Annotated in this window: 49 protein-coding genes (2 of these 49 running past the window's edge); 21 read left to right on the top strand and 28 right to left on the bottom strand. The window is 63.8% G+C overall.

Going from position 1 to position 57,671, the window contains the following annotated elements; genetic code table 11:
* The 9 genes from P0D71_RS14880 to P0D71_RS14840 all read right to left on the bottom strand — a co-directional run.
* Positions 1–200, bottom strand: the beginning of a protein-coding gene (locus tag P0D71_RS14880) for a helix-turn-helix transcriptional regulator (RefSeq protein WP_408480739.1). The gene continues 541 nt to the left of window position 1, outside the view; only the first 200 of its 741 coding nucleotides appear in the window; its start codon is at positions 198–200; the stop codon falls past the left edge of the window.
* Between the two features lie 64 nt (positions 201–264).
* On the bottom strand, positions 265–648 hold the full coding sequence (locus P0D71_RS14875) for a VOC family protein (protein WP_091796706.1): 384 nt from the start codon (positions 646–648) through the stop codon (positions 265–267).
* A 218-nt stretch (positions 649–866) separates the two neighbouring features.
* Positions 867–2,159: a THUMP domain-containing class I SAM-dependent RNA methyltransferase gene (locus P0D71_RS14870; RefSeq protein WP_408480737.1), complete on the bottom strand. Its 1,293-nt coding sequence runs from the start codon at positions 2,157–2,159 to the stop codon at positions 867–869.
* A 129-nt stretch (positions 2,160–2,288) separates the two neighbouring features.
* On the bottom strand, positions 2,289–4,454 hold the full coding sequence (locus P0D71_RS14865; protein WP_408480735.1) for a site-specific recombinase: 2,166 nt from the start codon (positions 4,452–4,454) through the stop codon (positions 2,289–2,291).
* A gap of 1 nt (position 4,455) precedes the next feature.
* The gene (locus P0D71_RS14860) at positions 4,456–5,205 is read right to left on the bottom strand and encodes a PqiC family protein (RefSeq protein ID WP_408480733.1); all 750 of its coding nucleotides are present in this window, start codon (positions 5,203–5,205) and stop codon (positions 4,456–4,458) included.
* Positions 5,202–6,860 (bottom strand): PqiB family protein, encoded by a 1,659-nt coding sequence (locus P0D71_RS14855; RefSeq protein ID WP_091796702.1) that lies wholly within the window; start codon positions 6,858–6,860, stop codon positions 5,202–5,204. The genes P0D71_RS14860 and P0D71_RS14855 overlap by 4 nt, the downstream gene beginning before the upstream one ends.
* On the bottom strand, positions 6,853–7,527 hold the full coding sequence (locus P0D71_RS14850) for a paraquat-inducible protein A (protein ID WP_408301089.1): 675 nt from the start codon (positions 7,525–7,527) through the stop codon (positions 6,853–6,855). The genes P0D71_RS14855 and P0D71_RS14850 overlap by 8 nt, the downstream gene beginning before the upstream one ends.
* A 7-nt stretch (positions 7,528–7,534) precedes the next feature.
* Positions 7,535–8,287, bottom strand: a complete 753-nt coding sequence (locus tag P0D71_RS14845) for a paraquat-inducible protein A (RefSeq protein WP_091796700.1) — start codon at positions 8,285–8,287, stop codon at positions 7,535–7,537.
* 217 nt (positions 8,288–8,504) lie between these two features.
* The gene (locus tag P0D71_RS14840; RefSeq protein WP_408187554.1) at positions 8,505–8,714 is read right to left on the bottom strand and encodes a hypothetical protein; all 210 of its coding nucleotides are present in this window, start codon (positions 8,712–8,714) and stop codon (positions 8,505–8,507) included.
* Here P0D71_RS14840 and P0D71_RS14835 point away from each other — a divergent pair.
* From P0D71_RS14835 to P0D71_RS14820, 4 genes are all read left to right on the top strand, one after another.
* Positions 8,713–9,273, top strand: a complete 561-nt coding sequence (locus P0D71_RS14835) for a cytochrome b (protein WP_091796699.1) — start codon at positions 8,713–8,715, stop codon at positions 9,271–9,273. The genes P0D71_RS14840 and P0D71_RS14835 overlap by 2 nt on opposite strands.
* 8 nt (positions 9,274–9,281) lie before the next feature.
* On the top strand, positions 9,282–9,845 hold the full coding sequence (locus P0D71_RS14830; RefSeq protein ID WP_091796698.1) for a YceI family protein: 564 nt from the start codon (positions 9,282–9,284) through the stop codon (positions 9,843–9,845).
* Positions 9,846–9,912: 67 nt separating this feature from the next.
* Positions 9,913–10,482 carry a YceI family protein gene (locus P0D71_RS14825; RefSeq protein ID WP_408350380.1) on the top strand — a complete coding sequence of 190 codons (570 nt, stop codon included), beginning with the start codon at positions 9,913–9,915 and terminating at the stop codon, positions 10,480–10,482.
* 278 nt (positions 10,483–10,760) lie between these two features.
* Positions 10,761–12,038 (top strand): MFS transporter, encoded by a 1,278-nt coding sequence (locus tag P0D71_RS14820; protein ID WP_408301084.1) that lies wholly within the window; start codon positions 10,761–10,763, stop codon positions 12,036–12,038.
* 144 nt (positions 12,039–12,182) lie between these two features.
* On the opposite strand, the gene secF is transcribed toward P0D71_RS14820, so the two are convergent.
* The 5 genes from secF to queA all read right to left on the bottom strand — a co-directional run bounded on the left by secF (position 12,183) and on the right by queA (position 18,274).
* On the bottom strand, positions 12,183–13,133 hold the full coding sequence (gene secF / locus P0D71_RS14815; protein ID WP_091796696.1) for a protein translocase subunit SecF: 951 nt from the start codon (positions 13,131–13,133) through the stop codon (positions 12,183–12,185).
* Between the two features lie 18 nt (positions 13,134–13,151).
* A complete protein-coding gene (gene secD, locus P0D71_RS14810; protein WP_408480730.1) occupies positions 13,152–15,233 on the bottom strand; it encodes a protein translocase subunit SecD in 2,082 nt (693 codons plus the stop codon).
* Positions 15,234–15,351: 118 nt separating this feature from the next.
* Positions 15,352–15,681 (bottom strand): preprotein translocase subunit YajC, encoded by a 330-nt coding sequence (gene yajC / locus P0D71_RS14805; RefSeq protein ID WP_013587151.1) that lies wholly within the window; start codon positions 15,679–15,681, stop codon positions 15,352–15,354.
* Positions 15,682–15,891: 210 nt separating this feature from the next.
* On the bottom strand, positions 15,892–17,106 hold the full coding sequence (gene tgt, locus P0D71_RS14800; protein WP_408480728.1) for a tRNA guanosine(34) transglycosylase Tgt: 1,215 nt from the start codon (positions 17,104–17,106) through the stop codon (positions 15,892–15,894).
* 109 nt (positions 17,107–17,215) lie between these two features.
* Positions 17,216–18,274 carry a tRNA preQ1(34) S-adenosylmethionine ribosyltransferase-isomerase QueA gene (gene queA, locus P0D71_RS14795; protein ID WP_408480726.1) on the bottom strand — a complete coding sequence of 353 codons (1,059 nt, stop codon included), beginning with the start codon at positions 18,272–18,274 and terminating at the stop codon, positions 17,216–17,218.
* 148 nt (positions 18,275–18,422) lie between these two features.
* Between queA and recG the strand changes: the two genes are divergently transcribed.
* From recG to ubiA, 7 genes are all read left to right on the top strand, one after another.
* Complete coding sequence (gene recG, locus P0D71_RS14790) at positions 18,423–20,861, top strand: ATP-dependent DNA helicase RecG (protein ID WP_408480724.1); 2,439 nt, start codon at positions 18,423–18,425, stop codon at positions 20,859–20,861.
* A gap of 817 nt (positions 20,862–21,678) precedes the next feature.
* Positions 21,679–22,638 (top strand): LysR substrate-binding domain-containing protein, encoded by a 960-nt coding sequence (locus P0D71_RS14785; RefSeq protein WP_091796691.1) that lies wholly within the window; start codon positions 21,679–21,681, stop codon positions 22,636–22,638.
* 182 nt (positions 22,639–22,820) lie between these two features.
* Entirely contained in the window at positions 22,821–22,958 is a 138-nt protein-coding gene (locus P0D71_RS14780) for a hypothetical protein (protein WP_408186812.1), read from the top strand.
* Positions 22,959–23,050: 92 nt separating this feature from the next.
* Positions 23,051–24,505 (top strand): catalase, encoded by a 1,455-nt coding sequence (locus P0D71_RS14775; protein WP_091796690.1) that lies wholly within the window; start codon positions 23,051–23,053, stop codon positions 24,503–24,505.
* An 83-nt stretch (positions 24,506–24,588) separates the two neighbouring features.
* Positions 24,589–24,741, top strand: coding sequence for a hypothetical protein (locus tag P0D71_RS14770; RefSeq protein WP_408480721.1), 153 nt, complete (start codon positions 24,589–24,591; stop codon positions 24,739–24,741).
* Positions 24,742–24,893: 152 nt separating this feature from the next.
* On the top strand, positions 24,894–25,391 hold the full coding sequence (locus tag P0D71_RS14765) for a Dps family protein (protein ID WP_012431774.1): 498 nt from the start codon (positions 24,894–24,896) through the stop codon (positions 25,389–25,391).
* A 219-nt stretch (positions 25,392–25,610) separates the two neighbouring features.
* A complete protein-coding gene (ubiA, locus tag P0D71_RS14760; RefSeq protein WP_091796688.1) occupies positions 25,611–26,474 on the top strand; it encodes a 4-hydroxybenzoate octaprenyltransferase in 864 nt (287 codons plus the stop codon).
* Between the two features lie 95 nt (positions 26,475–26,569).
* Here the strand turns inward: ubiA and proC are convergent, their stop codons facing one another.
* From proC to P0D71_RS14730, 6 genes are all read right to left on the bottom strand, one after another.
* Positions 26,570–27,385 carry a pyrroline-5-carboxylate reductase gene (gene proC / locus P0D71_RS14755; protein WP_408480719.1) on the bottom strand — a complete coding sequence of 272 codons (816 nt, stop codon included), beginning with the start codon at positions 27,383–27,385 and terminating at the stop codon, positions 26,570–26,572.
* A 67-nt stretch (positions 27,386–27,452) separates the two neighbouring features.
* Positions 27,453–28,151, bottom strand: a complete 699-nt coding sequence (locus P0D71_RS14750; RefSeq protein WP_408480717.1) for a YggS family pyridoxal phosphate-dependent enzyme — start codon at positions 28,149–28,151, stop codon at positions 27,453–27,455.
* A 37-nt stretch (positions 28,152–28,188) separates the two neighbouring features.
* The gene (gene glcF / locus P0D71_RS14745; protein ID WP_091796685.1) at positions 28,189–29,415 is read right to left on the bottom strand and encodes a glycolate oxidase subunit GlcF; all 1,227 of its coding nucleotides are present in this window, start codon (positions 29,413–29,415) and stop codon (positions 28,189–28,191) included.
* A gap of 8 nt (positions 29,416–29,423) precedes the next feature.
* Positions 29,424–30,512 carry a glycolate oxidase subunit GlcE gene (gene glcE, locus P0D71_RS14740; RefSeq protein ID WP_091796684.1) on the bottom strand — a complete coding sequence of 363 codons (1,089 nt, stop codon included), beginning with the start codon at positions 30,510–30,512 and terminating at the stop codon, positions 29,424–29,426.
* Between the two features lie 149 nt (positions 30,513–30,661).
* Positions 30,662–32,155: an FAD-linked oxidase C-terminal domain-containing protein gene (locus P0D71_RS14735; protein ID WP_091796683.1), complete on the bottom strand. Its 1,494-nt coding sequence runs from the start codon at positions 32,153–32,155 to the stop codon at positions 30,662–30,664.
* A gap of 71 nt (positions 32,156–32,226) precedes the next feature.
* Positions 32,227–33,642, bottom strand: coding sequence for an FAD-linked oxidase C-terminal domain-containing protein (locus P0D71_RS14730; RefSeq protein ID WP_408186807.1), 1,416 nt, complete (start codon positions 33,640–33,642; stop codon positions 32,227–32,229).
* A gap of 207 nt (positions 33,643–33,849) precedes the next feature.
* Between P0D71_RS14730 and P0D71_RS14725 the strand changes: the two genes are divergently transcribed.
* On the top strand, positions 33,850–34,404 hold the full coding sequence (locus P0D71_RS14725) for a cob(I)yrinic acid a,c-diamide adenosyltransferase (protein ID WP_091800805.1): 555 nt from the start codon (positions 33,850–33,852) through the stop codon (positions 34,402–34,404).
* A 75-nt stretch (positions 34,405–34,479) separates the two neighbouring features.
* Here P0D71_RS14725 and P0D71_RS14720 read toward each other — a convergent pair whose 3' ends face one another.
* From P0D71_RS14720 to P0D71_RS14695, 6 genes are all read right to left on the bottom strand, one after another.
* On the bottom strand, positions 34,480–34,812 hold the full coding sequence (locus tag P0D71_RS14720; protein WP_408186806.1) for a helix-turn-helix domain-containing protein: 333 nt from the start codon (positions 34,810–34,812) through the stop codon (positions 34,480–34,482).
* A gap of 17 nt (positions 34,813–34,829) precedes the next feature.
* Positions 34,830–35,180 carry a type II toxin-antitoxin system RelE/ParE family toxin gene (locus P0D71_RS14715; protein ID WP_408480715.1) on the bottom strand — a complete coding sequence of 117 codons (351 nt, stop codon included), beginning with the start codon at positions 35,178–35,180 and terminating at the stop codon, positions 34,830–34,832.
* Positions 35,181–35,368: 188 nt separating this feature from the next.
* Positions 35,369–36,442, bottom strand: coding sequence for a 3-deoxy-7-phosphoheptulonate synthase AroG (gene aroG, locus P0D71_RS14710; RefSeq protein WP_408186804.1), 1,074 nt, complete (start codon positions 36,440–36,442; stop codon positions 35,369–35,371).
* A 378-nt stretch (positions 36,443–36,820) separates the two neighbouring features.
* Entirely contained in the window at positions 36,821–38,287 is a 1,467-nt protein-coding gene (gene tldD / locus P0D71_RS14705) for a metalloprotease TldD (protein ID WP_091796678.1), read from the bottom strand.
* A gap of 129 nt (positions 38,288–38,416) precedes the next feature.
* The gene (locus P0D71_RS14700) at positions 38,417–39,268 is read right to left on the bottom strand and encodes a carbon-nitrogen hydrolase family protein (protein ID WP_408350361.1); all 852 of its coding nucleotides are present in this window, start codon (positions 39,266–39,268) and stop codon (positions 38,417–38,419) included.
* Between the two features lie 129 nt (positions 39,269–39,397).
* The gene (locus P0D71_RS14695; RefSeq protein ID WP_408480713.1) at positions 39,398–43,594 is read right to left on the bottom strand and encodes a YhdP family protein; all 4,197 of its coding nucleotides are present in this window, start codon (positions 43,592–43,594) and stop codon (positions 39,398–39,400) included.
* A gap of 185 nt (positions 43,595–43,779) precedes the next feature.
* On the opposite strand from P0D71_RS14695, the gene glnE reads away from it, so the two are divergent.
* Positions 43,780–46,572: a bifunctional [glutamate--ammonia ligase]-adenylyl-L-tyrosine phosphorylase/[glutamate--ammonia-ligase] adenylyltransferase gene (gene glnE, locus P0D71_RS14690; RefSeq protein ID WP_408480711.1), complete on the top strand. Its 2,793-nt coding sequence runs from the start codon at positions 43,780–43,782 to the stop codon at positions 46,570–46,572.
* Between the two features lie 58 nt (positions 46,573–46,630).
* On the opposite strand, the gene recN is transcribed toward glnE, so the two are convergent.
* Both recN and P0D71_RS14680 read right to left on the bottom strand, forming a co-directional pair.
* A complete protein-coding gene (gene recN, locus P0D71_RS14685) occupies positions 46,631–48,301 on the bottom strand; it encodes a DNA repair protein RecN (RefSeq protein ID WP_408186801.1) in 1,671 nt (556 codons plus the stop codon).
* A gap of 72 nt (positions 48,302–48,373) precedes the next feature.
* The gene (locus P0D71_RS14680; RefSeq protein WP_091796675.1) at positions 48,374–49,276 is read right to left on the bottom strand and encodes an NAD kinase; all 903 of its coding nucleotides are present in this window, start codon (positions 49,274–49,276) and stop codon (positions 48,374–48,376) included.
* 333 nt (positions 49,277–49,609) lie between these two features.
* Here P0D71_RS14680 and hrcA point away from each other — a divergent pair, with 333 nt between their 5' ends.
* The 8 genes from hrcA to pabB all read left to right on the top strand — a co-directional run.
* Complete coding sequence (gene hrcA, locus P0D71_RS14675) at positions 49,610–50,629, top strand: heat-inducible transcriptional repressor HrcA (RefSeq protein WP_091796674.1); 1,020 nt, start codon at positions 49,610–49,612, stop codon at positions 50,627–50,629.
* A 179-nt stretch (positions 50,630–50,808) separates the two neighbouring features.
* Positions 50,809–51,879, top strand: a complete 1,071-nt coding sequence (hemH, locus tag P0D71_RS14670) for a ferrochelatase (protein ID WP_408186800.1) — start codon at positions 50,809–50,811, stop codon at positions 51,877–51,879.
* Between the two features lie 8 nt (positions 51,880–51,887).
* Positions 51,888–52,295, top strand: coding sequence for an RNA-binding S4 domain-containing protein (locus P0D71_RS14665; protein ID WP_408186799.1), 408 nt, complete (start codon positions 51,888–51,890; stop codon positions 52,293–52,295).
* Positions 52,296–52,816: 521 nt separating this feature from the next.
* Complete coding sequence (grpE, locus tag P0D71_RS14660; protein WP_091796671.1) at positions 52,817–53,401, top strand: nucleotide exchange factor GrpE; 585 nt, start codon at positions 52,817–52,819, stop codon at positions 53,399–53,401.
* A 45-nt stretch (positions 53,402–53,446) separates the two neighbouring features.
* The gene (locus P0D71_RS14655; RefSeq protein ID WP_408480709.1) at positions 53,447–53,893 is read left to right on the top strand and encodes a thioredoxin family protein; all 447 of its coding nucleotides are present in this window, start codon (positions 53,447–53,449) and stop codon (positions 53,891–53,893) included.
* 153 nt (positions 53,894–54,046) lie between these two features.
* On the top strand, positions 54,047–56,008 hold the full coding sequence (gene dnaK / locus P0D71_RS14650) for a molecular chaperone DnaK (RefSeq protein ID WP_091796669.1): 1,962 nt from the start codon (positions 54,047–54,049) through the stop codon (positions 56,006–56,008).
* A gap of 271 nt (positions 56,009–56,279) precedes the next feature.
* Positions 56,280–57,422: a molecular chaperone DnaJ gene (gene dnaJ, locus P0D71_RS14645; RefSeq protein ID WP_091796668.1), complete on the top strand. Its 1,143-nt coding sequence runs from the start codon at positions 56,280–56,282 to the stop codon at positions 57,420–57,422.
* Positions 57,423–57,447: 25 nt separating this feature from the next.
* Positions 57,448–57,671: the 5' end (the start) of an aminodeoxychorismate synthase component I gene (pabB, locus tag P0D71_RS14640; protein ID WP_408480707.1), read on the top strand. Its footprint extends 1,705 nt past the window's final position; the window shows 224 of its 1,929 coding nt (coding positions 1–224); it begins with the start codon at positions 57,448–57,450; the stop codon falls past the right edge of the window.

The following is a 57,671-nucleotide window of genomic DNA, read 5'->3' as shown; positions in this document are numbered from 1 at the left end:
ACCCCTGACAGTTGCAGATCGCGTACATCGCGATAGACCGTGCGCAGTGAGATGTTGAGCCAGTCGGCGAGCTGCTGCGCGGTGGTCAGACGCCGTCCGCGCAGCAGCTCGGCGATCTGGAACAGGCGGTCGGCGCGGCGCGTCATCGTGGGCGTTGGGTAGAGGAGGACAGGGGCAGTCGCGCGATGATAGCGCCGCATGCCGCGCTCCGGTCAGCGTCCGTGCGTGGCGCGTGGCGGCCGCCGCGCACGGACGTCGAGTTGCTTAACCGTTGGTCCGCGAATGCAGGCCGAGGCGGTTGCCCTCGGTATCGGTGAAGAACGCGATATAGCCGATGTCTTGCGGCAGCTTGATCACCGGGCCGTCGGTCTTGCCGCCGGCTTTTTCGACGCGCGCGAGCACGGCGTCGACGGTCGGCTGCGCGTTCAGGTAGACGAGCACGCCGTCGCCTGTCGGCGTCATCGACGGACTGTGGACGATCGCGCCGCCGGTGGCCGGTTCTTCATAGCCGAACACGGCGATCGGCTGGCCGCCGATGTCCTGCACGTTCAGTTTGACGTCGAGCGCGGCTTCGTAGAAACGAACGGCGCGATCGAAATCGACGGACGGAATCTCGAACCATGCAACAACTTTGGATGCTGCGGACATGTCACTCTCCTATGGATGGCGGGTAAGCCGTGCAAAGCGCCGGATGGCGTGAGAGGGAGTGTGCGGGGGTGCTACTGACAGCGTGGTGTCAGTAGGGGTGGCAGGAGCGAGCAAAGAAGTGGCGGGGCTAAAGCACACGGCAGGCGAAAAAAAACCGCGAGGCCGGTTCACGGCTCGCGGTTTTTATCGCCTTGCAGCGGTGCTGGAAACGATAGGTCTCAAGCCGCTGGCGTATCGGTTTGCGGCCGTTGCCGCACGCTGCCCGCGATCAGGTCGAAGCGGAACAGGCGGCATTCGAGCGCGCCGTTAAAGAGCGGCGTCTTGGTCGATTCACGCAGGCGCAACTGTCCCGGCAACTTGCGATCCGACGTCAGGATAAACGCATGCCAACCGGTGAAGCGTTGCTTGAGCGCGTCGCCGAGCGAATGGAAGAATTCGCTATCCGGCGTTTCTTCCTGAGCGCGGCGAAAGCCCTCATCTTCGCGGCTCTCGCGATTGCCGCGGCCTTCGCGTAGCTCGCCGCGCGCGTTACGTCCGCGCACTTCGATCCGTTCGCCATAGGGCGGGTTGGCGACGAGAATGCCTGCGGCGGAACGGGGCGGCGTCATGTTGCGCGCGTCGATCTGCTTGAGCGGAATTGACGGCAGGCCGGCACGCTGGAAGTTGGCGCGCGCCTTGTCGAGCATGTCGCCGGAAATATCGCTGCCAAAGATCTGCAGATCGGCACGCGAGCTACGCGCGGCATGTTTCGCGTCGAGCGCGGCGGCCTTGAGCGCTTGCCAGGTCTTGGCCTCGTATTGCTTGAGCTTTTCGAAGCCGAAGCGGCGTTCCGCGCCCGGCGCGATCTTCAGCGCCACCTGCGCGGCTTCGGCGAGGAACGTGCCGCTGCCGCACATCGGGTCGTACAGCGGCGTGCCGGCGGTCCAGCCGGTCAGACGCAGAATGCCCGCGGCCAGATTCTCACGCAGCGGCGCCGCGCCCTTGTCGAGGCGCCAGCCGCGCTTGAAGAGCGGATCGCCCGAGGTGTCGAGATACAGCGTGCAGTCTGTGGCGGTAAGAAACGCGAACACGCGCACGTCGGGCATGGCGGTGTCGATGCTCGGACGCGCGCCGCTGACTTCGCGCAGACGGTCGCAGATCGCGTCTTTCACACGCAGCGTGGTGAATTCCAGGCTGCGCAGCGGCGATTTGATCGCGGTGACGTCTACGCGCAGCGTTTCGTTTGCGGAGAACCACTGTTCCCAACGCTGTTCGACGGCGAGCGCGTAAATGTCCTGCTCGCTGCGATACGGGCGATGCGCGATTTTCAGCAGCACGCGGCTCGCGAGGCGCGAATACAGGTTGGCGGCCATGCCGGCAGCCCAGCCTCCGCGGAAATGCACGCCGCCCGGCACTTGTGCGCCGGCCGTGAACGGCGCGCCGTTCAGGTGCTGGGCGGCAATTTCGGCGAGTTCAGCCGCGAGCGAGGCTTCAAGGCCGCGCGGGCAAGGGAGGAAGAAATCGAAGGACATTGAGGTTGCCGGAAGGCGTTGAATAAGGCGCTATTGTACGCGGTCGGGCTGAGCCGCCATGCGCGATCGTCTGGCGGCAAGCGCGCCCGCTTGCGCGGCGGCGCGGCGAGCGGTTTCCACCGCGACGCGCTATCTGACCGCGCGCGCCGTTTTTGCCGGCCAGACCAGCTCCAGCGGATGCCGGAACACCCGTTGCCAGATCGCGCCGCGCAGCGAGCGCACCGCGTTGCGCCGCAAGTCGCGCGATTTCACCGCCATATAGAAGGCGAGCGCGAAACTCACCGCCACATTGAGTATCGCCATGCTGCCGACACCCGCCACTGCCCACCACAACTCCGGCAGCTTCAGCGCGTCCTTGCCGAGCACGCCGAGCGCGACGCCGATCGAACCGGCGCTGAGCGTTACGTGCCGCACTTCGAAGGAGAACGCGAACGCGGTGAGAATCGCCGGCACCAGGCCGAGCATCAGCCCGAGCGTGATATTGCCGACGACTCCGGCCACATTCGCGCGGCAGAACCGTGCGATCCGGTTGGCGCCGGCCGCGCCGAGCGTCAGGCGCAGACGGCGGTTGTAGGCGAGGGCGTCGGCGACGCGATGCAGCACGAACCAGTTGTCCGCCCAACCCGCGAGCAGGCTGGACGACCACAGCAGCACGCCGGTCAACGCGGCATAGAACGGCGTGGGCCCCCAGAGCGAGAAGGAATGCAGCGTGGCGTGCGCCTTCGCCGGTGAAATGATGTCGGCGTGAAACAGCGCGTGCCACAGCAGTTGCACGCCGAGGCTCACGGGGAACACCAGCAGCACGTTGCCCAGTACCGCGGCGGCCTGGGTGCGCATCAGCGCGGTCACCGAACTGACGAAACTGTCGACCCCCGCCGGCGTGCCGACACCGTCGAGTTCCCGCGCGAGCGTCGGCGCGGTCATGGCCGGCTGCTTGGTGGCGAGCGAGAAATGCAGAAAGTGCATCAGCAGGAAGCTGGCCGCGTAGTTGATGCCGGCGAGCAGCCCTTCGAACATCGCCTGAAAATGCGCGCCCGTAATGGCGAATTTCACGCACACCGTGACGACGGTGACGAGGCCGCCGCCGGCCGCCATGCGCAGCATCTTCAGATATTCGGTGCGATCGCGGGCGATGTAGTGCTCACCCGTATCGGCGCTGTATTCGACGACCTTGCGCGCCAGCAGAGAAAAGTTGCTGCGCATGAGATGCGCGACGCTCTGGCTCGCATGATTCGCGTCGACGAGTTCGGCGGTAAGACGCGCGCCGGCGTGCGGATCGTCGTGCGCCATCCATGCATTGAGCAGATGCTCGGCGCGCACGATCCGCATGCGCATCCGTTCGACCTGGAACACGATGTCGACGCTCACGCCGTTGCGATAGAGGTGCGCGAAGACGTTGTCGGTCGCGCCGCGGCATTCGTCGAGCAGCAGCCGCAGATAGTTGACCTCGTGCAGCAGCGGGTCTTGCGGGGCGCCCGCCACGAACGCCTGATGCGCGGCTTCGACGGCGAGCATCGCACGCGTGAGCCGGTAGAACGGCTGCTTTTCCATCGCGACGCGCATGTCGCTGGCCTCGTGGGCGTCATGGCCGTCGCGTCCACGGTGCGCGTGATCGAAGCCGTGCTCGTCCGGATCGGCTCCGCCCAAACGGCTGCGCACGGTTTGCGACAGGCCCGTCGAGCTGATCTGGCAGGTCAGGTTATGCAGCGCGGCCAGCAGGTCGAGCGAAAACGGCGTGGCGTCGCGTTGTTCGTCTTCGTCCGCCGCGTAGTCGAAAAGCGCGTGAATGCGGATCAGCAGATCGGTGGAAAGCGCGCCGATCCATTCGGCGTCCCGCTCCGAGCTGAACATGAGCGTGACGATCGCGGTGAGGTCGCGCCGGTTCGGCGCGGGCGGAATCAACGCTGCTTCGAGCCGCTCGAACAGCGCACCGAAGAAGCCCGAATGCACGGGCATGCCGGCGTCGCACAGCAGCGAAAGGCCGTCGCTCTCGCGCAGCAGAGCACGCAGAATGCCGGCGACGTTGGCCTTCCAGACGGGATTGCGATCCAGCACATGCAGGAGGTAGCGGATTCGCGTGTGCGCAGGGATCGAGTGGCTAGCGGTGTCTTCAGCGGTGGCGCCGGATTGGACCACGCGGCCCCGGCGAATCCAGTGAGCGAGCTCGATCAGCCACTCACTGCGCTCCGGATAGGGGGCAGTGCGGTCGGCGATCGCCAGCAGCGCATCGAGCTGGTGACCGCCGTCGCGCGAAGCGCGCCATTTCCTGATGAGTCGTTTGAGCGAGTCGAACACTTCAGGCGCCGGCTCCCGCAGCGCTGTCCGCTGAAGGACACGCCGGCACTGCCGCGCTCACAGTCGCTCCTTTTGCCGAAGAAGAGGTCGCCTTGGCGCCTTGACCTTGCGGAGCAGCGGCAGCCATGGCCTGTACCGCCGAAGCCACCTGCGCGGAAATCCGCTGCAGCGCGCGCCGATGCCCGTCGACCAGCGCGTCATACCCGCCGCTCACCGGTTCGCTGACCACGCTGCGGCACGTCATCACCGTGTTGCTGCGTACCGCGCGAACGCTCCACACCGCGTCGATCAACGCATGTGAACCCGGCCATGACTCGAAGCGCTGCACATTCATGCTGATCCGATACACCGGCGTGGCATCCGGGTGCGCGGTGCCGAACACGTCGATCGTGTTGAGCTGCTGCGTCAGACTCGTCGACAACGCGCGCCGGATCTCGTCGCCGGGCAGTGAGGCCCAGCGCTCTTCCTCGAGCACTTTGACCTGCGTCGGTCCGGTTTGCACGACCAGTTGATTCTTCGACACCTGCGGCGGCACGTCGATCGGCGCGACTTCGATCAGCCACGCGGGCGCAGCCGCCGTGCGGGCGCTGACCGGCGCGGCGGCTCCGGCAGCGCTATCCGCTCCCAGCGTATAAAAGCGGCTCGACGGCGACGAGCACGCCGCGAGCGTCACCAGTCCGGCCAGAGCGCCGGCAAGAACGGCGCCGCGCGCGAACCCGCGCGGCGGGCGAGGAAGCCGGGCAAGCATCATGGTTTATCTCCTGTTTTACCGCGCAACAGCGATTCGGGATGGCGCTCCAGATAATCCGACAGCGCATTGAGCGACTGCAACGTGCGCGTCAGTTCCTGCAGCGCCTGATGAACATCGGACTGCAACGGCGAGTCCTGCTGCAACGTCGCCTCAGCCGAACCGAAGGTTTGCTTCGCCGCCGCGAGCGTATCGCGGGCCTGCGGCACCACTTCCTTGTCGAGTCGCGTGAAGAGCTGATCGGCATTCTTCAGCGCACTGTTGAGGTTGTTGCCGATCTGGTCGAACGGCACCTTGTCGAGCTTCTTCGCGATGTCGGCGACCTGGAGCTGCAACTCGTCGAGCGTGTTCGGAATGGTCGGCAGTTCAAGCGGATCGCTCGCCACGTCGACGGTTGCCGGCGGCGCCTTCGGGAAGATGTCCACCGCCACGTACAACTGGCTCGTAATCAGATTGCCGGTGCGCAACTGGCCGCGCAAACCGTGTTTGACGAGCTGTTGCAGCATGGTTTGACCCGCGAGGCTGCCCGGTGCCGGCGCGGTTTCGCGGAAGCGCCTGCCGAGGCGGTCCGGATAGAGGTTCATCGTGACCGGCATGGTGAAGCTGCGCGTCTTCGGATCGTAGTCGATGCCGATGTTGGTCACCTGCCCCAGCACGATGCCGCGGAAATCGACCGGTGCGCCGATCGACAGGCCGCGCAGCGACTGGTTGAAGTTCATCACCACGCGCAGCGGCACGCCGTCCGGCTCGCGCATCGCATCGGCTTCATCCGAACCGAGGCGGAAGGTCATGTTGTTCGGCGCCTGCGCGCCCACGCCTTGCCCCGGCGGCGACTGGAACGACAGGCCGCCCACGATCACCGTGGCGAGCGACTGCGTGTTCAGCTTGAAGCCGCTGGAATCGAGCCGCAGATCGACGCCGCTCGCATGCCACCAGCGCGAATTGGTCCCGACGTACTGGTCGAACGGCGCGGACACGAAGACCTGCATGGTCACGCCGGTGCCGTCCTTGTCGAGCGAGAAGCCGACCACCTGGCCGACCTGCACGCGCCGGTAGAAGATCGGCGAGCCGATGTCGATCGAGCCGAGCGAGTCGCCGTGCAGCACGAACTGGTGACCCTTCTGGTCGCCGGTAATCGGCGGCGGCGTTTCAAGGCCGACGAAGTCCTTCTCGGTATCCGGCGAGTGCCCGGCGTCCGCACCGATATACGCGCCCGAGAGCAGCGTGGTGAGACCCGACACGCCGCTCGCGCCGACGCGCGGCCGCACCACCCAGAAGCGCGAATCCTTGACCGCGAAGTCTTCGCCTTCCTTGGTCAACTGCACCTGTACCAGTACGTGCGACAGATCTTTCGACAGCGTGATGGTCTTCACGGAGCCGACGTCGACGTCCTTGTACTTCACCTTGGTCTTGCCCGGTTCGAGCCCCTCGGCACTGACGAAGCTGATCGTGATGGTCGGGCCTTTCGCGGTGACCGATTTGATCACGAGCGCGATGCCGATCAGCGCGGCGATCAGCGGAATCACCCAGACGAGAGACGGCAGCCAGCGGCTGCGCGGTTCGATTTCCGGGTCTGGGAGTTGGGGCGGCAGCTTCGGTCCGTTCGAATCGTTGCGCGGCGCATCGGAGGCGGGCGTCGGTTCTTGCGGGCTAGTCATGTTTGAGGTCCTGAGGTTTTTGGGTATTGCGCTTCACGCCGCCTTGCACGCTGCCTTCCACGTGATCCCAGATGAGCCGTGGGTCGAACTGCATGGAGGCCAGCATGGTCAGAATCACCACCGAGCCGAAGGCGATCGCCCCCGGGCCGGCCGTAATGACGGCAAGCGATTTGAAGCGCACCAGCGCGACGGTCAGCGTGACGACGAACACGTCCAGCATCGACCAGCGCCCGATCCGCTCGACCATCCGGTAAAGCGTGATGCGCTGGTCGGGCCGCCAGCGCGAACGGCGCTGCGCCGTGATGGTGAGCAGCACCAGCACGCTCAGCTTGAGCATCGGCACCATGATGCTGGCGATAAACACGATCACCGCGAGCGGCCAGTCGCCCGAGGTCCAGAAGTAGACGACGCCGCTCATGATGGTGTCGTCTTCGGAGCCGAGCAGCGACGCCGTGTGCATCACCGGCAGCAGGTTCGCGGGAATATACAGGAGCGCGGCGGCAATCAGCAGCGCCCACGTGCGCATCAGGCTGTCGGGGTTGCGCGAGTGAAGGTGCGCGCCGCACCGTGAACAGTGCTGCGCCGTGACGGAGCGAATGCGCGGCTCGACGCGTCCGCACGCGTGGCAACTGACGAGGCCCGCGCGTCTCGCGGTGATGTATTTCATGGCGTGCTCATCCTCGACGTGGCACCGGCGGCACCGGCGGCAACGCGGTTGGCTCCGCGCCACGCACGTCTGGCGGAGCGGGCGGTCCGGCGACCGAGTTGACGGCGGCGGCCGCGCTGTCGGCGGAAGTGCGCGGCAGCGGCCGTTGGTCGCGGGCGCCCAGTTCGTCGGCGAGGTCCCACAGAATGCGCGGATCGAACGTGACCACCACGGCGAGCATCAGCGTGAGCACGCCGAACGCAAACAACGCCGCCTCGGGAATCACGCGCGCGAGACTCACCATCTTCACGATGGTGATCAGTATCCCGAGCATGAAGACTTCAATCATGCCCCACGGGCGCACGAATTGAATGGCGCGCAGCACCCGGTTGAAGGCGCGCGGCACATAGCCGGCGCGTAGCGGAATCAGCACATAGAGCAGTGCGACCAGTTCGGTCAGCGGGAACAGGATGGTCGAGCAGAACACCATGACCGCGACGATCTGCATGTCCTCGTCCCACAGCGCGACGAGCGCGCCGAACAGCGTGGTCTGCGACGTGATGCCGTTGGTTTCGAGTTCGACGATCGGGAAGCCCTGCGCGATCAGGAAGGTGATCAGCGCGCCCAGCGTCATGGCGCTGATGGCGTCGAGCTTGCGGGAGACGCCGCGATAAAGCGTAGCCCCGCAGCGCGGACAGCGCGCGAGCGTGCGCCCGACAAGCCGGGGTTTGTGGAACAGCGTATCGCACTCATGGCACGCGATCAGGTTGTCATGTTCCATAGGGCAAAGGGCTGACAGTGTGAGGGGAAGCGTGCAATGCCCGTTTCTTTGGCAGGTCTGATGAAAGTGTGGAGCAATAGTACCAAAGGCGCCCCGCCGTCGCACCGGCTGTTGCGCCGAGGTCGGATTGTGACGATTGTGAGCCAGGGCGCACGACGGCGGGCGGTTAATCCTACATGGCATCCGTCTAGCTCTGACAGCCTCCGTCCCTAATTGTTCAATGCGTGCGGCATGGGCGCTGAAACTCCGCGTGGGTGGCCTCCGGCAACGCTCTGCCAGTTTTTTCCGGTTCGGGTAGCATGGCCGCCTTGGCGCGTGTCGCCGCAGGCATTGTCCGTTCAGATGAACCGATGCCTTGCGCATCGGCATCCGGAATATTCACGCGGACTGCGCCGTTAACCTCTCTTAGCTTGCGTTGACCTGTCATGGCACTCAATCCTTCATTCAGTAGCCGGGAATCGTATTCGCCGACTGCCATTGCCCTGCATTGGCTGATCGCGCTGCTGATCGTATGCGGCTTCGCGCTCGGCTGGGTGATGACCGATATCCCGGGCTTCACGCCCACCAAGCTGAAGTATTTTTCGTGGCACAAGTGGATCGGTGTGACGGTATTCGCGCTCGCCGTCCTGCGCATTCTGTGGCGCGCCACGCACGCGGCGCCCGTGATGCCCCGCCGCATGCCGGTCTGGCAGCGTGGCGCGGCGCATCTCGTACATGTGTTGCTGTACGTGCTGATGATCGCGATTCCCGCTTCGGGCTACCTCTATAGTTCGGCGGCCAACGTGCCGGTGGTGTACCTCGGGCTGATTCCGCTGCCGCGCCTGATCGCGCCGGACCCGCACCTCAAGGAACTGCTGAAGAACGTACATATCACGCTGAATTACACCCTGCTCGTGCTCGTCGCGCTGCACGTCGCGGCCGCGCTCAAGCATCAATGGCTGGATCGCGACGGCCTGCTTTCGCGCATGCTCCCTTTCCTCAAATAAGGACAACCATGAAGGTTTCGTTTTATCGCTACATGCTCGCCGCCTTTGCCGCGGCCTCGTTGACCGTGGCCGGCAGCGCCATGGCGCAAGTCGACGTCGCGAAGAGTTCGGTGACGGCCACGTCGAAACAGATGAATGTGCCGGTGGAAGGCAAATTCGGTAAATTCACCGCGCAGGTCAAGTTCGATCCGGCAAAACCGGCCGACGGCAGTGCGCAGTTCAGCATCGACGTGGCCAGCTACGATCTCGGCGACGAAAGCTACAACGACCAGGTGCGCGGCAAGGACTGGTTCGACGCGAAGACGTATCCGAGTGCCACTTTTGTCTCGAGCGCGATTGCGCCGGCCGGCGGCAACCAGTTCAAGGTGACCGGCAAGCTGACCATCAAGGGCAAGTCGCAGACCGTGGTGGTGCCGGTTACGGTATCCCAGCAGGGCGCGGTGCAAACCTTCGACGGTTCACTCCCGATCAAGCGCTCGCAGTTCGATATCGGCACCGGCGAATGGAAAGACACCTCGGTGGTCGCCGACGAAGTGGTCATCAAGTTTCATATCGTTGCAGCACATAAGTGACGTTCGCCGCGCCGCTCGGGCGGGGCAGCTTTTTTCTGGAACCTAGGAGCACGAATTGAAAACATCCATGTTGATCGCCATCGGCGCGCTCGCTTCTTCTTTCTCGCTGGGCGCGTTCGCGGCGGCCGATACCTATCAGCTCGACCCGACCCACACGTATCCGAGCTTCGAGGCGGATCACTTCGGCGGTCTTTCGGTGTGGCGCGGCAAGTTCGCCAAGAGCTCCGGCACGGTCACGCTCGACCGTTCGGCTAAAACCGGTACCGTCGACGTGACGGTCGATCCCGCTTCGATCGACACCGGCAACAGCAAGCTCGACGAGCATCTGAAGACGGATGCGCTGTTCGATGTCGCCAAATATCCTTCGGTGACGTACAAGGGCACCGAGATCAAGTTCGACGGCGACAAGCCGGTCGAAGTGATCGGCAATCTGACGATGCACGGTGTCACCAAGCCGCTGAATCTGAAGATCGAGTCGTTCAAGTGCATGCCGCATCCGGTGCTCAAGCGTGAAGTGTGCGGCGTGGAAGCGAGCGCCCATTTCAACCGCGCTGACTACGGCATGGATTTCGGCGCCAAGTACGGCTTCAATATGGATACCAAGCTGCATATTCAGGCCGAAGGCATCAAGCAATAAATGCTTAACGCGTCTGCCGCGTGCGGGTATTGAATCGCACGACCGTTGCGTCGCAACAAAAAAACCGCTTCGTTCGCTTTGGCGACGAAGCGGTTTTTTATTGGCCGCCTGAGACGCCGGAAGCCTTATGCAGCGGCATAGCGCAATTTCGCACTCGCGCCGTATTAATTTTTCGGGTACATAGAGCGCAGGCACCGCACTGGTTGTGCGCGCATCCAGTCGGGCATTCAGGGCGTCACGCCCACATGAATAATATTCCGCGCGAATTGGAGATCTGCATGAACGCAACGACAGCAGCAAGCCTCACGGGGAGCCGGCAAAGTTCGTGGCGCGCGGTGGTCGCGGCCTCGATCGGCAACGCGCTGGAATGGTTCGATCTGGTGGTGTACGGTTTTTTCGCGGTGGTCATCGCAAAGCTGTTTTTCCCGGCCGGTAACGACACGGTCTCGCTGCTTCTCACGCTCGGCACCTTCGGCGTGTCGTTCTTCATGCGGCCGCTCGGCGCGATCGTGATCGGCGCCTACGCCGACCGCGCCGGCCGCAAGGCGGCGCTCACACTCTCGATCCTGCTGATGATGGCCGGCACGTTAATCATCGCGGTCCTGCCGACCTATCAGAGCATCGGCCTCGCCGCACCGGTGATTCTTGTATTGGCCCGTCTGATGCAAGGCTTTTCGGCGGGCGGCGAGTTCGGCAGCGCCACCGCCTTTCTCGCGGAACACGTGCCGGGGCGGCGCGGCTTTTTCGCGAGCTGGCAGGTGGCGAGTCAGGGGCTCACCACGCTGCTTGCCGCCGGCTTCGGTGTACTGCTCACCGGCAAGCTCTCGCCTGAGCAGATGGCCTCGTGGGGTTGGCGCGTGCCGTTCTTCTTTGGCCTCCTCATCGGACCGGTCGCCTGGTACATCCGCACGAAGCTCGATGAGACACCCGAATTCCTCGCCGCCGAAACGACCACGACGCCGCTGCGCGATACCTTCACCAGCCAGAAATTGCGCCTGCTGATCGCGATCGGCGTGGTGGTGCTCGGCACGGTATCGACGTATCTGGTGCTGTTCATGCCGACCTTCGGCGTGAAGCAATTGGGACTGGCGCCTTCGGTCGCGTTCGCGGCGATCGCACTGACCGGCGTGATCCAGATGGTGTTCTCGCCGCTGGTCGGCCATCTGTCCGACCGGCACGGGCGCACCACGATCATGCTGATCTCGGCGTTGCTGCTGCTCGTGCTGATCAACCCGGCCTTCGCGTACCTGGTCGCGCATCCGACTTTCGGCACCTTGATCGCCATGCAGATCGTGTTCGGATTTCTGATGACGGGTTATTTCGCGGCGCTGCCGGGTCTGCTCTCGGAGATGTTTCCGGTGCAAACGCGTACGACCGGCATGTCGCTGGCTTATAACATTGCCGTGACGATTTTCGGCGGCTTCGGGCCGTTCATCATTGCGTGGCTGATCAGCGCGACGGGTTCGAAGACCGCGCCGAGTTACTACCTGATTTTCGCCGCGGTGGTGAGCCTCGTCGCGCTGATGGCGGCGCGGCGCAAGCTCGGGTTCCGCTGAGGTGGACGCTTGCAGTTGCCTCCGCGGATGGGCGCGGCGCGGCGGTGAAGCAGGGCGACGGTAAGGCAGGGCGGCGGTAAACGCAAAAGGCCGGTTCATCATGAACCGGCCTTTTGCATTCCGAGGTCTGACGCTAAAACAGGATCAGACTTGCGCGCCCGCGTTCGGATCGTCCGCGTCGCTGCGTTCCTTCTTGTCCTTGATCAGGTCTTCGCGCTTCACGCCAAACCACATGGCGAGCGCCGCGGCCACGAACACCGACGAGTAGATACCGAACAGAATACCGACCGTCAGCGCGAGAGCGAAGTAGTGCAGCGTCGGGCCGCCGAACAGGAACATCGAGAGCACCATCATCTGCGTACAGCCGTGGGTGATGATGGTTCGCGACATCGTGCTGGTGATCGCGTGGTTGATCACTTCGATCACGCTCAGCTTGCGTTCGCGGCGGAAGGTCTCACGAATCCGGTCGAAGATAACAACCGATTCGTTCACCGAGTAGCCGAGCACCGCGAGCACCGCAGCCAGCACGGAGAGTGAGAACTCCCACTGGAAGAACGCGAAGAAGCCGAGAATGATCACCACGTCGTGCAAGTTCGCGATCACGCCGGCCACCGCGTACTTCCATTCGAAGCGGAACGACAGGTAGATCACGATGCCGACCACCACGCAAGCCAGCGCGAGCAGGCCGTCGGTGGCGAGTTCCTTGCCGACCTGCGGGCCGACGAACTCGACACGCTGCAGTTGCACCTGCGGCGTTTCGGCCTTCAGTGCGGTCATCACCTGATCGCTCTGTTGCGCGGACGTATAGCCCTGCTTGAGCGGCAGACGGATCAGCACGTCGCGCGAGGTGCCGAAGTTCTGCACCTGAGCGTCGGCATAACCGAGCTTGCCTAGCGTGCCGCGCACCGGTTCGAGCGGCGCGGCGCCGGGATACTGCACTTCGATCACCGTACCGCCGGTGAACTCCACCGACAGATGCAGCCCGCGATGCAGCAGGAAGAACACAGCAGCAAGGAACGTCAGCAGCGAGATCGCGTTGAAAATCAACGCACGCTGCATGAACGGAATGTCTTTGCGGAAACGGAAAAATTCCATGGTCTTGTTCTCCGGGACTCAGCGGGATGAACCCGGTTTCTGCGGCGTATTCGACGTATTCGACGTATTCGACGTAGTCGACGAACCCGGCGCGTTGCGGCGGCGTACGGTCGGCTTGCCGGCGCGAGCCTGCGCGACCGCAGCTCTCGCCTTCGACGGCTTGGCGGCGACCGCGGCGACGGCTTGCGCCGTGTCGGTCGCGGCGTCTTCGCTACCGAGGTAAGCCGCCGAGCCCGCGGGCGCCGTATCCGGACGCCACACCTGACCGATGGCCAGCGACTTCAGCTTCTTCTTGCCGCCGTACCAGAGGTTGACGATGCCGCGCGAGAAGAACACGGCCGAGAACATCGACGTGAGAATGCCGATACAGTGCACGATCGCAAACCCGCGCACCGGGCCCGAGCCGAACGCGAGCAACGCGATACCGGCAATCAGCGTGGTGACGTTCGAGTCGAGAATCGTTGCCCAGGCGTGCGCGTAGCCGTTCTGGATCGCCAGTTGCGGCGGCGCGCCGTTGCGCAGTTCTTCACGCACCCGTTCGTTGATCAGCACGTTCGCGTCGATCGCCATACCGAGCGCGAGCGCGATAGCGGCGATACCCGGCAGGGTGAGCGTGGCCTGCAGCATGGACAGCACGGCGATCAGCAGCAGCAGGTTGACCGACAGGCCGATCATGGAGATCACGCCGAACAGCATGTAGTACGCGATCATGAAGACGGCGATCGCCGCGAAGCCCCACACCACCGAGTGGAAGCCCTTCTTGATGTTGTCCGCGCCGAGGCTCGGGCCGATCGTGCGTTCTTCGATGATGTCCATCGGCGCGGCCAGCGAACCGGCGCGCAGCAGCAGCGCGAGGTCGGCGGCGCCTTGCGGCGTGGCCTGGCCGGTGATCTGGAAGCGGTCGCCCAGTTCCGACTGGATGGTCGCCACCGTCAGCACTTCGCCCTTGCCCTTTTCGAACAGCACCATCGCCATCGGCTTGCCGATGTTGTCGCGCGACACACTGCGCACCGCGCGGCCGCCGGCCGAATCCAGGCGGATATTGACCGACGGGCGCTGGTGCTCGTCGAAGCCCGCCGAGGCGTCGATAATCCGGTCGCCCGTGAAGATGATCTGCTTCTTCAGCAGCACCGGCGTCTGGTTGCCTTGCGTGAACAGTTCGTCGCCCGGCGGCACCGGATCGGACGGGTTCGGATGCGTGTTGACCGGATCGGCGAGGCGCGCTTCGAGCGTTGCCGTACGGCCGATGATGTCCTTTGCCTTCGCCGTGTCCTGCACGCCCGGCAGTTCGACCACGATGCGGTCGGAGCCTTGCTGCTGGATCACCGGCTCGGCCACGCCGAGTTCGTTCACGCGGTTATGCAGCGTGGTGATGTTCTGCTTGAGCGCGGCGTCCTGCACGGCTTTCTGCACCGTCGGCGTGAACGTGCCGACGAGTTGTACGCTGCCGTCCGGGCTCGCTTGCGAGGCCCACTGGAGTTCGCTGATGCTGCGGCTCAGTTGCTTCGATGCGTTGTCTGCGGTCGCCTGGTCGGCGAAATTGATCACCACCGTCTGGTTGACGCGGTTCACGCCGCCGTCGCGGATATTGTTGTCACGCAGCAGCGTGCGCGCGTCCGAAGCGTCCGAGTCGAGCTTCTTGTTGAGCGCGCCGGCCATGTCGACCTGCAGCAGGAAGTGGACGCCGCCGCGCAGATCGAGACCGAGGTACATCGGCAGCGCGTGCAGCGCGGTCAGCCAGCGCGGCGACGCGCTTTGCAGATTCAGCGCCACGATGAACTGCGGGTCGGTCGGGTCGCTGTTCAGCGACTTCTGCAGCAGGTCCTTCACGCGCAGTTGCGTGTCGGTGTCCGGCAGACGCACGCGGATGTTCGCGTTGGTCGACGCGTTGTCGAACGTGACGTCGTCCGGCTTGATCTGATTCGCGGCGAGCGCGGCTTCGACAGCCGACAGCGTGGTCGAGTCGAGCTTGACCGTTGCCTTGCCGCTCGACACCTGCACCGCCGGCGCTTCGCCGAACAGGTTGGGCAGCGTGTACACGAGGCCGATGACCAGAGCCACCAGCATCACGGCGTATTTCCAGAGGGGGTAACGATTCATGAGTGGTCCAACGGGAAGGTTGGCTTGGAAGCGATGCGTCCGGCGATGAGCGCGGGCGATTCAGCGTTGGATTGCATGGATCGCCGGCGAGGCCGCGCCGGACGCGAGAGAGCAGGCCTTACAGCGACTTGATCGTGCCCTTCGGGAGAATCGTCGTGACCGACGCTTTTTGCACGGTGATTTCCGTGCCTTCCGAGATCTCGACGCCGACGTAAGCTTCACCCACCTTGGTCACCTTGCCGACGATGCCGCCATTCGTCACCACTTCATCGCCCTTGGCCATGGCGGCGAGCATGTTGCGATGTTCCTTCTGGCGCTTCATTTGCGGGCGAATCATGATGAAGTACAGCACGCCGAACATCAGGATCAGCGGCAGGAAGCTCATCAGATTCGACTCAACGCCACCTGCTGCGGTGCCTTGGGCGAAGGCATTGGAAATGAACGACACGTTGGTCTCTCCGTTATAAGTCAAAACGATCAAAAAAATCAGCCGGTTATTCTACCACCGGCCTGACGCGCGTCGGCGCGGCGAATCGGCTTTGGGATCAACCGTTTAAAGGCTGGTTTGCCGTTTTTAGCGCCGTTAGCGAAAGTCGATTGTAAGGTTTTCCCGGCGAGGCCGACGGATTCTTCCGCTGAATCCGCGGTCCCCGCGCCGTCACGGCGCCTCGGCGGTGCCGCGCGCGCGGTTCTCGTGAAAGCGTTTGCGGAAGGGCTCGAACATTTTCGCGTCGATCGAATCGCGAATTTCCTGCATCAGTTCGAGGTAGTAGTGCAGGTTGTGGATCGTGTTCAACTGCGCACCGAGGATTTCCCCTACACGATGCAGATGGTGCAGGTAGCCGCGAGTGAAATTTCGGCAGGTGTAGCAGCCGCATTGCTCGTCGAGCGGGCGCAGCGAATTCTTGTGCGTGGCGTTGCGGATCTTGATGTCGCCAAACCGCGTGAAAAGCCAGCCGTTGCGCGCGTTGCGGGTCGGCATCACGCAGTCGAACATGTCGACGCCGGCGGCGACGCCCGCCACCAGGTCTTCCGGCGTGCCGACGCCCATCAGATAGTGCGGCTTGTTGGCCGGCAGCTTCGGGCCGATATGGTTCAACACGCGCATCATGTCTTCTTTCGGTTCGCCGACCGACAGCCCGCCGATCGCCAGACCGTGGAAATCCTTCTCCGCGAGCCCTGCCAGCGACTCGTCGCGCAGGTCTTCGAACATGCCGCCCTGAACGATGCCGAACAGAGCGTTCGGATTGCCCAGCCGGTTGAATTCGTCGATGGAGCGCTGCGCCCAGCGCATCGACATGCGCATGGAATCGGCCGCTTCCTTGTGCGAAGTCGGCACGTTATTGGTCGCGTACGGCGTGCATTCGTCGAACTGCATGACGATGTCCGAATTCAGCACTTTCTGGATCTGCATCGACACTTCGGGCGACAGGAACAGCTTGTCACCGTTGATCGGCGACGCGAATGTGACGCCGTCTTCGGTGATCTTGCGCAGATCGCCGAGCGAAAACACCTGGAAGCCGCCCGAATCGGTCAGGATCGGCTTTTTCCAGCCCATGAAGCCGTGCAGGCCGCCGTGCGCCTCGATGGTTTCAAGGCCTGGGCGCAGCCACAGATGGAAAGTGTTGCCGAGAATGATCTGCGCGTGCATTTCCTCCAGCTCGCGCGGCTGCACCGCCTTCACGGTCCCGTACGTGCCCACCGGCATGAAGATCGGCGTTTCCACCACCCCGTGATTCAGCGTGACGCGGCCGCGGCGGGCCTGGCCGTCGGTGCCGAGCAGTTCGAATTTGAGGCCGTTTTCGGGGCGAACGTGATCGCCGAGATAAGCGCCGTGGTCGGCGCGCGTGCTAACGGGGTGACCGTCGGTCATGAAATAACTCCTGTGCTACCGGAAAACAGTCCGGCGCAAATAATGAATGCCGCCGGAAGGGTTCTCGGCGGCTCCTGGAACTGCGAATTTTAAACGGCTGGTCTTGGGCTCAAACGTCGCGCCGGGTGAGCAGCATCGCGTCGCCATAGCTGAAGAAGCGGTAACGCTGCTCGATCGCATGGCGGTAAGCCTCGCGAATGGTTTCAACGCCGGCGAAGGCCGACACCAGCATCAGCAGCGTCGACTTGGGCAAGTGGAAATTGGTCACCAGCCGGTCGACCACGCGAAATTTATAGCCCGGCGTGATGAAGATGTCGGTTTCCGTGCTGGCGGCGGCAAGCGGCCGGCCCGCGGCTTCGGCGTCGCGCGCGGCGGCTTCGAGCGCGCGCATCGAGGTCGTGCCCACCGCGATCACGCGGTTGCCGCGCGCGCGCGTCGCCGCGATTTTGTCGGCGAGCGCTTGCGGCAGGTGATACCACTCGCTGTGCATCTTGTGCTCGGCGAGGTTTTCCACCCGCACCGGCTGGAACGTGCCCGCGCCGACGTGCAGCGTCAGCGTCGCGCGCTGCACGCCCGCGGCGTCGAGGCGCGCGAGCAGCGCCTCGTCGAAATGCAGGCCCGCCGTGGGCGCGGCGACTGCGCCGGGATTCTGCGCGAACACCGTTTGGTAGCGGGTTTCGTCGGTCGAGTCGGGATCGTGCTCGATGTACGGCGGCAGCGGCAAGCGCCCGAACTGCTCGATCAAGGTCAGGCAGTCGTCCGGAAAATGCAGCGTGTAAAACGGCTCGACGCGTTCGCCGATCGTGACGTCGAAGGCATCCGCCAGCCGGATCGTGGTGCCGGGCTGCGGGCTCTTGCTCGCGCGAATCTGCGCGAGCGCCGTGCGCTCGCCGGTGAGGCGTTCCACCAGCACCTCGATCTTGCCGCCACTGGCCTTCTGGCCGAGGAACCGCGCCTTCAGGACTTTGGTATCGTTAAAGACCAGCAGATCGCCGGGCGCGATGCACTCGGGCAACTCGGCAAAGCGGCGGTCGATCAGGCGCGCCGCGCCGGTGGCGTCGGCCGGGTTGTTCACCTCGAGCAGACGGCTGGCGCTGCGCTCGGGCAGCGCCACTTGTGCGATCAGCTCGGGAGGCAGATCGAAATCGAAATCGGAAAGCGTCAACATGCGAACGACTGGAAGCGAATTGAGACTGAATTGAGCCGAAGCCGGAGCCGGGCGGCTATGATTGCGGGACGCCGGAGCGGCCCGCGAGAGCGCGCGCCGTATGGCGGCGAACCCTTTGACAGCCGATATTGTACTTGCGAAGCAGCCCATGCCTTTGTCCGACCGCCGATTGCCCTCCGTTACCGATGAAGTGAGCGCCGAACCCAGGCGCCGCGTCTCGCGGGGCAAGGCGGTGGCGGCGGGGAGCGATGCGGGCCAGGGTGTTGGCGCGGATGCCGAGTCGAGCGTTGAAAAAGCTGCGCAACAACGCGACGAATCGGATGGCAAGATCATTGACGAAATTGGCGGGCAACGCGTAGGCAAGCTCGCTGACGCATCTGGCGGCGCGCACGCCGACAGCGTTGCCGAGCTGTCCGCCGGCAAACTTGCCGACAAATCCGCCGGCATATTCGGCGACAAACCTGCCGGCAAGTCCGGACCCAAGGCCGCTGCGAAATCTTCCGCCAAGCCCTCCGCCAAGCCCGCCGAAAAAACCGCCGACAAGCTCGCCAAGCTCGGCCTCACGCGCGACATCGACCTGGTGCTGCATCTGCCCATGCGTTACGAGGACGAGACCTCGCTGACGCCGATCGGGCATCTGCTGCCGGGCGGCATTGCGCAGACCGAAGGCGTGGTGTTCGACAACGAGATTGCCTATCGTCCGCGCCGTCAGTTGCTGGTGAAGCTGCATGACGACGCCGGCGACGAACTCGTGCTGCGCTTCCTGAACTTCTACGGCTCGCAGGTCAAGCAGATGGCGATCGGCGCGCGGCTGCGGGTGCGCGGCGACGTGCGCGGCGGTTTCTTCGGCATGGAGATGGTGCATCCGGCGGTGCGCGTGGTCGACGAAGACACGCCGCTGCCGCAGGCGTTGACGCCGGTGTATCCGAGCACGGCGGGCGTGACGCAGGCGTATCTGCGCAAATCGATCGATAACGCGCTGTCGCGTACGTCATTGCCGGAGTTGTTGCCTGAGGCCGTTGCGCGCACGTGGTTGCAGCCGCTCGGCGTGCCGTCGCTGATGGAGGCTGTGCGCACGCTGCATCATCCGGGTGTGCAGTCCGATGAGACGGCGTTGATCGATGGCACGCATCCGGCCTGGGTGCGCATCAAGTTCGAAGAACTGCTCGCGCAGCAGATGTCGCTCAAGCGCGCACACGAAGAGCGCCGCACGCGCGCGGCGCCGGCCATGCCGCGTCGCAAGCTGGGTGACGAATCCGCGCTGGTCGCGCGCTTGCTGAAGGCGTTGCCGTTTTCGCTGACGGCGGCGCAGGAGCGTGTGGGCGGCGAGATCGCGCTCGACCTGACTCAGCCGCATCCGATGCAGCGGCTATTGCAGGGCGACGTCGGCAGCGGCAAGACAATCGTCGCCGCGCTGGCCGCGGCGCAGGCCATCGACGCCGGCTATCAGGCCGCGCTCATGGCGCCGACCGAAATTCTTGCCGAACAGCATGCGCGCAAATTACGTGGCTGGCTGGAGCCGCTTGGCGTGAGCGTCGCGTGGCTGGCCGGCAGTCTGAAGACCAAAGAAAAGCGCGCCGCGATCGAAGCCGCCGCGCTCGGCACGGCGCAACTCGTGATCGGCACGCACGCGATCATTCAGGACGCGGTCGAATTCGCGCGGCTTGGGCTCGTGATCGTCGACGAACAGCACCGTTTCGGCGTGGCGCAGCGGCTTGCGTTGCGCGCCAAGGCGCAGAACGCCGCCGACGGCGCGCGTGACTTCCAGCCGCATCAACTGATGATGTCGGCGACGCCGATTCCGCGCACGCTCGCCATGACGTATTACGCCGACCTCGACGTGTCGACCATCGACGAATTACCGCCCGGGCGCACGCCGATCCTGACCAAGCTCGTGTCCGACGCGCGGCGCGAGGAGGTGATCGGGCGCGTGCGCGAGGCTGCGTTGACGGGGCGTCAGGTGTATTGGGTGTGTCCGCTGATCGAGGAAAGCGAGACCTTGCAGTTGCAGACCGCGGTCGAGACTTATGAAACGCTGGTGGCCGCGTTGCCCGAGCTGAAGGTTGGCCTCGTGCATGGGCGACTTGCGCCGGCTGAGAAAGCGGCGGTGATGGATGCGTTTACTCGCAACGAGGTGCAGTTGCTGGTGGCCACGACGGTGATCGAAGTGGGCGTGGACGTGCCGAATGCGTCGTTGATGGTGATCGAGCATGCCGAGCGGTTTGGGCTTGCGCAGTTGCATCAGTTGCGTGGGCGGGTGGGGCGTGGGAGTGCGGCTTCGGTTTGTGTGCTGCTTTATACGGGGCCTTTGTCGATGACTGCGCGCGCGCGGCTTCAGACTATGCGCGAGACGACCGATGGGTTTGAGATCGCCAGACGGGATCTGGAGATTCGCGGGCCGGGGGAGTTTTTGGGGGCGCGGCAGTCAGGTGCGGCGATGCTCAGGTTTGCGGATCTTGAGAATGATCAGTGGCTCATTGAGCCTGCGCGGGAGGCGGCGGCTGATTTGCTGGAGAAGTATCCCGAGGTGGTGGTGCAGCATCTGGCCAGGTGGCTGGGGGCTCGGGAGCAGTATTTGAAGGCGTGAGGTTGGTGGTTTTTTTTTGCCTGCGCTGCGCGTTTGTGGCCCGCTTTGGGGTTTGTTGGCCTTTCCTTGCTTTCTTAGTGGTCTATTGGCGTTGCCCCTGTGCGGGGCGGCACCTACTTTCTTTGCCGCGGCAAAGAAAGTAGGCAAAGAAAGCCGCTTTGAACCGCCAGCTCATAAGCGGGTCCCCCGCACAGCCACGGTAGTGGTGCATCTGGAATCCGTGCCCTCGCACATTTGGCTTTCGTGACACGGCCGTCATTCTTCCGGCGGCGCTGCGCGCGCCGTGGCGGTCGTTCATCTGGCGGTGATGCGTTTGTTCGCGGGCGTTTGCCCGTTAGGCGCTGTCGTGGCATACCGCCGCACCTCGCCCCACTCGCCACGCTTGTCGGCACTTCGTCGACGCGAAGCGGAGGACCGCAAACACAATCAAACCACTTGTTTTACCGCGCACCGTTCTGGCGAGCGCGCAGCGCGAGGCAGGAAGTATGACGGCCTTGTCACAAGCGCCGAATGTGCGAGAACACGGATTCCAGATGGACCACTACCGTGGCTGCGCGGGGGACCCGCTTAAGAGTTGGCGGTTCAAAGCGGCTTTCTTTGCCTACTTTCTTTGCCGCGGCAAAGAAAGTAGGTGCCGCCCCGCACAGGGGCAACGCCAATAGACCACTAAGAAAGCAAGGAAAGACCAAAGACCAAAGACCAAAGACCCATAACCCAACCCCCAAAAGCCCCCCACACAACCCCAGGAGGTTGGCGAACCGACCCTATAGGTGTATAACTAGAACCTATCAAACTCATCGCACTGATTGGTCCCCCAATGACGCTCACCGAATTGAAATACATCGTCGCGGTTGCCCGCGAGCGGCACTTCGGCCGGGCCGCCGAAGCGTGTTTCGTCAGCCAGCCGACCCTGTCGGTCGCCATCAAAAAGCTCGAAGACGAGCTCAACGTCCAGATCTTCGAGCGCGGCACCAGCGAAGTGAGCGTCACGCCGATCGGCGAACAGATCGTCACGCAAGCTCAACGTGTCCTCGAGCAGACGCTCGCCATCAAGGAAATCGCCAAACAGGGCAAAGATCCGCTGATCGGGCCGCTGCGCCTCGGCGTCATCTACACGATCGGGCCGTACCTCTTGCCCACGCTCGTCAAGCAGATGATCAAGCGCGTCCCGCAAATGCCCTTGATGCTGCAGGAAAATTACACGCTCAAGCTGATCGAACTGCTCAAACAGGGCGAAATCGACGTCGCCATCATGGCCCTGCCTTTTCCGGAAACCGGCCTGATGCTGCGCCCGCTGTACGACGAACCGTTCGTGGTCGCGCTGCCGTCCGGTCACGCCTGGGAAAACCGCCCGAAAATCGACGCCGACGATCTGAAGCAGGAAACCATGCTGCTGCTCGGCAGCGGCCACTGCTTCCGTGACCACGTACTGGGCGTTTGCCCGGAACTGATGCGCTTTTCGCAAAACGCGGACGGTATTCAGAAGACCTTCGAAGGGTCGTCGCTGGAAACCATTCGCCATATGGTGGCGAGCGGCGTCGGCATTACCGTGCTGCCGCGCATGTCGGTGCACGAAGTCAAGCCGCACGCCGGCGGTATCGACGCCGGCCTGCTCAGCTACGTCGCCTTCGACGAACCCGTGCCGGATCGCCGCGTCGTGCTGGCCTGGCGCAAAAGCTTCACGCGCATGCCCGCCATCGACGCGATTTGCGATGCCATCAGCGCCTGCGATCTGCCAGGCGTCAAAAAGCTCGACTTGCCGGTCGCCGTCAACTAACGGTCACACCCGCTTCCAGGCCGGTTCGCCGCGCATCTGCGGCAGCCGGCCCGGCGCCCGTCATGGGTGTCGATAGCTGCAGCGCCTATCGAATAGATAAAATTAATCAAACACGATGATTCGATAGTATTGGTATAGTTTCCTCCATGGATCGCCCGATCCCACAAGACTTGGAGGAAATCATGACGCAACTGAACCCGCAGCCCGCTCAAGCCCTCGCCGCACAATCGGTCGCCGCGTCCGGTGGCTTTGTCGCGTCGATGCTCAGCATGCGCACCGTCGCGTTGTCCCTGCTGGTCGATCGGGCCTTGTCCGCATGACGCATCACGCACAACGCATGAGCCTCTGACATCAGTGCGCCGCGCGCCTCTCCCCCCATTCTGTTTCGATAAAAGCCATTCAGGAGTCACGCATGTCCGAACGTAAGCTCACCAATGCCGCCGGGGCACCCGTCGCCGACAACCAGAATTCGATGACCGCCGGCGCGCGCGGCCCGGTTGTCCTGCAAGACGTCTGGCTGCTGGAAAAACTCGCCCACTTCGATCGCGAAGTGATTCCGGAGCGCCGTGTCCACGCCAAAGGTTCGGGCGCTTTCGGCACACTGAAGGTCACGCACGATATCTCGCGTTTCACGAAGGCGAAGGTGTTCGCGCAGGTCGGCAAGGAAACGCCGCTTTTCATGCGCTTTTCGACGGTTGCGGGCGAGCGTGGCGCGGCCGACGCCGAACGCGACGTGCGCGGTTTCTCGATCAAGTTCTACACGGAAGAAGGCAATTGGGACGTGGTCGGTAACAACACCCCGGTGTTCTTTATCCGCGATCCGTTGAAGTTTCCTGACTTCATCCACACGCAAAAGCGCGACCCTTACACGAACATGCGCAGCAATGTGGCCGCGTGGGATTTCTGGTCGCGTCATCCGGAGTCGCTCCATCAGGTCACGATCCTCATGAGCGATCGCGGCATTCCGCAGAACTACCGTCAGATGCACGGCTTCGGCTCGCATACGTACTCGTTCATCAACGCGGCCAACGAGCGTTTCTGGGTGAAGTTCCATTTCAAGTCGATGCAAGGCATCGAGAACTTTACCGACGCCGAGGCCGCACAAGTGGTCGCGCAAGACCGCGAAAGCGCGCAAAGCGATCTGCTGACGAATATCGAGCAGGGCAACTTCCCGAAATGGCGCTTCGCCATTCAGGTGATGCCGGAAGCCGAAGCCGCAACGTACCGCTTCAATCCGTTCGACATCACGAAAGTGTGGTCGCAGAAGGACTATCCGTTGATCGACGTCGGCACGATCGAGTTGAATCGCAACGCGGCCAACTATTTCGCGGACGTAGAGCAGGCGGCGTTCACGCCGGCCAACGTGGTGCCTGGGATCGGCTTCTCGCCGGATCGTCTGTTGCAGGGTCGTCTGTTCTCGTATGGCGACACGCAGCGCTATCGCCTCGGTGTGAACCACCATCAGATTCCGGTGAACGCATCGCGCGTGCCGAGCCCGCATTCGTTCCATCGCGACGGCGCGATGCGCGCGGACGGCAATCTCGGCGGCAATGTGAATTACGAGCCGAACCGGTTCGGCGACTTCGCGCAGGACGCCAACGCGTCCGAACCGCCGCTCGCGGCGGGCGCCGTGGATCGTTACGATCATCGTCTCGACGACGATTACTACACGCAACCCGCCATGCTGTTCGCGCTCTTCGATACGGCTCAGCGCGAGCGTCTGTTCGGCAACATCGCGCGCCATATCAACGGTGTGCCGCAGGAGATCGTCGCAAGGCAGATAGAACATTTCCGCCGCATCGACCCCGCTTACGCACAAGGCGTGATCGCGGCGCTGGCCGACCTCGCGGAAGGCAACAACAAGTAAGCAGCCACGCAGCAGTTCGAGTGATGCAGCAAAGCGGGACGCATCTGCGTCCCGCCGGTATCGATACGAACCGAAGGAGCACGATGATGATGGCCACATTGGGCGGCACGCGAGCCGCGCGCGGCGCGCAACAGCAGTACGCGTTGATGGCGCGTAAGGCCGTGGGTTTTGCGATCGTCACGAGCGGGTTCGCGGTGATCGCCGCGCAGGCGCTGCAACACGCGCTGGGCGGCTGATAGAAGGCGTGCCGTGGTTGCGGCAAGTGGCCACGCGTCATACGGGCGCAGCAGCTTTCTAAGCTAAACTGTCGGGCGTTCGTTATGTCGAGTTTGCTATCCGCAAACCGTCACTTGCCGACCGGTTCGTATCACTCTTTGAAGGAGTCATCATGGCCAAAAAAGAAGCCGCAGCAGCCGTACAGCACGTCAATATCGGGATCAGCGACAAGGATCGCAAGAAGATTGCAGAAGGGCTGTCGCGCCTGCTCGCCGACACCTACACGCTGTATCTGAAGACCCACAACTTCCACTGGAACGTGACGGGTCCGATGTTCAATACGCTGCACCTGATGTTCGAAACGCAATACAACGAGCTGGCGCTGGCGGTCGATTCGATCGCTGAACGGATTCGCGCGCTGGGCGTGCATGCGCCGGGCAGCTACAAGGAATTCGCCAAGCTGTCGTCCATTCCAGAAGCGGATGGCGTACCGGCTGCGGAAGAAATGATCCGCCAGCTGGTGGAAGGTCAGGAAGCCGTGGTGCGCACCGCACGCGCGATTTTCCCGTCGACGGAAGCCGCCAACGACGAGCCGACCGCCGACCTGCTGACGCAACGCATGCAAACGCACGAAAAGACCGCGTGGATGCTGCGCTCGATGCTGGCGTAAGCGGTGCGCGCAGCGGGCGTTTCGCCCGGGTTTCAACGCGGTGCTTCGGTTCGGCGCCGGCGCTGAAACGTGATGCAAAGCAAGGCAAACAAAGCCTCCCCGCGCGGGAGGCTTTGTTTTTTTGCGCCGCCGGCTTGTCGGACTTGCTCACGCGGCGGCGACCCGCCGTCCGCATCCCGTAAAATAGCCGCACTGTCTCGCACTTCACCGATTCCGCCCATGTTCGCCCGACTTCCCCTGTATCTGCGCCTCGTGCGCATGGACAAGCCGATCGGCAGCCTGCTGCTGCTGTGGCCGACGCTCAACGCGCTGTGGATCGCGTCGGACGGTCGTCCGTCATTGCCGCTATTGGTGATCTTCACGGTGGGCACGGTGCTGATGCGCTCGGCGGGTTGCGCGATCAACGACTACGCCGATCGCGATTTCGACCGTTACGTGAAGCGCACCGAAAATCGTCCGATCACGTCGGGCAAGATCAAGGCGTGGGAAGCGGTGGCGCTCGCCGCCGCTTTGTCGTTGCTGGCCTTTCTGCTGATCCTGCCGCTCAATACGCTGACCAAGGAACTCTCGGTGGCGGCGCTTTTCGTCGCCGGTTCGTATCCGTTCACCAAGCGGTTCTTCGCGATTCCGCAGGCTTATCTGGGCATCGCGTTCGGCTTCGGCATTCCCATGGCGTTCGCCGCGATTCAGAACCACGTGCCGATGCTCGCTTGGGTGATGCTGCTGGCCAATGTGTTCTGGTCGGTGGCGTACGACACCGAATACGCGATGGTCGACCGCGACGACGACATCAAGATCGGCATCCGCACGTCGGCGCTGACGTTCGGCCGCTTCGACGTGGCCGCGATCATGCTCTGCTACGCGGTGACGCTGGGGATCTACGTGGGTATCGGCCTGATGCTCGGTTTCGGCGTGCTGTACTGGCTGGGGTGGGCGGCGGCCGCGGGCTGCGCGATCTATCACTACACGCTGATTCGCCATCGCGAACGGATGGCGTGCTTCGCGGCGTTCCGGCATAACAACTGGCTCGGCGGCGCGCTGTTCGCCGGTATCGCCGCGCATTACGCGGCGGCGTGGGTTTGATTTTCCCCAAGCGCTTCGGGTTTCTTCGTCGCTAGCGCCGCGGCGGCTTGAATCGAACCGCTGCGGCGTCCAGTTCCAATGCGCTGCTTACGCGCTTACTGCCGGCCGAGTTCGTCGCCCATTTCTCTCGCGCGGGCGTCGGCGGCGAGTGCGCCGCGCACGATCGCATCCTTGATGCCGCTCGCCTCGAACGACGCCAGCGCCGCCGCCGTGGTCCCGCCTTTGGATGTCACGCGTTCGCGCAGCAGGCTCGGCGGCTCGTCGGAATTCGCCGCCAGTTGCGCCGCGCCGGTGAAGGTCGCCACGGCCAGCGCGCGGCCTTGCGCTTCGTCCATGCCGAGTTGGCGCGCGGCTTCCTGCAACGCCTCGATGAAATAGAACACGTAGGCCGGCCCGCTGCCCGAGATTGCGGTGACGGCGTCGATCTTCGCTTCGTCGTCGAACCAGACCGTTTCGCCGACCGCGCCGAGCACTTGCGACGCGAGCGCGCGGCCCGCTTCGTCCACACCTGCGGTCGCCACGAGACCCGTCACGCCCATGCCGATCAGCGCCGGCGTATTCGGCATGACGCGCACGATACGGTTGTGGCCGTTCAGCCAGCGCGACATGTCGCCCATGCGAATGCCCGCGACGATGCTCACAGCCAGTTGCGACGCATTCAGATGCGGCGCCAAAGACTCCGCGACGCTCTTCAGGATTTGCGGCTTCACGGCCAGCACGACGGCGTCGTAGGCGGCGAGCGTGGCATCCGCCGCAGCGCCGGTCTTGATGCCGAATTGCTGCTCATTGCGCTTGCGTGCGTCTTCGTTGGGATCGATTGCGTAGAGGTCAGTGGGCGCGACGCCACGCTTGATGAGGCCGCCGATCAACGCGGCAGCCATGTTGCCCCCGCCGATAAAAGCAATTTTCATGATGTTCCGAAGGAAGTGCAGTGAAGAGCCCAGCAGCCGGAAGAGGCTCGTAAGGCTCAGTTAGAGCTCAGTTAGAGTAATCTCGCGCGCCGAAGATCGCGGTACCCACGCGCACGATCGTCGCGCCTTCCAGCACGGCGGCCTCGAGATCGCTCGACATGCCCATGGACAGTGTGTCGAGTTCGAGTCCGTCGTCGCGCAGACGCTCGAACAACTCACGCAACTGCCGATGCGGCACGCGTTGCTCGTCGATGCCGCCGGCCGGTTCGGGAATCGCCATCAGGCCGCGCAAATTCAGCTTCGGCAGGGCGGCGATCGCGTGCGCGACTTCCACCGCCTCGGGAATGCTCACGCCGCTCTTCGACACCTCGCCGCTGATGTTGACCTGCAGACACACGTTCAGCGGCGGCAGGTTGTCCGGGCGTTGCTCGGAGAGCCGCTGCGCGATCTTCAGCCGATCGACCGAGTGTACCCAGTCGAAGTGCTCGGCGACGGGGCGTGTCTTGTTCGATTGCAAGGGGCCGATGAAATGCCATTCGATCGTGGCGCGCAGATCGGCGAGCGCCTCGATCTTGGTGATGGCTTCCTGCACGTAGTTCTCGCCGAACGCGCGTTGGCCGGCTGCGTAGGCGGCGCGCACGTCTTCGGCGGGGAAAGTCTTCGAGACCGCGAGCAGATGGATCGAACGCGTATCGCGTCCGGCCACGTGCGCGGCCATGGCGATGCGCTGCCGCACCGCTTCGAGGTTGTGAATCAGATCGGGCATGACGGATCCGGAAGTCCAGCGAAAGTCGATTACCCGATTATACGGACAGCATGTGCTCGACCAGTTCGATCCAGTGCGCGACCGGCGTGGAGGTGCCGCTTTGCAGATGCGCAATGCAGCCCACATTCGCCGACACGATCACCTGCGGCTCCTGTGCTTGCAGCCGCTCGAGCTTCTGATCCCGCAACGCATACGAGAGCTTGGGCTGGGTCAGCGAATAGGTGCCGGCCGAGCCGCAGCACAGATGGCTGTCAGCGGGCAGGCGCACTTCGACACCCAGCGCGGTTAGCAGATGCTCGACCTTGCCGCGTATCTGCTGACCATGCTGCAACGTGCAGGGCGGATGAAACGCGACCGTATGAACCGAGCGGCGCCGCGTGACCGAGACCAGCGGTTCTTCGAACTCAGGCAGGATCTCCGCGATGTCGCGCGTCAATTCCACCACGCGGCGCGCTTTTTCCGCATACGCCGGATCGTGGCGCAACAGGTGCGCGTATTCCTTGACCGTCGCGCCGCACCCGGACGCATTCATCACGATCGCCTCCACGCCCTGTTCGACGTACGGCCACCATGCGTCGATGTTCGCGCGCAGGTCGTCGAGCGCGTCGTCGTTGTAGCCCAGATGCAGACGGATCGCGCCGCAGCAGCCGGCGTCCGGCGCGATCAGCGTCTCGACGCCGAGTGCGTCGAGCACGCGCGCGGTGGCGATGTTGACGTTCGGCATCATCGACGGTTGCACGCAGCCCGCCAGCAGCAGCATCTTGCGTGGATGTTTCGCGGTCGGCCATTCGAGTGGACGCTGGCGCGCCGGCACCTTGTCGCGCAGCTTCTTGGGCAGCAGCGCCCGGAAATGCTGACCGATGCGCATGGTCGGCGTGAACAGCGCGCTGTTCGGCACGAAGCTCGCGAGCAGCCGGCGCGTCAGGCGCTGACCGAGCGGCCGCGTGACTTTTTCTTCGGTGAGCTTGCGGCCGATTTCCACCAGCCGGCCATATTTCACGCCGGATGGGCAGGTCGTTTCGCAGTTGCGGCAGGTCAGGCAACGGTCCAGGTGAACCTGGGTGCTGCGCGTGACCGGCGCGCCTTCCACCATTTGCTTGATCAGGTAGATCCGTCCACGTGGACCGTCGAGTTCGTCGCCCAATATCTGATACGTCGGACAGGTGGCCGTGCAGAAACCGCAGTGCACGCAATTGCGCAGAATGCCTTCGGCTTCGTCGCCGTCCGGCGTGTTGCGAATGAAGTCCGCGAGGTTGGTTTGCATCGCGTCGCTCAGAAGTCGGGGTAGAGACGGCCGCGATTGAAGATGCGGGCCGGGTCGAAAGCGGTTTTCAGGCCGCGATGGATTTTCATCATCGGCGCGGGAAGAGGCGTGAATACGCCCGCGCCGCGGTCGTAGCCGTGGCCGGTGCGGAAGATCGTGGCATGGCCGCCGGCCTGCTTGGCGCTGATGCGCACGGTTTGCGCGTCCGTATCCGTAATCCACCAGCGCTGGGCGCCGCCCCATTCCATGAGCTGCGCGCCGGGCAGTTGCAGCGGCTCCGTAATGGACGGCAACGCGAGGCGCCAGAGCGCGGCTTTCGGCGGAATGGCGGCGAAGAACGAGTCGGTCTGTTCGCGCAGTCCTGCCCAGAAGCGTTCGGCTTCGACCGCGTCGACGACTTCGCCGCCCAGCGATGTGCGCGCCGACTTGACCGCCGCCTCGGCGCCCGCGAGGCGCACGGCCAGCGTGCCATGACGCCAGGCACTCGCGGTAATCGGCAGCGGCCGGCCGCCCCATTCGTTGAGCTTGCGGACCGCGTCGGTGCCGTTCATGTCGAATTTGAGCGTGGCTTCGGCCTGCGGCAACGGCAGCACCTTGATCGACAGTTCGAGGATCAGCCCGAGGGTGCCGAGCGAGCCTGCCATCAGGCGCGAGACGTCGTAGCCGGCGACATTCTTCACCACCTGGCCGCCAAAATGCAGCTTTTGACCCTGGCCGTTCATGATCACGGCGCCGAGCACGAAGTCGCGCGCGGCGCCGGCCGCGGGTCGACGCGGACCCGCGATTCCTGCCGCGATGCAGCCGCCGAAGGTGGCCTGTGACCCGAAGTGCGGCGGTTCGAAAGCGAGCATCTGATGGTGCTCGGCGAGCGTGGCCTCGATCTCCAGCAGGGGCGTGCCCGCGCGCGCGGTGATGACCAGCTCTGCCGGGTCGTACGCGATGATGCCGCGATAAGCGCGCGTGTCGAGGATGTCACCTTCCAGCGTCTGACCGTACCAGTCTTTGGTGCCGCCGCCACGGATGCGCAACGCGTGCCCTTCGGCGCTGGCCGAACGCACACGTTCCGACCACCCGGCGACGATGTCGTCCTCTTCCATGGTGTCCTGCTTCGTTGTGTTTCGGTTGATTGTACCGGGCGGGGGCGCTCTGGCAACCAGGAGCGGACCCGCATCGGGTAATCAGGGTGAAAGCAGGCAAAGCGGCGCGCGCGCGGGCTATGCGCGATGCGTCGGCGGGCGGGGTAATGCTAGAAACGCGGCAAGTCCGGATGCGGCAGCAAACCACCGCGCACGTGCATCTTGCCGTACTCAGCGCAGCGCGCTCGGGTGGGAATGCCTTTGTCGGGGTTGAGGAGGCCGGGTGCGTCGAAAGCGCGTTTTACCGCGTGGAACGCGTCGCGCTCCTCGGGCGAGAACTGCACGCACATGGAATTGATCTTCTCGATGCCGACGCCGTGCTCACCGGTCACCGTGCCGCCCAGTTCCACGCACGCTTCGAGGATGTCGCAACCGAATGCTTCGGCCCGGTGCCACTCGTCCTGATCGTTGCCGTTGAACAGGATCAGCGGATGCATGTTGCCGTCGCCCGCATGGAAGACGTTGATGCAGCGCAGGTTGTAAGTCTTCTCCATGGCCTCGATGCGCGTCAGCAGCGGACCGATACTGCGGCGCGGCACGGTGCCGTCCATGCAGTAGTAGTCGGGCGAAATGCGCCCGGCTGCCGGGAACGCGTTTTTGCGCCCCGACCAGAAGCGCAGACGTTCGTTCTCCGAGCGGGAAATCTGAATGCGCGTCGCGCCGTGTTCGCGCAGGACCGCGGTCATGCGGACGATTTCGTCGGCGACTTCTTCGGGTGTGCCGTCCGATTCGCACAGCAGGATCGCCGCCGCGTCGAGATCGTAGCCCGCGTTGACGAATTCCTCGACGGCGCGGGTGGCCGGCTTGTCCATCATTTCCAGACCCGCCGGGATGATGCCCGCCGCGATGATGCCGGCCACCGCGTCGCCGCCTTTCACCACGTCGTCGAAACTCGCCATGATGACCTGTGCGGTTTGCGGCTTGGGGATCAGCTTGACGGTGACTTCGGTGACGATCGCAAACATGCCTTCGCTGCCGATCAGCACGGCCAGCAAATCCAGACCGGGCGCATCGGGCGCGAGCGAGCCGAATTCGACGATTTCGCCCTCCATGGTGACGGCGCGCACGCGCAGCACGTTGTGCACCGTCAGACCGTATTTGAGGCAGTGAACGCCGCCGGAATTCTCCGAGACGTTGCCACCGATCGTGCAGGCAATCTGCGACGACGGGTCCGGCGCGTAATACAAGCCGTAAGGCGCGGCGGCCTCGGAGATGGACAGATTGCGCACGCCGGGCTGGACCGTGGCGGTTCGCGCGTACGAGTCGACTTCCACGATCTTACGGAAACGCGCGAGTGAGACCACCACGCCGTGACGGATCGGCATGGCGCCGCCGGACAGGCCGGTACCCGCACCGCGCGGCACGATCGGCACGTCGAGACGGTGGCAGATCTGCACGATGCGCTGCACCTGCGATTCCGTTTCCGGCAACGCGACCGCGAGTGGTAGACGCCTGTAGGCCGCGAGACCGTCGCACTCGTAGGCGACGGTGTCTTCTTCGCGATACAGCAAACAATGGGTCGGCAATACGGCCATCAGCGCCTGCACGACTTCGCGCTGGCGCTGGGCGAGTACTTCGGCCGTCAGTTCAGCGGGTGCGTTCATGTGACTTGTCTCCTCGTGCCTTTCAAGTCCCACGCGGCTGCTTGTCTTATGCAGCCGCGCCTGCAGACGCCTCAAGCTGCCCAGGTGAAGATCTTTCCCGGGTTCATCAGATTGTGCGGATCGAGCGCATGCTTGATGGAGCGCATGGTGTCGACCGCGACTTCACCGTGTTCTTCGAGCAGGAAGCCCATCTTGTGCAAGCCGACGCCATGCTCGCCCGTGCAGGTGCCGTCCATGCGCAGCGCGCGTTGCACAATGCGATGGTTCAGGCGCTCGGCTTCGACCAGTTCTTCCGGCTTGTTCGGATCGATCAGGATCGCGACGTGGAAGTTGCCGTCGCCGACATGGCCGACGATCGGGCAGGGCAGCGGCGAGTCCTTCAGGTCCTGTTCCGTTTCCTCCACGCATTCCGCGAGGCGCGAGATCGGCACGCAGACGTCGGTCGTGACCGCACGGCAACCGGGCTTCAGTTGCAGCATGGCGAAATAGGCGTTGTGGCGCGCGTTCCACAGGCGGCTACGGTCTTCCGGTCGCGTGGCCCATTCGAAACCTTCGCCGGCATTTTGCGCGGCGATGTCCTGGACCAGTTCGGCCTGCTCTTTCACGCCGGCCTCGGTGCCATGGAATTCGAAGAATAATGTGGGCGCTTCACGCAGCGTGAGATTCGAGTGGCGGTTGATCGAGCGGATAGCGAGCGAGTCGACGAATTCGACGCGCGCGATCGGCACGCCGATCTGGATCGTTTCGATGACCGCGCGGACCGCGTCGCCCATTGACGGGAACGCGCACACCGCGGCGGACACCGCTTCCGGTTGCGGATACAGGCGGACTGTAATTTCCGTAATCACGCCGAGCGTGCCTTCCGAGCCGACGAACAGGCGCGTGAGGTCGTAACCCGCGGACGACTTGCGGGCGCGGGTGCCGGTTTTGATCACGCGGCCATCGGCCAGAACCACGGTCAGCCCGAGCACGTTCTCGCGCATCGTGCCGTAGCGTACGGCGTTAGTGCCCGACGCGCGCGTGGCCGACATACCGCCGATGCTCGCGTCCGCGCCCGGGTCGATCGGGAAGAACAGGCCCGTATCGCGCAATGCCTCGTTCAACTGCTTGCGCGAGATGCCGGGCTCGACGGTAACCGTCAGGTCTTCGGCGTTGATCGACAACACCCGGTTCATTTCAGACAGATCGATCGATACGCCGCCCTGTACCGCGAGCAAATGCCCTTCCAGCGAAGAGCCGTTACCGTAAGGGATGATCGGGACGTTGTACTGGCCGCACAGTTTGACGACGTTTTGCACGTCTTCGGTGGTGCGGGCGAACACGACGGCGTCAGGCAGTTGGGGATCGAACGGCGACTCGTCGCGGCCGTGATGCGCGCGCACGGCTTCGGATACGGACACGCGGTCGGCGAACGCGGCTTTGAGCGCGCTCAGCAGCTCGGCGGGAAACGGCCGGCGCAGCGGGGCCGGCGGCACGGGATGATTCACGCATGTCTCCTGATAGGTGGGGCAATGCTGGTTTGCAGCATCTGTTTCATTTTACGCCGATCGCCCACGGGCCGGCGTTGGAGCAGGCGGGCGCTTCTATAATGGCGGCGACTTCACGATGCGCGCAATATGGATAAACGCGGTGCCCGATGAGCCGCGTTGGGATACATGGGGCCGCGCGTCGTCACTGAATGCATGGGAGATATGATGGGCAACCGCTTGAGCAAGATCGCTACCCGAACGGGCGACGACGGCACCACGGGTCTCGGCGACGGCACCCGTGTGCGCAAAGACAGCGCACGGATCGCCGCGATCGGCGACGTGGACGAACTCAACTCCAACCTCGGCGTACTGTTGTGTGAAACCTTACCGGACAAGGTTCGTGCGGCGCTGGTCGCGATTCAGCATGACCTGTTCGACCTTGGCGGCGAGCTATGCATTCCCGGCTATACGATGATTACCGACGGGCATCTCGCCCAACTCGACGACTGGCTTGCGGACTACAACGCCGACTTGCCGCCGCTTAAGGAGTTCATTCTGCCCGGCGGCTCGCGCGCGGCTTCGCTCGCACATGTGTGCCGCACGGTATGCCGGCGCGCCGAACGGGCAATTGTTGCGTTGGGGGAATACGAGGCCATCAACGCCGCGCCGCGCCAGTATGTGAACCGGCTGTCGGATCTATTGTTCGTGCTTGCGCGCGTGCTCAACCGTGCGGACGGCGGCACTGACGTGCTGTGGCAACACGAGCGCGGCGCAGGCTAGAGTCGAGCCGTGGCGATACGTGTATGACAGCGCGATGTTGCATGCAACACCATACGCATTGGCGATCCATACACGTTAGCCGACCGCCAGCGTGACCGGCTTGCCGATCCGGCTCATCATTTCCACCAGCGTATCGATAGTGAACTTGGTGGTCTTCTTGTTGACCACGTCGGACACGCGCGGGCGCGACACCATCAGGATCTCGGCCGCCTCGGCCTGTTTCAGATGATGCTGTTCGATCCACGTGGACAGTTCTGTCATGAGTTGCTCCTTGAGCAGCCGCGTGTCGTTGATCTGTTTCTGCGACGCCGCGTGCAGCCGCTTCGCCTCTTCAGCGGAAAAGCCGAGCTCGAGGAACAGATTGGCGCCGGGCCTGCTTACGTGACGAATTTTGGTGTCGATCGTCATTGTTAGTTTTCCTATTGTTAATGGTGATGTGACCAGAGGTGGTGTGACCTGATTGCGCGATACCGCGTTTCGGCAATCTTCCTGTCGCGCGGACCCAGCTTCTGGCTTTTCTTCTGGAAGCAATGCAGCACGTACAGTGCTTCCACGAACTTGGTCACGTACATGACGCGATAAATGCCGTCTGCTTCCCTGATGCGAATCTCGCGCGTTCCGGGGCCGATCGAGTCAAACGGCTTCCAGTCGTCAGGGTCGAGGCCTGCCTGAATTTTGCCGAGTTGAAACCCCGCTCGACGACGCATTTCCTCGGGAAAAGCGAGTAAATCGCTATAGCTGGAGCCTAGCCAGCGAATTTCTTTGTCCTGCTCCATAGCCGCCTTTCATGTACAAAATATTATACACAACCTTCATCCCGGTCAAGTCGCATTCGACCCGGCCATAGGTTGTTAAGGTACAGAGGCGGTTAAGGGAGCACCATTCGTCCGTTCGGCTAACAAAAAACCCGGCTCATCATCGAGCCGGGTTTTTCCGTGCATCCGCTGCTGCAATCAGTGTGGGTTCAGTTGCCGCTGCCACGCGCCACACGACGTTGCTTCACTGCGTCGGCGAGGCCTTCCAGCACGGCGACGCTTTCGTCCCAACCGATGCACGCGTCGGTAATGCTCTGGCCGTACGTCAGCGCGCAGCCTTCCTGCAGATCCTGGCGGCCCGCCACCAGGTGCGATTCCACCATCACGCCGACAATCCGTTCGTCACCCGAAGCAATCTGGCGGCCGATATCCGCGCACACCGGAATCTGGTTCTCGTGTTTCTTCGAGCTGTTCGCGTGGCTCGCGTCGATCATCAGACGCGCGGCGAGACCGGCCTTGCCGATGTCCGCGCACGCGGCGTTCACGCTGTCCGCGTCGTAGTTCGGCGTCTTGCCGCCACGCAGGATGATGTGGCAGTCCTCATTGCCCGCGGTCGAGACGATCGCCGAGTGGCCGCCCTTGGTGACCGACAGGAAATGGTGCGGCTGGGAGGCGGCCTTGATCGCGTCGACGGCGATTTTGACGTTGCCGTCCGTGCCGTTCTTGAAGCCGACCGGGCACGACAAGCCCGATGCCAGTTCGCGGTGCACTTGCGATTCCGTCGTGCGCGCGCCGATCGCACCCCACGAGATCAGGTCGGCGATGTACTGCGGGCTGATCATGTCGAGGTATTCGGTGCCGGCCGGCAGGCCGAGTTCGTTGATGCGCAACAGCAACTCGCGCGCGGTGCGCAGGCCGTCGTTGATCTTGAAGCTGTTGTCCATGTGCGGGTCGTTGATGAGACCCTTCCAGCCCACCGTCGTGCGCGGCTTCTCGAAGTACACGCGCATCACGATTTCAAGTTCCCCGGCAAAGCGCTTGCGCTGCTCGACCAGCCGCCCCGCGTACTCCATCGCGGCCTTCGTATCGTGGATCGAACACGGTCCGATGATGACGATCAGACGATCTTCCATGCCGTGCAGAATGCGATGCATCGCGGTGCGCGAGTTGTAGATCACGTCGGACACCGTTTCGTCGCAGGCGAATTCGCGGATCAGGTGAGCGGGCGGCGTGAGTTCTTTCAACTCGCGGATGCGGACATCGTCGGTATTGTGCGGGGGCATGGTGTTCTCCAATCGGTTCGTAGCGTGTTCGCGCGGGCAGTCAGGATTGCGATGAAGCAGCGATGCCAGAGCGGACAATCGTCAAAAATAAAGTTTCAAAGACATGAGGCGAAAAAAAACCGCCAGGCTGGCTGGCGGTTTTTCGGGAATTCTCGGTGTTCTGCGTGCACTAACACCCCTCTCGATCCGCCAGCGGTCTGAGATGCCAAAAAAAGTAAAAATAAAACTTGGCGGACATGACGAATGAGGTCGCAGGTCAAAAAGGGTGAGTGACTTTATAACCCGGGCAGGCTGCGCTTGCAAGCCGCGGGGCGTAAAAATGCGGGAAATCCGCATACTTCGCGCAATGCATGCACGAAGTATGCGTTTACTGCGAAATCAGGCAGTACCGCCGACTGTCATCTTCTCGATGCGCAGCGTGGGCTGGCCGACGCCCACCGGAACGCTTTGGCCTTCCTTGCCGCACACGCCGACGCCCGAATCGAGCTTCATGTCGTTGCCGATCATGGTCACGTATTTGAGCGACTCCGGGCCGCTGCCGATCAGCGTCGCGCCCTTCACCGGGTACGTGACCTTGCCGTTTTCGATCATGTACGCCTCGGACGCCGAGAACACGAACTTGCCGTTCGTGATGTCGACCTGGCCGCCGCCGAAGTTCACCGCATACAGCCCGTTCTTCACGGAGGCGAGGATTTCCTGCGGGTCCTTGTCGCCGTTGAGCATGTACGTGTTGGTCATGCGCGGCATGGGCAGCGCCGCGTACGACTCACGGCGCGCGTTGCCCGTGACCGGCATCTTCATCAGGCGCGCGTTCAGCGTGTCCTGGATGTAGCCCTTCAGAATGCCGTCTTCGATCAGCGTGGTGCACTGGGTCGGATTGCCTTCGTCGTCGATATTGAGCGAGCCGCGGCGGTTCGGCAGCGTGCCGTCGTCCACCACGGTCACGCCCTTGGCGGCGACCTGTTCGCCGATGCGCCCCGCGAATGCCGACGAACCTTTGCGGTTGAAGTCGCCTTCGAGACCGTGGCCGATCGCTTCGTGCAGCAGCACGCCGGGCCAGCCCGGTCCGAGTACGACAGTCATCGCGCCGGCCGGCGCGGGACGCGCGTCGAGGTTGACCAGCGCCGCATGCACAGCGTCGTCGACGTAGCCCGACAGCACGTCGTCGGTGAAATAGCCGTAGTCGAAGCGGCCGCCGCCGCCGCCGCTGCCGATTTCGCGGCGGCCGTTCTGCTCGGCGATCACCGTGACCGACACGCGCACGAGCGGCCGGATGTCGGCCGCGAAGCCGCCGTCGCTGCGTGCGACCAGCACCACGTCGTATTCACCGGCGAGGCCGGCCATGACCTGCTGGATGCGCGGATCGCGGCCGCGCGCCATCTTTTCGATGCGCTCGAGCAGCTTGACCTTGGCGGTGGCGTCGAGCGAATGCAGCGGATCGGCCGGCAGATACAGATCGCGCCCGGCGATGCCGGTCAGCGACGAGGCCACCTTGATCTTCTGCTTGCCGCCGCCTGCCTTGGCGATCGAGCGAGTGGCGAGCGCCGCCTGGCGGATCGCTTCGGGCGACAGGTCGTCCGAATAGGCGAAAGCCGTGCGGTCGCCCGACACGGCGCGCACGCCGACGCCCTGGTCGATGCTGAAGCTGCCGGACTTCACGATGCCTTCTTCGAGACTCCACGCTTCGCTGCGCGTGTACTGGAAATACAGGTCGGCGTAGTCGATCTTGTGCGTGAAGATTTCGGCGAGCGTGCGGGTGAGCAGGGCTTCGTCGAGACCGTAGGGCGTCAGGAGAATGTCCTTGGCGGTGGCGAGATTACGGATACCGGGTTCGATGATGTTCATGCGAAGTATGTTCTGCTCGATACGAAGGATTCGGTTAGCGCGTCTGTCACTCACCAGATGAGTCCAGGGCGCCGCACTTTCAATGTCACACGAGTGGGTTGATCAATGTGGTCAGAGGAGTCAACTCAGTCAACTGAGTACGCGATGACGCCAGGCGGGCAGACTCTGTCGCACTTCGTCGATACGCGCACGCTCGAGATTGCCGGCGACCACGCCTGCGCCTTCGTCGCGCACCGCGACGATTTCGCCCCACGGGTCGATCAGCATGCTGTGGCCCCAGGTACGGCGGCCATTTTCATGCTTGCCGCCTTGCGCCGCGGCCAGCACATAACACTGGTTTTCGACCGCCCGGGCGCGCAGCAGCATTTCCCAATGCGCGCGGCCGGTCGTGTATGTGAACGCCGACGGCACCACGATCAGCGCGCAGTCGCCCATGCGCCGGTACAGCTCCGGAAAGCGCAAATCGTAGCAGACCGACAGGCCGACACGGCCGAACGGCGCTTCGAAGCTGCGGACTTCGCCGCCGGGGCAGATGGTGCGCGCTTCGTCGAACGATTCCTCGCCCTTTTCGAAGTTGAACAGGTGGATCTTGTCGTAGCGCGCGGCCTCGTTGCCTTGTGGGTCGAACACCAGCGTGGTGTTCAGCACGCGCGACGCTTCTGGCGACATCAACGGCAGCGTGCCGCCGATCACCCAGACCTGGTGGCGGCGCGCGGCGTCGGCGAGAAAGCGCTGGATCGGGCCGTCCTGATAGGGTTCGCGCACGGCGAGCTTGTCCGTGTCCTTGAAGCCCATGAAGCAGAAGTACTCAGGCAGCAGGACGAGTTGCGCGCCGCCGGCGGCGGCCTCGGCGATCAGGCGCCCGGCTTCGGCGAGATTACGATCGCGATCCGGGGTGCTCACCATTTGCAGCGCGGCGACCCGGAAGGCGCTTTCCAGGGAACCGCTGGAGACGGTTGAAGAGACGTGTGTTTCGCTCATGAGCGTTTCGGAAAACTCCCGGCAAGGCGGCGGCGCGAACCGCTTGCGCCGCATACGTCGTTCAAGGCTGGCTGGGACCGATCGTGCCGTACGGCGCCTGTCTGACCGGGCAAAGGGTCGGAGACAGGCTCAGTGCGCTTCCACGGTCGAAGCCGGAGCGTCCATCTTACCGCGATCGCTCTTCACCCGCTCGACGTGCGGTTTCGACCACGAACCGGTGATCGCATACTCGCGGGCGAAGGCGTGCGAGACCGACTGGGTGAACGCCAGATCGGCCACCAGCGCGCCCAGCCCGAGCAGCGGATTGATGACCGTCGCGGCGATCACGGCAGCGCCGGCGCTGACCGTCGGCACGACCTGAACGTGCAGATCCTGGGTCTCCTGGGCGAGATCGACCGAACCCTTCATCTCGACGCGCGCCGGGGCGGTGACCATCTCGAAGTTCTCGGTGCGGCCAATGCCGTTGTGAATCTGCGCCGTGCCGGTGACGTGCTCGAACGGCAGGCCTTCGCCGATCACGTCGCGAAAGTTCAGGGTGGCGAAGCGCGCGAGACTTTGCAGGCTGAGCACGCCCAGCAGCTTGGCGACGCCCGGATCGACCTTGAGGATCTGGCCGTGGCGCAGATCGACGGCCAGATTGCCGTTGAAGGTCGGATAGTCGATCCTGGTCGGGCCGCCTTGCCACATCATCTTGCCCGAGAGCGAGCCGCTGCCCGCCTTGAGCGTGCGCGGCTGGCCGAAGCGTTCCAGCAGCGCGCCGGCGTCCTTGATGTCCAGCTTGAAATCGAACACGGTGCGGCGCGGCGTGGCTTCGTCGGCGCTGCTGCCGAGCTCGGTCGAGGTCCGCCAGTTGGCGGTGGCGGTCAGCGTGGCGGCGGGGTTGGTGATGTCGAGCTTGTCGAGTTGCCAGACCGGCACGCCGTCTTCGTCGAAGTTGTGCGCGTCGACTTCGAGACGGCCAATGTTGTGGTCGCGCACGATCAATTCGTTGACCACGAGGTCGATGGACGGCATGTTCTGCGCGGGCGCCGAGATTGCCTGGCCGAGCAGATCCTTGTCGGTGGCCGACGGAATCACCACGCGGGCAAAGCGCGCCTGCAGCGTGCCGGGCGAGTCTTTGGTCGGGCCAGGCAGCCAGGACACGTGGCCGGACACCTGATTCGAGGCGATGTTCGCCTGCCATGTGCGATCCGCATGCGACGCGCCCACGATCACGCTGTCCCAGTGACGCTTGAGCAGCGTCAGCGTGTCGATGTGCACCGCAAAGCGGCTCGGTAGGAATTGCGCGACGACCGGATTCGGCGCGGGCGGTGTCGCGGTGGCCGTGGCGGGCGCGGGCGCATCTTTACTGCGTAATTGCGTGGCCAGCGCGCGCCACGCGTCCGCGTCGAATGCGTCCAGGTCGACGGCGGCGATCACGCCTTCGGACGGCAGGTCGGCGGGTCTGTTCACGCCCACCGCGCCGCGCACGACCGTGGGCGGCGTTTTCGGCTGATAGCGCAGCAGATAGGCGGCGGCGATCGGGCCGAAGGTGAGATCGGCGCGCTCCAGTCCCGTTTCGCCCGGCGTGGTGGACGGGCCGACGGCGAAGCGCAGCGGCATCGGCGTGCCGACGGGCTTGTTGAACGGCGCGGGGAAGTCGAGCGCAAGGCCGGTCAGATCGGAGTTCGCCGTTACTTCGGGCAAACGCCCCTTGGCGCCGCGCACGTTGAGCGCGTACGGCGCGCTGCCGCTCATGCGCGTCAGCACCTGCGCGGTCGGGCCATGCAGGTTGAGTCCGCGTGCCGCGTCGACGGCGATATGGCCGCCGAGGTCGAGCGCGTACGTGCCGTCCTGCTTCAGACCGCCATTGGCATGCATATCGCCGCCGAGGAATTGCCCGGAGAGCCGGTCCACTTGCGCCGTGTGCTCGGTGAAATGCACCTTGCCCTTCAGTTGCGACAGCGGCGGCACGTTCTCGACGCTCAGGCGGTTGTTCTGGAAACCGACGGCGCCTTCCACGGCGATATGCGGCTTGGGCGTGCGCGGCACCGTCAGTTTGAGCGCGAGCGACGCGGGCCCTTCGGCGCGCACCTTCTCGGTCTCGTGCTTCGCCATGATGCCGAGCGAGCTGGCGTTCACATAGTCGAGCATGTCGGCGAGCGGACCATGGCCATCGCCTTTGATGACGAGGCTCGACGCCTTGGTGCCGAGGTCGTCGATCCGGCCGTTGACGCCGGTGAGCGCGACCTGCTTGTAATGCGCCCGGTCGATGTCGAAGCGCATCACGTTCTGCTTGAGCTCGAACACGCCATCGATGCCGTCGAGCGCCGGCCACACGTTCGGCGTGCCGTTCTTCATCTTGCGCGGCGGGTAGGGCGTCGGATCGAACTTGCCGCCCTTGAACGGCGCCACGATATGGAACTGCCCGGCGCTCGGGTCGCGCGAATAGGGGAACTTGGTCAGATCGCCGTGCACTTCGATCGTCGCGCCGTGCGACATGCCGGCCTGCAAACCGTGGCCCAGATAGATGCGCAGCTTTTCGCTGATGCTGGTGGGCAGATAGCGGGTGATGCGCGTCACCTTCGCGCGCTGGAAGTCGGCTTTCAGATCGAGCGAGCCTCGCCCGTGGCCCGGGTTGCTGTAGTCGGCGCTGGCGGTGGCTGCGACGTCTGCGTTCGAGACGCCGAAATCAGCGAGCTTCACGGTGAATGCAGGACGGTTCTCGCCCGGCGCTTTCGGCGCAATCGTCCAGTCGGCGCGGCCGTGCAGGCGGTCGAGCTTCAGGCGCGGGTCGTCGAACACGCCCGGCAGCGTAATGGCGACGTTGGAGGTGTCGAGCAGGGCGGTGCCGTGGTTTTCGTCGGCATCCACGCTGCCCCACAGATTCTCGATACCGGGGATCCCCGCGCGCGGGTGATTCAGCGGCGTGAGCCCCGGCGGCGGTTCCTGCGCGGCGACGCTGATGCCTTGCAGATCGCCCTTGAAGCGATAACGCTCGATCGGCTCGGCGCCGCTCGGGCGATGATCGCTGCCCGCTTCGCCGGACTCTGGCTTACCGCGCTCGACTTCGATCAGATAGTTGGCCACCAGACCGCGTGGGTTGTAGCGCACCAGATTGTTCAGGAGGCGCCCCGGCAGCGGCAACGCACGGCTGAATTCGGCGAGGACGCCGAGGTCGACGCGATCGCCGCTCACGCTGACGAGTTGTCCATGCTGCTGCGAGGCAGTCCGGAAGCGTCCGTTCAGCGTGTCGAACGCGAGCATGCGCGTGAGCGGCGTGCCGTCGTCGAGCGGCGGCTGGCCGAGTTCGGCGTGCAGCTGGCTCAGTTGCAGCCTGTAGTCGCCCTGTTCGGCCTCGAGGCGCCACGAAAAGTTGGCCACCGGCACTAGCAGCTTCGGTTGGGTCGGACGTACCCGCATGGCGACGTCGGCGCCGGCGAGCTGTCCGCCGGCCGACTTCATGCGACCCTCGGCGAAGTCGATCCAGATCGCGTTGTCGATCCGGCCGGCATACATCTCGAACGGGGAATTGACGTAACGCGCGAGCGTCGGCAGATCGACCGGGCCGGTCGAGACGTACACCTGGCCCGTCCAGTTGATCGGCTTGCCGATTGCCGAGAGCGGCGCGTGTCTGAAATGGGTGCGGAAATCAAGCGGACCGTGCAGGACATGCCCTTCGGCGGGCGCCTGTAGCGCCAGCCGGTGATCGTAGCCGTCGTTGAGAATCGCGATCCGGATATCGCGCAAGGCAAGCTCGGGTGCGTCACGCTGCGCATCGCGCCAGCGCAGCACGCCGCCGCGCACCACGATCGCCTGTTGACGCAACAGCCAGGTGGACAGGACATCGTTGCCGCTGTGGCGCGTCGGCACCGGCACGCCCGCCACCGAGAGCACGCCGTCGCTGCTGCGCGACACCAGCACGTCCGGCTGATCGACGATCAGGCTGGAGAGCGCCGGATGAAACTGCCAGAGCGATTTCCACGAAAGCGTGGCGGTGGCGTGCGGAATCGTCAGCGCGGTTTTGCCTTCGTGATCGCGGATCACGAGGTTGGTGACGTCGAGGCCCGGCTGGAAGCCGCTCCAATATGGCGCGAGCTTGCCGATGGTGAACTGCGCATGGAGCTTTTCTGAAACGATCGCCTCGATGCGCGGGCGGAACGAGTCGGCGCGCGGCAGCACCACATAGCGCAATGCGAGAAACAGACCCGTGGCAACGAAGTACAGGACGAGCGCGATCGCGAGGACCACGTGAAAGGTCCGACGCAGCACGATGTGGTCGCTTCCGCTCACAGGCCGGACCTGCCCGGTTTCGTGAGGGTCGGCGGATTCGTTTCGCTCGGACATGCTGCGGCGGGTGGGCGTATGGTAGTTTTGCGAATTAACGACGAAATGTAACACACGGAATAGCGTGGGCGGACTTCCTGCAAACCCTGTCTGCGCGCCGTCTCGCGACCTGCGCGAGGCTGTCGCGCCGTGTGCTGCTGCGAATTGAACCAAGCTGATCAAGCAACGAGCGAGCCAGACCCTTGATGACAGACGCCACTCTCCTGAGTTCCAGCTATTCACACTACGCGGCGCGCGCCGCGGCGGCCCGCCCGCAACTCGTCGCGCAGGTGGCGGCGCTCGCTTCCTTGCCGCTGACCCGAGACCGTATCGACGCCCGTTTCGACGCATTGTGCGCCGAGGCGGCTGGCGCGACCGGTGCGCCATTGAGTGAAGATGCACTCAAACGGGCGCTGCGCCAGTTGCGCACCGAGGTGTTTTGCGCCGTGATGGAGCGCGATCTCGCCGGCGCGGCGGATGTCGCCGAAGTCACCGGCACGATGACCGATCTGGCCGAGACGACGATCCAGCGCGCTCTCGCCGTCCTGTCCGCCGAACTCGAAGCGCTGTACGGCGAGCCACGCGGACCGCACGGCGAGCGGCTCGCGCTCGGCGTGGTAGGCATGGGCAAGCTCGGTGGCCGCGAACTGAATGTGTCGTCGGATATCGACTTGATCTTCATTTATGAAGAGGACGGCGAGACTGCGGGCGGCCAGCGTTCTCCGATCGCCACCCAGGACTTTTTCACGCGCCTCGGCAAACGCCTGATCGGCGCCCTCGCCGAAGTCACCGCCGACGGCTACGTGTTCCGGGTCGATATGCGGCTGCGGCCGAACGGCGATTCGGGGCCGCTTGTATGCAGCCTCGGCATGCTCGAAGAGTATTTCTACGTGCAGGGCCGCGAGTGGGAGCGCTACGCGTGGATCAAGGGCCGTCTCGTGTCCGAAGGCACGAGCGACGCGGCGCAGCGGTTACAGAAACAGCTCGACGCGATCGTCACGCCGTTTGTCTACCGCCGCTATCTCGATTTCGGCGTGATCAGCGCGATTCGCGCGCTGCATCTGCAGATTCGCCAGGAGGCGCAGCGTCGCGCGTCCATGCGGCCCGACAAGGCCGACGACATCAAGCTCGGGCGCGGCGGCATCCGCGAAATCGAATTCAGCGCGCAGGTATTCCAGTTGATCCGTGGCGGCCAGGACGCGGGCTTTCGCGTGCGGCCGACCCTCGCCGTGCTGCGTCATGCGGCGACGCACGGGCTGATCGATACGTCGGTCTGCGTGAAGCTCTCGCAGGCTTATCGTTTCCTCCGCGAACTTGAACACCGTCTGCAATACCGCAACGACGCGCAAACCCATGCCATGCCGGTCGCGCCAGAGGAACGCGCGGCGCTCGCCCGCGCCATGGGCTGCGACGATTACGCCGCGCTGATGGCGAAGCTCGATGAGCATCGCGAGTTCGTCGAACAGCAGTTCGATCAGATTTTCGCCGACAAGGTGAACGGTCGCGACGGCTGCGGTGCACCCGAAGACGGCGCTGCCGCATGGGTCTGGAGCAGCGCACTCGCCGACGACAGCGCCGACGAAGTCCTGCAGGCGCGCCTGATCGAACTCGGCGTGGCCGAGCCGGGCGAACTGCTCGCGCGGCTGCGCGCGGTATGGCAGTCGTCGCGTTACGCGGGGCTGGCCGAGCGCAGCCGGCAACGCTTCGACATCGTCGCGCAACGCGCGCTCGAAGCCGCGCGCACGCTGGAGCCTGCCGCGCGGCGCGGCGATACGGTGGCGCGCTTCTTCGACCTGCTGGAAGCGGTCAGCCGGCGCGGCGCGTATCTGGCGCTGCTGACCGAATATCCGCAGGCACTGCACCGCGTGCTGTCGGTGCTCGGCGGATCGCGCTGGGCGGCCGGTTATCTGATCCGCCATCCGCAATTGCTCGACGAGTTGCTCGACGACGAAGCGATGGATAGTCCGTTCGACTGGCCCGAATTCAAGCGCACCCTGCGCCTGCGTCTGGCCGCCGCCGACGGCGTGGAACAGCAGATGGATCTGCTGCGCCACGCGCACCAGGCCGAGGTGTTCCGCATTCTGCTGATCGATCTGGCCGGCAAGCTGAGTGTCGAACATGTGAGCGACCGGCTGTCCGAACTCGCCGACGCCGTGCTCGACGTCACGCTCGAAGCGGTCTGGAAGCAGTTGCCGAAGCGCCATCGCGAAGTGCCGCGTTTCGCGGTGATCGCGTACGGCAAGCTGGGCGGCAAGGAGTTGGGTTATGCATCCGACCTGGACGTGATCTTCCTCTACGACGACACCGACGACGCCGCAGCCGACGTCTACTCCACCTACACCCGGCGCCTCATCACCTGGCTCACGACCGCGACCGGCGCGGGTACGCTGTTCGACGTCGACTTGCGGTTGCGGCCGAACGGCGAGTCGGGCCTGCTCGTCACCGATCTGGATGCGTTCCGCCGCTACCAGCTGCGCGAGGGCGACGCGGCCAATACGGCGTGGGTATGGGAACACCAGGCATTGAGCCGCGCCCGTTATTGCGCGGGCGACGCCGAGATCGGCGCGAAATTCGAGGCCATCCGCGAACAGGTGCTGACCACGCCGCGCGAAGCGGCGCCGCTCGCGAAGGAGATCGTCGAGATGCGCGAGCGCGTCGGGGCGGGGCATCCGAACCATACGGCGCTGTTCGATCTGAAGCACGATCGCGGCGGGATGGTGGATATCGAATTCACCGTGCAGTACTGGGTGTTGCTGCACGCGGCGAGCGACCCCGAGCTGATCCGCAACACCGGCAACATTGCGCTGCTGCGGGAAGTGTCGCGCTTCGGCCTGATGAGCGAGGCGGAAGCGGAGACGGTCGGCGCGGCATATCGCACTTACCGCAAATTGCAACACAAGCTGCGGCTGGACGGCATGGAGAAGGCGCGCGTCGAGCCGGCGCTGGTGGCCAACGAGCGTGAAGCCGTGCTCGGGTTGTGGAAGCGCGTGTTCGGGTGAGGGCGCGCGGATTGATCGGCTCGCGGCGACGGGGGGATGCCCCCCGTCTGTCCAGCAACTAGGCTGCCAGCATTTCCTTCGCGTGCTTGCGGGTGGTCGGGGTGATCTCCAGGCCGCCGAGCATCCGTGCCACTTCTTCGATGCGGTTCGCCTTGTCGAGCGAAGTCACGCTGCTGACCGTGCCGCCTTTGCCATTGCCCGCTTTGGCCACCTGGAAATGGTGGTCGCCGCGCGCGGCGACTTGCGGCAAATGCGTGACGCACAGCACCTGGCGCTGCTGGCCGAGCTGATGCAGAAGCCGCCCGACTACTTCGGCGACGCCGCCGCCGATGCCGGTATCCACTTCGTCGAAAATGAGCGTGGGTGTCGGGCTGGCGGCGCTGGCGATTACCGCTAACGCGAGGCTGATACGCGCCAGCTCGCCGCCCGAGGCGACCTTCGCGAGCGGCCGCAGCGGCACGCCTGCATGACCGGCGACCCGGAACTCGACCTGTTCGAGCCCGTGCGCGCCACCTTCGGGCAGCGGCACCAGCGCGACTTCGAAGCTGCCGCCTTTCATCGACAGTTCCTGCATGCCCGTGGTGACCGCCGCGCCCAGCGCCTTGCCGGCCTTGGCACGCGCCTTCGACAGTTTCTTTGCCTCGGTCAGGAAGGCTTCTTTGGCTTTGGCCTCGGCGGCGTGCAGGCTGTCGAGGTCCGCGGCGGCGTCGAGCGCGGCCAATTGCGCGCGACGCGCCTCGTGTTCTTCAGGCAGCGTTTCCGGCTGCAGACGGAATTTTCGCGCGGCCGAATGCAATGCATCCAGACGCTTTTCGACCTGCGCGAGCCGGTCCGGGTCGAGTTCGAGCTTTTGCGCGTAATGGCTCAGCGAATACGCCGCTTCCTGCAACTGGATTTCGGCCGGCTCCAGCGCGGCCAGCACGTCGTTCAAAGCCGGATCGATCTCCGCCAGATCGCGCACCTTCGACACGATCGAGGACAGATGCGTGATCATGGCCTCGTCCGATTCGGACAGCGCGCCGAGCGCGCCTTGCACGCCGTCGATCAGATTGGCCGAATGCGACAGCCGCCGATGCTCGGCATTGACCTCTTCCCACTCGCCCGGCTGCGGCGCGAGCTTGTCCAGTTCGGTGAGTTGCCAGGCGAGGCGCTCGCGTTCCAGTTGCAGTTCACGGTCACGTGTTTGCGCATGCTCGACCGCCTGAACCTTCTCGCGCCATGTGCGCCATGCCCGCGTGACGATGGCCGCCGTGTCGGACAGGCCGGCGTGGGTGTCGAACAGTTCGCGTTGCGCGTCGGGGCGCATCAGCAACTGGTGCGCGTGCTGGCCATGAATATCCACCAGCATTTCGCCGACCTCGCGCAACTGCGCGAGCGTCGCCGCCGTGCCGTTGATGAAGGCGCGCGAGCGGCCGTTGGCATCCACCACGCGCCGCAGCATGACGGTGCTGCCGTGATGGCCGTCGGCGCCGATTGTGCCGAGCGCCTGCTCGTCGAGCCAGTGCTCGACCTGCGCATGCGTTTCGAACTCCGCGGTGATGTCCGCGCGGCTTTCGCCCGTGCGCACGACGTTCGCATCGGCACGGGCGCCGAGCGCGAGCGCCAGCGCGTCGATCAGGATCGACTTGCCGGCGCCGGTTTCGCCGGAGAAAACAGTGAAGCCGCTGTCGAATTCGAGATCGAGCGCGGCGACGATGACGAAGTCGCGTATCGAGAGGTGGCGAAGCATGGAGGTGGTCTGGTGAGCTGGGTAGTCAGGGTTCGGCAGCGGCGGCGTTCGCGTTCCGGGTGTCCTTGCCGCTCAGGGCTTGGGGTCTTCTTCGTGCGACGGGTATTCGTTCCAGTGCAGCTTCTTGCGCAGCGTGGCGAAATAGCTGTAGCCGACCGGATGCAGCATCGGCACCGTATGACGCGAGCGGCGCACTTCGATCGTGTCGCTCAGTTCGAGCGAGGTGAACGACTGCATATCGAAATTGACGTTCACTTCGCGGCCCGAGACGATCTGGATGCTCACCTTGGAATCGTCCGGCAGCACGATCGGACGGTTCGACAGCGCGTGCGGCGCGATCGGCACCAGCACGATGCCCTGCAACTGCGGATGCAAAATCGGCCCTTGCGACGACAGCGCGTAAGCGGTCGAGCCGGTGGGCGTGGCCACGATCAGGCCGTCCGAGCGCTGGTTGTACATGAAGCGGCCGTCCACCGAGACATGCAGTTCCGCCATGCCCGAGAAGCCGCTGCGGTTGACCACTACGTCGTTGAAGGCCAGTGCGTGATAGATCGGGTTGCCGTCGCGCATGATGCGCGCTTCGAGCAGCACCCGTTCTTCGCGCTCGAAATTGCCGGACAGCATTTGCGGCACGATCTCGCGCATGTCGGAGATCGGAATGTCGGTAATGAAGCCGAGCCGCCCATGGTTGATGCCGATCAAGGGCGTGCGATACGGCGCGAGCTGTCGGCCGATACCGAGCATCGTGCCGTCGCCGCCCAGCACCACGGCCACGTCGGCGCGCGCGCCGATCTCGGCGGGACGCAGCGCCGGGTAGTCGGTGACGCCGATCTCGGCAGCGGTGTCGGCTTCGAACACGACCTCGAAGCCGCGCTTCGCGATGCACAAGGCGAGCGCGGTCAACGGCTCGGCGATACCCGGCGTATTGTTGCGCCCGACGAGCGCGACGGTCTTGAACTGGCTGGTCACTTGCATGCCGGCATTACACCATAGGTAGGGCCTGAAAAGAACCGTAGACAGACCCGGTGACGGGCCGGCGCGCGCGGGCCGCCAGCGCCTCTCGCGATTATCGTTAGAATGGTGAAGCCTTGATGACATGCGCGCCGGTTAAAGTGCGGCGGGGTGCCACCAGCCGGGCCGCCCGGAAGGCGGCCCGCAAGGTGCTCCGTAACGCGCCGGACTGAACGCCGGCCAATGATGTGCCGGACCGAAGGCAACGTGCCGCAGCGGCAAGCGGTGGCGCGTTCGTCAGGGATGGGCGCCCCTAGCGCTCGCGGTAGTCGTGCCATTGAGCTAAAATTTTCCGTCATGCTAGATCCTCGCGCACAAACCCTCCTCAAAACGCTGATCGAGCGCTACATCGCCGAAGGTCAGCCGGTCGGCTCGCGCACGTTGTCGCGCTATTCGGGCCTCGAATTGAGCCCCGCCACCATCCGCAACGTAATGTCCGACCTCGAGGACCTGGGGCTCGTGATCAGCCCGCACACTTCCGCGGGCCGCATTCCCACGCCGCGCGGCTACCGCCTGTTCGTGGACACCATGCTGACGGTGGAGTCCGCCGCCGACGAAGAAGCCGTGATGCGTACCGTCAAGACCACGCTGAAGGCAGGCGAGCCGCAGAAAGTCGTCGCTGCTGCGGCGAGCGTGCTGTCCAACCTGTCGCAGTTCGCCGGCGTGGTGCTCACGCCGCGGCGCAGCCACGTGTTCAAGCAGATCGAGTTCATGCGTTTGTCCGACAAACGCATTCTGCTGATCATCGTCACGCCGGAAGGCGATGTGCAGAACCGCATCATGGCGACCCAGCGCGATTTCTCGCCGTCGCAACTGGTCGAAGCCTCCAACTACATCAACGCGCACTTCGCGGGCCTCTCGTTCGACGACGTGCGCCGCCGCCTGCGCGAAGAAATCGACGAACTGCGCGGCGACATGACCACGCTGATGCACGCCGCCGTCACGGCCAGCACCGACGAAGCCGACACGGGCGAGACCGTGCTGATTTCCGGCGAGCGTAACCTGCTCGAAGTGGCCGACCTCTCGTCGGATATGGCGCGCTTGCGCAAGCTGTTCGATGTGTTCGACCAAAAGACCAGTCTCCTTCAATTGCTCGACGTGTCGAGTCACGCGGCGGGCGTGCAGATTTTCATTGGCGGCGAGTCGAATCTCGTGCCGATCGAGGAAATGAGCGTGGTCACCGCGCCTTACGAGGTGAACGGCAAGATTGTCGGCACCCTGGGCGTGATCGGACCGACCCGCATGGCCTACAACCGCGTGATTCCGATTGTGGACATTACCGCGCGCCTGCTTTCCCTCACGCTCAGCCAACAGTAAATAGCTTTCTTTTCGACTCCTCGCCGCGCCGGTTCCTGCCGCAAATAATGCGTCACGGCGCGCGGCTTGCCAATTGGCCGAATGGCCAGGGGTGTCCGGCGGACCGGTGCATGAAGCACGCCGCTATAATGGTTCCCACTTGAACCGCCACTCCGCCTAACCGGTTACTTCTGCTGCCTATGCGCTTCGACCTCGAGCGGCCTTCACAGAACGCCACATCACACCGCGTCGCCGTGCTCCTGATCAATCTCGGCACGCCCGACGCGCCGACGCCGCGTGCGGTTCGCCGCTATCTCGCGCAGTTTCTTTCCGATCCGCGGGTGGTCGAAATTCCGGCGCTGCTCTGGCAGATCATCTTGCGCCTGTTGATTTTGCCGTTCCGCGGCCGCGCCTCCGCCAAGAAATACGCCACAGTGTGGATGCCCGAAGGCTCGCCGCTGCGCGTGTACACCGAGAAGCAGACGGAAGCCTTGCGTCATCTGCTGCAACTGAACGACTACACGGTGCTCGTCGACTACGCGATGCGTTACGGCACGCCGGGCATTCCGGCCATGCTGAACCAGCTCAAGCTGGCGGGCGCCGAACGCGTGCTGCTGATGCCCATGTATCCGCAGTATTCGTCGTCCACCACGGCCACCGCGTTCGACGACGCCTTTTCGGCGCTCAAGCGCATGCGCAATCAGCCGGAAATCCGCACGGTGCGCCAGTACGCCGATCATCCGGCCTACATTGCGGCGCTCGCCGCGCAGGTACATCACTATTGGCATCAGCACGGCCGGCCGGATTTCGCCTCTGGTGACAAGCTGGTGCTGAGCTTTCACGGCGTGCCCAAGCGCACGCTGGATCTCGGCGACCCATACCACGAGCAATGCCAGCAAACCGGCGCGCTGCTGATGCAGGCACTCGAACTGACGCCGGTGGAATGCCGCATCACGTTCCAGTCGCGCTTCGGCAAGGCCGAGTGGCTGCAGCCGTACACCGCACCCACGCTCAAGGAGCTGGGCTCGGCGGGCGTGCGGCGTGCTGATCTGTTCTGTCCGGGCTTTACGGCCGACTGCCTTGAAACCATCGAGGAAATCGGCATGGAGGTGCGCGACGAATTCCTGCACGCGGGCGGCCAGGATTTCCATCGGATTCCCTGCCTGAACGCCTCGCAGGCGTGGATTGCCGCGTTGGGCGAAATCGTTGCGCAGAATTTGCAGGGCTGGCCGGTGCAGGCGCTACCGGTGCCGCACACGACAGGAGCTTGAGCAGGCTCATGAATTACAGGATTTCAACCGAAGCCGGCGCCAAGTTGCGCATCGACAAATGGCTGTGGGCGGCGCGCTTCTTCAAGACGCGTTCGCTCGCGGCGGCGGCCGTCGAAAAAGGACATGTGCGCATTGACGGCGCCAGCGTCAAGCCGGCCAAAGACGTGCGGGTCGGTGACCTGGTCGAGATCGAGATCGAACGGATCGTGTGGCAAGTGGAGGTGCTGGGCGTGTGCGACGTGCGCGGCCCGGCGAGTGTCGCGCAGACGCTTTATGCGGAAACCGAAGAGAGTAAGTTGAAGCGGCAGGTCGAACAGGAGCGGCGCAAGACGTATCGAGAGCCGGCCGCCGCATTGCACGGCCGACCGACCAAGCGCGACCGGCGCACTATCGACAAACTTTCAGGCGGGGATTGAACAGTTGTTCCATGGTCGCGTGCACGCCACCATATTCGGTAGTGTGATCGTTGACAGCCCCGGACATGCAGATGGTCGTGGTGCCCGCAATCAGAACCAATGCGACCACCGAGATTGCAAAGGTCAGTTTCACGCTACTCCCCTCGGGAAGGTTCAGGATAAAGACGGGCGAATCGGGTGAAATTGCAAGATATCGGAAAGGCTTACGTCAGATTAGGGTTAACGCGTCTTTTCCGATGCTTTGTTGGAGCATAGGCCACTTGCCGCCCGCACTCAATCTCAATCTGATTGCGTCGCATTAATGGTTGTAACCAGGCATTTCCGCTGCCCGGCCGTGGTGCGAAAAGATCCGGGAGAACCGCTTGAAATGGTTCTTTCCGGCCTCATCTGCCGTGTTGATTTGCGGTGACTCGCGAAGTTGTCTGTCGCGATTTTGCAACGCACAAACCGCACCAGGCTTGATGCGCTGCCGCCGCCCTCGGCTTTTACCTCGCTTTCACTTTTTAACGACTTTCAGCGACATGGAAAACACGCAAGAGAACCCGACGAGCCAGAATTCCAAGCCCGCCGACGAAACCGCGCGCCAGGCCGCCGAGGCCGCGGCACCTCAGCAGGAAGCCGCTGCGAACGCGGCGACCGACTCGCCGGCAAGCGCCGAGCAAGCGGCACTGGCCGAGGCTCAGGCAAAGATCGCCGAGTTGCAGGAAAGCTTCCTGCGGGCCAAGGCTGAGACTGAAAACGTGCGCCGCCGCGCTCAGGAAGACGTCGCCAAGGCGCACAAGTTTGCAATCGAGACTTTTGCCGAGCATCTGCTGCCGGTGATCGACAGCCTCGAAGCAGCTGTCGCCCATTCGACCGACGATCTGCCGAAAGTGCGCGAAGGCGTCGAACTCACGCTGCGCCAGCTCACTGGCGCGCTGGAAAAGGGTCGCGTCGTCGCCCTGAATCCGGTTGGCGAGAAGTTCGACCCGCATCGCCATCAGGCCATTTCCATGGTTCCGGCCGACCAGGAGCCGAACACGGTGGTGGCCGTGCTGCAAAAGGGCTTCGTAATCGCCGATCGCGTGCTGCGACCGGCACTCGTGACCGTCGCGGCCCCGAAGTAAGCGCGACGAGGCGTTCAGAAGCCGTTTAGTCTGGCAGGCGTCGCCATGGCCAATATTCCCGTCGACGCCACCGCGTTCGCGGCCTTCGAGATGCAGGAGCTCAGCGCGGAGTCATTCGACGCCGGGCTCGCCGGAGCGGGCGATGAACTGGCCGTGGTGTTTTTCTGGGGTCTCGACTGCTTTAACTGCGAGATTGCCAAGAAGGCCATGCTGGCGCAGCCGGACGCGATTCGCGCTCTCGGTCTCAAATGGTTTCACAGCAACGTTTACGAGCATCGCGAACTGGGGCGGCGCTTCACGCTGCACGGCGTGCCCACATGGTTCTTTTTTTACCGCGGCAAGCGGCTCGGCCGGGCAACCGGCTGGCATGGCCTCGGGCAGTTCCAGGCCGCGGTTGCGGCCGCACGGGAAAAAATCCGGGTGGCTGATGCTGCAAAAACCGCCGGCCCGCAAGCCGATGGAACAATTTCGGGCGAAAGTTCGCCCGATTGAAAAAAATTAAAGACCGCATCGTAAAAGAGGTCTTGAAAACGATGCGGACGCACTTATGTTGAGTGCAGGTAGGAATTGAGAGCGGATCGCCTTACCGCCAGCAGGGCAAACAAGGCGCTTCCCGCAGCGATCAAAGTCAGGAGATTAGTAAAAATGGGCAAAATCATCGGCATCGACCTCGGCACGACCAACTCGTGCGTGGCGATCATGGAAGGCAATTCGGTCAAGGTGATCGAGAATTCGGAAGGCGCGCGCACCACGCCGTCGATCATCGCTTACATGGAAGACGGCGAGATTCTCGTCGGCGCGCCTGCGAAGCGTCAGTCGGTCACGAACCCGAAGAACACGCTGTACGCGGTCAAGCGCCTGATCGGCCGCCGCTTCGAAGAAAAAGAAGTGCAGAAAGACATCGGCCTGATGCCGTACAAGATCATGAAAGCCGACAACGGCGACGCATGGGTCGAAGTGCGCGATCAGAAGCTCGCTCCGCCGCAAATTTCGGCTGAAGTGCTGCGCAAGATGAAGAAGACCGCTGAAGACTACCTCGGCGAGCCGGTCACGGAAGCCGTGATCACGGTTCCCGCGTACTTCAACGACAGCCAGCGTCAGGCGACCAAAGACGCAGGCCGCATCGCCGGTCTGGAAGTGAAGCGGATCATCAACGAACCGACCGCAGCCGCTTTGGCATTCGGTCTGGACAAGGCCGAAAAGGGCGACCGCAAGATCGCGGTGTATGACCTGGGCGGCGGTACGTTCGACGTGTCGATCATCGAAATCGCCGACGTTGACGGTGAAATGCAGTTCGAAGTGCTGTCCACGAACGGCGATACGTTCCTGGGCGGTGAAGACTTCGACCAACGCATCATCGACTACATCATCGGCGAGTTCAAGAAGGAACAGGGCGTCGATCTGTCGAAAGACGTGCTCGCGCTGCAGCGCCTCAAGGAATCGGCTGAAAAGGCCAAGATCGAGCTGTCGTCGAGCCAGCAAACCGAAATCAACCTGCCGTACATCACCGCCGACGCATCGGGTCCGAAGCATTTGAACCTGAAAATCACGCGTGCGAAGCTGGAAGCGCTGGTTGAAGAGCTGATCGAACGCACCATTGAACCGTGCCGCGTGGCAATCAAGGACGCAGGCGTGAAGGTCGGCGAAATCGACGACGTGATTCTGGTCGGCGGTATGACCCGCATGCCGAAGGTGCAGGAAAAGGTTAAGGAATTTTTCGGCAAGGACCCGCGCCGTGACGTGAACCCGGACGAAGCCGTGGCCGTCGGCGCCGCGATTCAAGGCCAGGTTCTGTCGGGCGACCGCAAGGACGTTCTGCTGCTCGACGTGACCCCGCTGTCGCTCGGCATCGAAACGCTCGGCGGCGTGATGACGAAGATGATCAACAAGAACACCACGATCCCGACCAAGCACGCACAGGTCTACTCGACGGCTGATGACAATCAGGGCGCCGTGACGATCAAGGTGTATCAGGGCGAACGCGAAATGGCAGCCGGCAACAAGCTGCTGGGCGAGTTCAACCTCGAAGGCATTCCGCCGGCACCGCGCGGCACGCCGCAGATCGAAGTGAGCTTCGACATCGACGCGAACGGCATTCTGCACGTCGGCGCGAAAGACAAGGCGACCGGCAAGGAAAACCGCATCACGATCAAGGCGAACTCGGGTCTGTCCGAAGCCGAAATCGAGAAGATGGTGAAGGACGCCGAAGCGAACGCGGAAGAAGATCACAAGCTGCGTGAGCTGGCCGACGCCCGCAACCAGGGCGACGCGCTGGTCCACAGCACGAAGAAGGCGCTCACCGAATACGGCGACAAGCTCGAAGCTTCCGAGAAGGAAAAGATCGAAGCCGCGCTCAAGGACCTCGAAGAAACGCTGAAGAGCGGTTCGAGCGACAAGGCCGCGATCGAAGCCAAGATCGAAGTGGTGGCCACCGCCTCGCAGAAAATGGGCGAGAAGATGTACGCCGACATGCAGGCTGCGCAAGGCGCGGAAGCCGCGGCAGCAGGCGCGGCGGGTGCGGGCGGCGCAGGTGCATCGGCGGGTGGCGCGAGCCAGCAGCAGGACGACGTGGTCGACGCCGAGTTCAAGGAAGTCAAGAAAGACTAAAGCCAGGTCGCATTTCGACCGTAAAGCCGCACACAGCAATGTGTGCGGCCCGGCTGCACAAGGGATTGCGTCCAACCGGGCGACATGAACGTGCGAAAGCGGTTATCGCGCCTGGCGAGCCTTTTGGGGCTCTCCGGGCACATTTGTTTTATGGAGGGCGTTGTTTTCAGGCCATGTTGAAAGGGCATGAAACAGCGGCCGGACGAGTCGTTAGACTCCAGCATTCAAGAGGAGCCACCGCGTCGCATTGCGCGAGTGGCGTTGAACCGATATGGCGAAACGGGATTACTACGAGGTTCTGGGCGTCGCAAAGAACGCGAGCGACGACGAAATCAAGAAGGCTTATCGCAAGCTCGCGATGAAGCACCACCCCGACCGCAATCCGGGCAACAAGGATGCGGAAGGGCATTTCAAAGAGGTGAAGGAAGCCTATGAAATGCTGTCGGACTCGCAAAAGCGTGCCGCGTACGACCAGTACGGCCACGCGGGCGTCGATCCGAACATGGGCGGTGCCGGAGCGCAAGGCTTTGGCGGTTTTGCCGACGCATTCGGCGATATTTTTGGCGACATCTTCGGCCAGGCAGCCGGTGGCGCCGCGCGTGGCGGTGGCGGCCGCGCGGGCCCGCAGGTGTACCGCGGTGCCGATCTGCGCTACAGCATGGAAATCACGCTCGAACAGGCCGCACACGGCTACGACACGCAGATCCGCGTGCCGAGCTGGGTCTCGTGCGAAATCTGTCACGGTTCGGGTGCCAAGCCCGGCACCAAGCCGGAAACCTGCCCGACCTGTAGTGGTTCGGGTTCGGTGCGGATGTCGCAGGGCTTCTTCAGCATTCAGCAAACCTGCCCGAAGTGCCACGGCACCGGCACCTACATTCCCGACCCATGCGGCCATTGCCACGGCGCGGGCAAGGTGAAGGAAACCAAGACGCTGGAAGTGAAGATCCCGGCAGGTATCGACGACGGCATGCGTATCCGTTCCGCCGGCAATGGCGAGCCGGGCATCAACGGTGGCCCGTCGGGCGATCTGTACGTCGAAATTCATATCAAGCAGCACTCGGTGTTCGAGCGCGACGGCGACGATCTGCATTGCCAGATGCCGATTCCGTTCACCACTGCGGCGCTCGGCGGCGAGATCGAAGTGCCGACCCTTGCGGGCCGCGCCAGCTTCACGGTGCCGGAAGGCACGCAATCGGGCAAGACGTTCCGTCTGCGTGGCAAGGGCATCAAGGGGCTGCGTTCGAGCATTGCCGGCGATCTGTACGTGCACGTGCAAGTCGAAACGCCGGTCAAGCTGACCGAGCCGCAGCGCGATTTGCTCAAGCAGTTCGAAAAGGCGCTGGTCGAGGGCGGTTCGCGGCATAGCCCGCAAAGCAAGAGCTGGTTCGACCGGGTGAAGAGCTTCTTCGATTAATGACAGTTTGATTTTGGCGGTAAGCATGACGGCAGATGAGCACGGCGCGGTTTTCGCATTGCTCGACGATTGCGACGCGTTGCCGGCGCGCCCTTCGAGTCGTCTGTACACGGGGTTTGTGCAGGAATGGGTGTGTGCGGATGCCGCGCAACTCGAAGCCGTGTGCGAGCGCGTGGCTGCGGAAACCCTGCGGGGTTTGCATGCCGTCGTGCTCGCCGACTATGAGTTCGGGCGGGATCTCCTCGGCGC

It is taken from the genome of Paraburkholderia sp. RL17-383-BIF-A, from assembly GCF_046028015.1.
Taxonomy (GTDB): Bacteria; Pseudomonadota; Gammaproteobacteria; order Burkholderiales; family Burkholderiaceae; genus Paraburkholderia.
The sequence above is the reverse complement of the archived record's forward strand: the minus strand, read 5'-3'. Positions and strand labels throughout refer to the sequence as shown.

Coding starts and splice junctions, on each gene's coding strand:
- P0D71_RS14875 (WP_091796706.1), bottom strand. CDS start 648: ATGTCCGCAGCATCCAAAGTTGTTGCATGGTTCGAGATTCCGTCCGTC.
- P0D71_RS14700 (WP_408350361.1), bottom strand. CDS start 39,268: ATGAGCGAAACACACGTCTCTTCAACCGTCTCCAGCGGTTCCCTGGAA.
- aroG (WP_408186804.1), bottom strand. CDS start 36,442: ATGCCCCCGCACAATACCGACGATGTCCGCATCCGCGAGTTGAAAGAA.
- glnE (WP_408480711.1), top strand. CDS start 43,780: ATGACAGACGCCACTCTCCTGAGTTCCAGCTATTCACACTACGCGGCG.
- P0D71_RS14715 (WP_408480715.1), bottom strand. CDS start 35,180: ATGGAGCAGGACAAAGAAATTCGCTGGCTAGGCTCCAGCTATAGCGAT.
- P0D71_RS14770 (WP_408480721.1), top strand. CDS start 24,589: ATGATGATGGCCACATTGGGCGGCACGCGAGCCGCGCGCGGCGCGCAA.
- P0D71_RS14860 (WP_408480733.1), bottom strand. CDS start 5,205: ATGATGCTTGCCCGGCTTCCTCGCCCGCCGCGCGGGTTCGCGCGCGGC.
- P0D71_RS14695 (WP_408480713.1), bottom strand. CDS start 43,594: ATGTCCGAGCGAAACGAATCCGCCGACCCTCACGAAACCGGGCAGGTC.
- P0D71_RS14850 (WP_408301089.1), bottom strand. CDS start 7,527: ATGAAATACATCACCGCGAGACGCGCGGGCCTCGTCAGTTGCCACGCG.
- P0D71_RS14840 (WP_408187554.1), bottom strand. CDS start 8,714: ATGACAGGTCAACGCAAGCTAAGAGAGGTTAACGGCGCAGTCCGCGTG.
- P0D71_RS14820 (WP_408301084.1), top strand. CDS start 10,761: ATGAACGCAACGACAGCAGCAAGCCTCACGGGGAGCCGGCAAAGTTCG.
- glcF (WP_091796685.1), bottom strand. CDS start 29,415: ATGCAAACCAACCTCGCGGACTTCATTCGCAACACGCCGGACGGCGAC.
- dnaJ (WP_091796668.1), top strand. CDS start 56,280: ATGGCGAAACGGGATTACTACGAGGTTCTGGGCGTCGCAAAGAACGCG.
- P0D71_RS14775 (WP_091796690.1), top strand. CDS start 23,051: ATGTCCGAACGTAAGCTCACCAATGCCGCCGGGGCACCCGTCGCCGAC.
- dnaK (WP_091796669.1), top strand. CDS start 54,047: ATGGGCAAAATCATCGGCATCGACCTCGGCACGACCAACTCGTGCGTG.
- P0D71_RS14780 (WP_408186812.1), top strand. CDS start 22,821: ATGACGCAACTGAACCCGCAGCCCGCTCAAGCCCTCGCCGCACAATCG.
- P0D71_RS14735 (WP_091796683.1), bottom strand. CDS start 32,155: ATGAACGCACCCGCTGAACTGACGGCCGAAGTACTCGCCCAGCGCCAG.
- proC (WP_408480719.1), bottom strand. CDS start 27,385: ATGAAAATTGCTTTTATCGGCGGGGGCAACATGGCTGCCGCGTTGATC.
- tldD (WP_091796678.1), bottom strand. CDS start 38,287: ATGAACATCATCGAACCCGGTATCCGTAATCTCGCCACCGCCAAGGAC.
- P0D71_RS14835 (WP_091796699.1), top strand. CDS start 8,713: ATGGCACTCAATCCTTCATTCAGTAGCCGGGAATCGTATTCGCCGACT.
- hemH (WP_408186800.1), top strand. CDS start 50,809: ATGCGCTTCGACCTCGAGCGGCCTTCACAGAACGCCACATCACACCGC.
- recG (WP_408480724.1), top strand. CDS start 18,423: ATGCCTTTGTCCGACCGCCGATTGCCCTCCGTTACCGATGAAGTGAGC.
- hrcA (WP_091796674.1), top strand. CDS start 49,610: ATGCTAGATCCTCGCGCACAAACCCTCCTCAAAACGCTGATCGAGCGC.
- secD (WP_408480730.1), bottom strand. CDS start 15,233: ATGAATCGTTACCCCCTCTGGAAATACGCCGTGATGCTGGTGGCTCTG.
- P0D71_RS14655 (WP_408480709.1), top strand. CDS start 53,447: ATGGCCAATATTCCCGTCGACGCCACCGCGTTCGCGGCCTTCGAGATG.
- P0D71_RS14750 (WP_408480717.1), bottom strand. CDS start 28,151: ATGCCCGATCTGATTCACAACCTCGAAGCGGTGCGGCAGCGCATCGCC.
- tgt (WP_408480728.1), bottom strand. CDS start 17,106: ATGACCGACGGTCACCCCGTTAGCACGCGCGCCGACCACGGCGCTTAT.
- P0D71_RS14680 (WP_091796675.1), bottom strand. CDS start 49,276: ATGCAAGTGACCAGCCAGTTCAAGACCGTCGCGCTCGTCGGGCGCAAC.
- P0D71_RS14870 (WP_408480737.1), bottom strand. CDS start 2,159: ATGTCCTTCGATTTCTTCCTCCCTTGCCCGCGCGGCCTTGAAGCCTCG.
- grpE (WP_091796671.1), top strand. CDS start 52,817: ATGGAAAACACGCAAGAGAACCCGACGAGCCAGAATTCCAAGCCCGCC.
- glcE (WP_091796684.1), bottom strand. CDS start 30,512: ATGGAAGAGGACGACATCGTCGCCGGGTGGTCGGAACGTGTGCGTTCG.
- secF (WP_091796696.1), bottom strand. CDS start 13,133: ATGGAATTTTTCCGTTTCCGCAAAGACATTCCGTTCATGCAGCGTGCG.
- P0D71_RS14665 (WP_408186799.1), top strand. CDS start 51,888: ATGAATTACAGGATTTCAACCGAAGCCGGCGCCAAGTTGCGCATCGAC.
- P0D71_RS14830 (WP_091796698.1), top strand. CDS start 9,282: ATGAAGGTTTCGTTTTATCGCTACATGCTCGCCGCCTTTGCCGCGGCC.
- P0D71_RS14845 (WP_091796700.1), bottom strand. CDS start 8,287: ATGGAACATGACAACCTGATCGCGTGCCATGAGTGCGATACGCTGTTC.
- queA (WP_408480726.1), bottom strand. CDS start 18,274: ATGTTGACGCTTTCCGATTTCGATTTCGATCTGCCTCCCGAGCTGATC.
- recN (WP_408186801.1), bottom strand. CDS start 48,301: ATGCTTCGCCACCTCTCGATACGCGACTTCGTCATCGTCGCCGCGCTC.
- P0D71_RS14855 (WP_091796702.1), bottom strand. CDS start 6,860: ATGACTAGCCCGCAAGAACCGACGCCCGCCTCCGATGCGCCGCGCAAC.
- P0D71_RS14725 (WP_091800805.1), top strand. CDS start 33,850: ATGGGCAACCGCTTGAGCAAGATCGCTACCCGAACGGGCGACGACGGC.
- P0D71_RS14785 (WP_091796691.1), top strand. CDS start 21,679: ATGACGCTCACCGAATTGAAATACATCGTCGCGGTTGCCCGCGAGCGG.
- ubiA (WP_091796688.1), top strand. CDS start 25,611: ATGTTCGCCCGACTTCCCCTGTATCTGCGCCTCGTGCGCATGGACAAG.
- P0D71_RS14825 (WP_408350380.1), top strand. CDS start 9,913: ATGTTGATCGCCATCGGCGCGCTCGCTTCTTCTTTCTCGCTGGGCGCG.
- P0D71_RS14720 (WP_408186806.1), bottom strand. CDS start 34,812: ATGACGATCGACACCAAAATTCGTCACGTAAGCAGGCCCGGCGCCAAT.
- P0D71_RS14765 (WP_012431774.1), top strand. CDS start 24,894: ATGGCCAAAAAAGAAGCCGCAGCAGCCGTACAGCACGTCAATATCGGG.